Origin of the sequence: Pseudoalteromonas sp. GutCa3, assembly GCF_002836155.1 — a bacterium.
Lineage (GTDB): Bacteria > Pseudomonadota > Gammaproteobacteria > Enterobacterales > Alteromonadaceae > Pseudoalteromonas > Pseudoalteromonas arctica.
In genome coordinates this window covers 1-57,671 of record NZ_PJBK01000101.1, presented here as the reverse complement: position 1 = coordinate 57,671, position 57,671 = coordinate 1, and the positions used below count along the sequence as shown (strand labels likewise).

Here is a 57,671-nt window from a genome sequence, read left to right as displayed (position 1 = left end):
TATTCAGTGGCACATAAAATCGACTACTAAAGCGCAGCAAGGTTTATACGAGTACGACGCGGTTTCGCGCCTGCGCGACAGTCAATTAGGTGACGAGCGTGTACACAATATTGGCAACTACATCGTTAAAGGTAAGCTTTGGCAAGCGTTTACATATGCAGAGCTTAACGGCAAACGCCCAGTGCTTTTAATTGATGAAATAGACAAAGCCGACATAGAGTTCCCAAACGACTTACTACTTGAGCTCGATAAAATGGAGTTTCATGTTTACGAAACTAATGAACGCATTGTCGCAAAAGAGCGCCCTATTGTGATCATCACATCAAATAATGAAAAAGAATTGCCGGACGCCTTTTTACGCCGCTGCTTTTTTCATTATATTGATTTTCCTAGCAGCGACGAAATGCAGCAAATTATTGACGTGCACTACCCTAACGTTAAACAGGATTTAGTACGCCAAGCACTTGAGGTGTTTTTTAACTTGCGCGAAGCCAACGGCCTTAAAAAGAAGCCATCCACGAGCGAATTACTCGACTGGCTAAAGCTTTTAATGGCTGAAGACATAGACGCTAAAACACTGCACGACAAAGCTAAAAAAGGCGGTTTAATGCCAATGTTTGGCGCATTACTTAAAAATGAGCAAGACATAAGCCTAATTGAAAAACTCGCCTTTATGAGCCGCCGTTAAGATGTTGATTGCGTTTTTCTTCAAACTGCGTGAATACCGCTTACCGGTAAGCCTGCGCGAGCTACTCGATTTAATAAACGCCTTAAAAAAAGGCGTTATATTTGCCGACGTAGACGCCTTTTACCATTTAGCACGCACCATAATGGTAAAAGACGAAACGCACTTTGATCGCTTCGACAAAGCCTTTAGCGACTACTTTAGCGGTATTGCCGACCTTGATTTGCTCGAGAGTTTAAAGCAACAGCACAACTTACCTGAAGATTGGCTACGTAAAGAGTTTGAAAAAAACCTAAGCGATGAAGAAAAAGCTCAACTTAAAGCCATGGGCGGGCTCGATGAGCTTATGAAAACCCTAAAAGAGCGTTTAGAAGAGCAACAAAAACGCCACGCTGGCGGCAATAAATGGGTAGGTACTGGCGGCACATCACCTTTTGGTGCATACGGCTATAACCCAGAAGGCGTGCGTATAGGGCAAGACGGCAACCGTAACCGCCAAGCAGTAAAAGTGTGGGATAAACGAGAATACAAAAACCTCGACACCGACAGAGAAATTGGCTCGCGCACAATTAAACTCGCCCTTAAAAAACTACGTAAATTTGCCCGCACTGGCGCAAGCGACACGCTTGATTTAAACGAGACTATTCGCGCTACTGCAAAACAAGGCGGCATGCTGGACGTAAAAATGGCACCCGAGCGCCACAATGCAGTAAAAGTACTCATGCTGTTTGATATTGGCGGCTCAATGGATGACTACATTCATACCTGCGAAGAGCTATTTAGCGCCGCCCACAGCGAATTTAAACATTTAGAGTTTTACTACTTTCATAACTGTTTATACGAGCACGTATGGCAAGACAACGCGCGCCGCCATTCAAACGTGATTGACACCATGACGCTGATTAATAAATTTACCAGCGACTATAAAGTAATATTTGTGGGCGATGCCACTATGGGCCCTTACGAAATAGCTTATGCGGGCGGCTCGGTAGAACACTACAACGAAGAGCCCGGCAGTGCTTGGCTTGCACGCATTACCAATCACTTCGATAAGGTAGCTTGGCTCAACCCACAACCGGTTGAACACTGGCCGTACTATCAATCAATTGGCTTTATAAAAGAGTTAATGAACAACCGCATGTATGCGCTGAGCTTAGATGGAATAAGTAGAGCGATAAAAGAGCTGAGTTAAAGGAATAACATGAAAAAAAGTATTTATTTAAATGAATGGCTTGTTTGTACTCTTCTCATATTAATTGGATTCATCGTAGGTATTTCTACGAATTCAATTATGGATATACTACTAAGTAAATTTAAACAGGACAGCCTTGCTGACTGGATAACTTCCACCAGCACTTTCTTGATCATGATTGGTACAGTTGCTCTAGCTTATTTAGCCTGGAATGCCAGAAATTCTTGGCTTACACAAAAGTCTATTGAAATGAAATTAGAACTTCTAGGTAATATAGTTAATTACTTCGTTAATATAAGTGAGTATGTTAGTCAGAGTAATGAATTTGAAAAGCAGCACAAAAACTTAAAAGAACTAATCTCTAATCTCAAGCTAAATGGTGGGTCAAATAGCGATGCATTAAAGAGAAAAATTGAGGTACAACAAAGCTTTTTAGATAAAATACATAGTGATATGGAGCAAGTAGTAATAAACATTGAAAGCTCTAAAAAAGGAATTTTCGTTAGTTTAGCTAAGCTGCCTTCAGATAAGTACCAATCAAATTTAATTGTCTCAAAGATGATATACCTGAAAGCAAGTCATGCCTACTTAGATTTTTCAAGTTTTTATTATGAAATTAATAATTACTATGAGCAACTACAAGAGTTACTTTTCCCCGATGAAAAAAGGTTAGCTCTTCCTGCATGGGAAGAGGCTCTTTCATCTGAAGAATAGTCTTACGATTCTTCAGATACACACCAGAACAAGTTATTAAGTTGCGTCTCTCTTTTGATTTTAAAACAAATAAGCCAAGATTGTCTAAATGCCTCATTCACTTTGATAAGGTTTATAAAATTCTATAACTCAGCTATATGATTCAATGTTTCAGGATGACGCTGCACAAGCTTTAGCAATGTTATCGCTTGCCCATTCGGTGCACTGCGTCCTTGTTCCCAGTTTTCGAGCGTTCTTGCTGAGGTATGTAGAATGTTTGCAAATACACCGCGCGACATATTAAATGTTTCTCGAATATTTACTATTTCATCAGGTGAGATAGCAAGATCGTTAATATCATTTACCGTATGAGTACGTAACGTAAGCTTTCCTTGTGAATGCGCTTTAGCGTCTACAAGTGCTGTAGTTAATTCTGAAAATAAATCACGTTTGCTCATTGCGCCACACCTCTAAGAATTCTTTTAATTGCTTTTTCTGATCTGCTGTTAAATCGGTTACTTCGTTTTTACTGTAAATAGTGAGTAAATAAAAACGTCTTTTATCGTCCAAGTAATAATATATAACTCTTGAACCTCCACGCTTACCTTTTCCTTTGCTCGCAACTCGTATTTTACGTAAGCCGCCTGTTCCTTGAATAACATCGCCCTGTTTTGGATTAACCATTAGATCTGCTTGAAATAAACGATACTCGTCATCACTCAAGTACAGCTCTCGGTACTTTTCGAATATGTTTGATTCAACAAATAGGCTTTTCATACATTAAAGTATACGCAGATAGCGTATAAATTCAATTGAAGATTTTAAACGAGTAGCGGCAGGTATTTCTTGCTTTAGCTAAAGCCCTTTACCCATAAACAAACTATACGGGTCTAGCTCATAATCACCAAACGGTTCGCATTCTTTAAAACCAAACTGAGTATAAAGCTTTTGTGCGGGCAAAAATGCTTCTGCGGTGCCGGTCTCTAAACTTAGTGTTTTATAACCACGCAGTGTTGCTTGCTCAATAATATGCGTGAGTAACTTAGCGGCTATGCCTTGGCGTAAATAGCTGCTTGATGTGCGCATTGATTTAATTTCGCCTTCGGTCGCATTTAGTGCTTTTAAAGCGCCAACACCCGCTAAATTATTATCAATCCATAAGCTATAAAAAGTTATATCGGGCTGAGTGAGTTTACTCACATCAAGTGCATGTACGCTCTCAACGGGTGAGTGTTTTAACATATCGTTATGATGCGCTTGTAGTAACTTTATAACGTGTGGGTTTGAAAGCTCACCTATTCTAATATCCATTTATACCTCGTTTAATCCTAGAATTTAATGCTTTAGGGCTTTAATTAAAACCCTAAAGTAAGTGGCTGTATTTAGAATGCTAGTTTCCACACTACAAAAGCGACAGCAAACCCAACTAAGTACACCAAACCTAACCACGTTAAACTACGTAGTAAAACGCTATGCTTTATAGCAGGCTCTGAGCGCACAAGGCTAAAGTTAAGCCATGCAAACACTGGCGTTGTGACAAATGAAAGCGTCATCGCAAACGTAAGCATGGGGCCAAGGGCTGATTTAAAAAATAAAATAACGGCCATACCGGCAAGTGCTTGTAGTATTAACCAAACATTTAGACTGTGTTTTGATTGTTTAAAGCCAAGTAGTTTATGAGATTCGTTAAGCGTACGGGCGTAGCCATCAAGCACGGTGAGTGTAGTGCCAAACATACATAAAAAAGCGATTGCTGATACAAGCGGCCTTGCCCACTCGCCTATTGTTAATGCGTACATATCAATAAGCTGCTTGGCAAACGCGACACCGCCGAGTTCTATACTACTGGTTTGCCCGTACTGCACTAATACACCTAAGCTAAAAAATACCAAGGCTAAGCCAGCTGTAAGCCAGTAACCTACGTTAAAATCGAACAAGCCTTGGCTTTTAGAAACTGTTTGTTGTGCTTGTTTTTCTTTTAGCCATAAAGAACTTAATGCAGATATTTCGATAGGGGCTGGCATCCAGCCCATTAAAGCCACCATAAAGCTAAGCATGGCAAGTTCATACGGTGAAGGTCCCACATAATCAGCAGGTGCCATTGGGCCGTTACTAAATGCAATGGCAAGGGCAATCAAAGTAGCGAGCGTAAGCAGCCCCATAATGCCTTTGGCAACGTTATCTAGCGCTTTAAAGTGCCCTAGTAGCAATATAACTAAACATACACCCAGCAGCATCCAACAAAGCAAGGTTACTTCAATAACCATGGGTAAGGCGTAATGCAGTAAGCTTGCGGTAAGCAGTAATACGCCGGCGGTATTAACAACAGCGGCAACAATGTTTAAGCCAATAAAACTGTAAAAGTAAAACGGGCCTTTGCTTTTATAGCCCTCCACTAGGCTATTTTTAGTGGCGAGTGTGTATTCCATACCAAAGCGAAAAAACGGGTACTTTAAAACATTAACAACGAGGATAAGCCAAAATAATTGCCAGCCAAATATTGCCCCAGCTTGCGTAGACGCAACTAAGTGAGAACCGCCAATAGCGGCTGTTGCCATGAGTATTCCAGGTCCAAGCGCACCTAGTCGAGACTTCCATACTGCTTTTGTTGTGTGCATTAATTTCTCAAAATATGTGTGTTGTGTGTTCTTTTTATCAGGGTCTGTTGACCTTTCAGGATTGAAATTTATTCAACCTAGGGGCGATTTAATCGCAGCGCGAGGTTTGTAACCTAGTGGGCTAAGTAAAAATCGAGCAATAAAGAGTTAATCGTCCCTAGGCAGAACCCTTTGGGCAGCGTATGTTGGGCTTTTATGCTGCGTTATCGCCTATTTATGGGGAAGAACCACACTACATAGGCTCTGCCTTGCCTAAAAGCCCAACATACAGCTGTAAATTCAACCTCGAAAGATAAACAGACCCTAACCTTTATAATTAATAAACTGCAAGAACGCATAACTTACCTAAATTACAGGCAATAAAAAAGAGCCATACGGCTCTTTTTTACAATACTTTGTGACTGAGTTTTATTTAAGATCCATCTCTTGGATGATCTCGTGTGCGATTTCAGGTGTAGTGCTAACAGGCTTTTCGTGTAAGTTTGCTTTTATCTGCCCTTTTCGATGTTTTAGTGCTGCATCGAGTTTTTTAGCTGCACTTGCAATGGCGGGGTACATAACTTCGTTTTCCCCTTTTACCGATATACGCGTGCCTTCATAATTAGTGCTAATTTCAGCTTGGATTTTATGATGTTCTTTAGACAAAATAATTTCGAGTGCAATAAGCGATGGGAAATGGCTCTCGATTTTTGAAAATTTTTCGTTGATGTGCTCTCTAATAGAGTCAGTAACTTCAACATGGTGACCAGAAAGATTAATTTTCATAGGGTATCCTTTTATTTGTTACCTCATAAATAGTATTGGGGGCTATTTAGATTAACACAAGGAAAAAAGAGAGATATTTGAGGTTTATTTGCAGTTTTTGGTGATTTAAATCATGCGTTGCGCAAAGTTTATGCAAAGCCCATAGTGCATGGGCTTTCAGACGTCTAGCTGTACTGATTAATCTGTGTACGAACAACAGTAGTCAGCAAAATCAGATACTTTTACTTTAAAGCTTACATTTGCATCAACATTAAACGATTCACCCGCGTTAAATGTTTTCCACTCACTTGCACCTGGTAATAAAATATCCCATTGGCCAGCTAAAAGCTCCATGCACTCTTTTTGGTTTGTATCAAAAACAAACTCACCTGGTTGCATAAAGCCTAACGTTTTCGCTTCGCCATCACCTAAAATAACGGTACGGCTCGACACTTTTCCGTCAAAATATACATTGGCTTTTTTTACTACACTCACGTTATCGAACTTTGGCATTTTTAGCTCCTGCTATTAATTTAAGATTTTTATTTATAAATTTTATCGCACTACCTTGCCTGATAGCTTACTTTCTTGCAAGGAAAGCTGCATTGTTCAAGGTGAAGTTGCTTCATGTAAGGGCATAAAAAAACCCGCAACATGTGCGGGTTTTTCAATTACTTACTTTATTTAATCAAAGCGATTAAAAAAGCTCGTTTGCTTTGCTTACAATGTTTGCCACTGTAAAACCAAAGTGCTCAAACAGCTCGCCTGCAGGTGCTGACTCACCAAAGGTAGTCATACCTACTACTGCGCCGTTTAGGCCTACGTACTTGTACCAGTAGTCAGCAATACCTGCTTCTACTGCTACGCGGCGTGAAACAGATGCCGGTAATACGCTTTCTTTGTATGCTGCGCTTTGATCTTCAAAGGCATCAGTACATGGCATAGATACAACACGTACCTTTTTACCTTGGCTGCGTAGCTCAGTTGCTGAATCTTGTGCTAGTTGCACTTCAGAGCCCGTCGCAATAAAGATAATCTCTGGATTGCCGTCACAGCTAAGGATGTAACCACCCTTTTTAACGTCTGCTAATTGCTGTGCGTCACGTGCTTGTTGCTCAAGACCTTGGCGAGTAAAGATAAGCGATGTAGGGCCGTCTTTACGCTCAATAGCTTGTTGCCATGCAATTGCCGACTCAACTTGGTCACATGGACGCCAGTTGTATAAGTTAGGCGTTAAACGCATGCTTGCAATTTGCTCTACTGGTTGGTGAGTTGGGCCATCTTCACCTAAGCCGATTGAATCGTGCGTGTATACAAAAATGCTTGGTTGCTTCATTAATGCAGCCATACGTACAGCATTTTTTGCATATTCAACAAACATTAAGAACGTAGCACCGTAAGGAATAAAGCCTTTATGAAGGGCAATACCATTCATAATTGCCGACATACCAAACTCACGTACACCGTAGTAAATGTAGTTACCGCTTGCATCATCGCGTGTTAAACCTTTAGAGCCATCCCAAATTGTTAAGTTTGAGCCTGCTAAATCGGCTGAACCACCCATAAATTCTGGTAATAACGGACCAAATGCGTTTAATGCATTTTGCGATGCTTTACGAGACGCTGGGTTTGCAGGGTTTGCTTGTAATTGCTCAATGTACGCTTGTGATTTTGCAGCCCAATCGCCAGGCAGTTCGTTATTAATACGACGTTTGTATTCAGTTGCAAGCTCTGGGTATGCTTTTGCGTATGCTGCAAATTTTTCGTCCCAGCTTGATTCAAGCTGCTTGCCTTTTTCTTTGCCATCCCACTGTGCGTAAATATCATCAGGAATTTCGAACGCATCGCCAGTCCAACCTAGAAATTCGCGAGATGCTTTAATTTCGTCATCACCTAGTGGAGCACCGTGACAATCGTGGCTACCAGATTTATTAGGTGAGCCGTAACCAATAATTGTTTTACAACAAATTAGTGAAGGTTTATCGGTAACGCTTTTTGCCTCTGCAATTGCAGCACTTACAGCATCGCTGTCGTGGCCATCAACACCACTAATTACATGCCAACCGTATGCTTTAAAGCGAGCTGGTGTATCATCTGTAAACCAACCTTCTACTTCGCCATCGATTGAAATGCCGTTGTCATCCCAAAATGCAACAAGTTTACCCAGACCTAATGTGCCTGCAAGTGAACCTGCTTCATGAGAAATACCTTCCATAAGGCAGCCATCGCCCATAAATGCATAGGTAAAGTGATCAACAATATCGTGACCTTCACGGTTAAACTGTGCAGCAAGTGCTTTTTCAGCAATTGCCATACCTACGGCATTTGTGATCCCTTGACCTAATGGACCCGTAGTAGTTTCGATTCCTGGTGCATAGCCATATTCAGGGTGACCTGGTGTTTTAGAATGCATTTGACGGAAGTTTTTAATTTCGTCCAGTGGTAAGTCGTAACCACTTAGGTGCAATAGAGAATAGATAAGCATTGAACCGTGGCCGTTTGAAAGAATAAATCTGTCACGGTCAGCCCACTCTGGATTCGTTGGGTTATGTTTTAGATAATCGCGCCATAATACTTCTGCGATATCAGCCATGCCCATAGGGGCTCCAGGGTGACCAGATTTGGCCTTTTGTACTGCGTCCATTGACAAGACGCGAATAGCATTTGCAAGTTCTTTGCGAGATGGCATGAATTCTCCTACCTTTATGTGTATTTGCGCGGGTATTTATGTGTTTGTTTATGCACCCAAGTAACTTGGGTTCGTTTATACCGACCATTCTTACTTATTGTGGGGGCTGTGTGCAATTAAAAACCCTATAAAAGTGAGGCATTATGAATATTTTTTAAGACCAAAAAGTTATTAGTAATTTTATTTAGACGTCTAGGCGTAAAAACACTATGCAAGGTGTTTTGTTTTCGATAAAATACGCCCCTTAATTTTTTAGCGCTAATACCGACGTTTGTGAAGCGCAATATTTGTGAGCAGAATTACAATGGCAAAACATTTATTTACTTCTGAATCAGTTTCTGAAGGTCATCCGGATAAAATCGCCGATCAAATCTCTGATGCGGTACTTGATGCTATCCTAGAGCAAGACTCTCATGCCCGTGTTGCATGCGAAACTTACGTAAAAACCGGTATGGTTATGGTTGGTGGTGAAATCACTACTAGCGCATGGGTTGATATCGAAGAAATTACACGTAAAACAATTCGTGACATTGGCTACACAAATTCAGACATGGGCTTTGATGCCGATTCATGTGCAATTTTAAACACTATCGGTAAACAGTCTCCAGACATTAACCAAGGTGTTGACCGTACTAGCCCAGAAGAGCAAGGCGCTGGCGACCAAGGCTTAATGTTTGGTTACGCATGTAACGAAACAGAAGTACTAATGCCTGCTCCAATTACTTACTCACACCGTTTAGTACAGCGCCAAGCGCAAGTACGCAAAAGCGGCGAGCTTAACTGGTTACGTCCAGATGCAAAATCTCAAGTTACTTTTGCATACGAAAACGGTAAGCCAGTAGGTATTGATGCTGTTGTACTTTCTACTCAGCACAGCGAAGACATTTCGCAAAAAGATTTAGTAGAAGCTGTGATGGAAACAATCATCACGCCGGTACTTCCTGCAGAACTTATTACAAGTGCAACTAAGTTTTTCATTAACCCAACAGGTCGCTTTGTAATTGGCGGACCAATGGGTGACTGTGGTTTAACTGGTCGTAAAATTATTGTAGATACATACGGTGGTATGGCTCGTCACGGTGGTGGTGCTTTCTCTGGTAAAGATCCATCAAAAGTTGACCGTTCAGCAGCATACGCTGCACGTTACGTTGCTAAAAACATTGTTGCTGCTGGTCTTGCTGACAAGTGTGAGCTACAAGTTTCTTACGCAATTGGTGTTGCAGAGCCTACTTCTATTAGCGTTGAAACGTTTGGTACAAGCAAGCTAGAAGAAAGCCGTTTAATCGAGCTTATTCGTGAACACTTTGACTTACGTCCTTACGGCTTAATTCAAATGCTTGATTTAGAGCGCCCTATCTACCTTCCTACAGCGGCTTACGGCCACTTTGGTCGTGACGAATTCCCTTGGGAACGTACAGATAAAGCAGACGCACTTCGCGCAGCTGCTGGCCTTTAAGCCAAAATTGTTGTAGTAAATTAAAAACGGCCCTTTTAAGGGCCGTTTTTGCATCTAAAACTTATTCGCTATATTGTTTGTAGCGCGTCTACAAAATAACTATTAAATCGACCTCGAATTCTTTTGTACTTTAGGTATATACTCATTTCATTATAAAAGCTTTAGGGACAGTTAAATGGCCGATAACTTTCGCGTTATATTTGCAGGACTTGCCGATAACGTTGACATAAAAACAGCATGTACAAATTTAGCTGCAAAATTAAAAACGTCAGATGAAAAAGTAGCTCTTTTTTTTAAAGGTAAGCCACTGTTTGCACCAAGCGATAAAGACAAAGCGTTAAAACAGGCTAAGTTACTAGCAAGCTTAGGTATTAAAAGTAAGCTGCAAGCTGTTTCAAATGCAATTCAAAATAGCTCCCCCGCAGCTGCAAATAACAACCAACGTGACGAACGTATTTTTGATGCACTCGATTACATCACTAGCAGCTTAATTCGCCTTGAAGAAAAGCTAGACGAGTTAGAGCAACGCCTTCCTGAAGCTCAATTAAAAGCACCAGACGAAAGTATTGACGAATGGCAAGGTGACGATCTAATGCTAGATGATGATTTAGCGCCTCCTAAAAAACGCAGTAACTTACTTTTATATTCATTGATTGCAACTGCCACCATTTTGCTAGTCGTACTGGCTGTTTTTTTAATTTTTCCCGATTTATTCTCTTTTTAAGAATGGTTAATTAATTTAATGAGCAATAAACGCGCAAAAATAAGAGCGAAAATTCGTAACACCCGTAAAAACTTGTCAAATAATCAGCAAATAATTGCTGCGCAATCGCTAAAAATGAATTTTATTCAACATTTAAAAAGCGAAAAAACAACGAATTCAAAGCATATTGCCATTTACTTGAGTAACGATGGGGAACTAGACACTTCATTGTTAATTAAAGAATTATGGAGTTTAAACCATACCGTTTACCTACCTATAATACACCCATTCAATGGCGCTAATTTACTATTTCAGCGCTATGAGAAAAACTCACCCATGAGAGCAAATCGCTATGGTATCTTGGAGCCTAAGCTGAACTGCTCTCAAATATGCCCATTACCAGTGCTTGATTACCTCCTTATGCCATTAGTTGCATTTGATAAACAAGGTAATCGCCTAGGAATGGGAGGTGGGTTTTACGACCGGACATTGGCACGTTTACACGAACAAAATTGGCAAAAACCACAACTAATTGGCCTTGCACATGAATGCCAAAAAGTTGAGGCTCTACCAATCGAGTCGTGGGATGTACCACTTAAAACCATTATCACCCCAGATAAAACATACTGTTGGTAACAATTAAATTTGATTACTAACCGCATATTTCTGACATACATGAGCACAAAGCAATGACACAAGATGAATTAAAAAAAGCAGCTGCTTGGGCAGCACTCGAGTTTGTAAAAGAAAACACTATTGTAGGTGTGGGTACAGGCTCTACTGTTAATCACTTTATTGATGCCCTTGGTTCAGTAAAGGACACTATTGTAGGCGCTGTATCAAGCTCAGAAGCCTCAACCGAGCGCCTACAAGCGTTAGGTATTGAAGTATTTGAGCTTAATAACGTTGCTGCTTTAGATGTATACGTTGACGGCGCTGACGAAATAAACGATCAAAACGAAATGATTAAAGGTGGCGGTGCAGCCCTCACTCGCGAAAAAATAGTAGCCGCTGTAGCTAAACAATTTGTGTGCATTGTAGATGACACCAAATTAGTAAAAACATTAGGCGACTTCCCGCTTCCGGTAGAAGTTATTCCAATGGCTCGCAGCTACGTTGCACGAGAATTATTAAAGCTTGGTGGTGACCCTGTTTATCGCCAAGGCGTAGTTACCGATAACGGTAACGTTATATTAGATGTATTTAACTTAAAAATTACCAATGCTAAACAACTTGAAGCACAAATAAATTCAATTGTTGGCGTAGTTACCAACGGCCTATTTGCAATGCGTGGTGCTGATAAAGTGATTATCGGTACTAAAAATGGGCCACAAATTAAATAGGATGAGGTTATGAGTAAGGTATCGTTAGCAAAAGACAAAATTAAAATTCTCTTGCTTGAAGGTGTTCACCAAAGCGCTGTTGAAACGCTAAAACGTAACGGTTACAGCAATATCGACTACGTTAAAACATCCTTACCTGAGGACGAATTAAAAGAGCGCATTAAAGATGTTCACTTTGTAGGACTTCGTTCTCGTACTCATATTAACCAAGCCGTATTAGACTCAGCTGACAAGCTAGTTGCTGTTGGGTGTTTTTGTATTGGTACAAACCAAGTTGATTTAGATGCAGCACGCGAACGCGGTATTGCTGTATTTAACGCACCATTTTCTAATACTCGTTCAGTTGCTGAACTTGTACTTGGTGAAATCCTACTTTTATTACGCGGTATTCCAGAGCGTAATGCAGCGGCTCATCGTGGTGGCTGGTTAAAAACAGCAAATGGTTCGTTTGAAGCACGTGGTAAAACATTAGGTATTATTGGCTATGGTCACATTGGTACTCAGCTAGGTATTATGGCTGAAAATATCGGTATGAACGTTGAATATTACGATATCGAAGATAAGTTATCACTGGGTAATGCAAAGCAAGTTCACAACCTAACTCAGCTATTACAACGCTCTGATATTATTAGTTTACACGTACCAGAAACACCGCAAACTAAAAATCTTATTGGTAGTGCAGAACTTGCTGTTATGAAGCAGGGATCTATTTTGATCAATGCTTCACGCGGAACTGTTGTTGATATTGATGCACTTGCAGAAGCACTAACAGAGAAAAAACTAAGTGGTGCAGCAATCGATGTGTTCCCTACTGAGCCAAAATCTAACGATGAAGAATTTGTATCGCCACTGCGCCAATTCGACAATGTTATTTTAACGCCGCACATTGGTGGTTCTACACAAGAAGCACAAGAAAACATTGGTATTGAAGTAGCGGGTAAATTGGCTAAATATTCAGATAATGGCTCAACTATTACTGCCGTTAACTTCCCTGAAGTATCGCTGCCTGAGCTTGCTAATCGTAGCCGTTTATTACACGTGCACCACAACCGCCCTGGTGTACTAACGCAAATTAACCAAGCGTTTGCACAGCACGGTATTAACATTGCTGCGCAATACCTACAAACAGACGCATCTATTGGTTATGTAGTTATTGATGTAGATACAGATCAATCTGAAGTAGCACTTAAAGAACTAAGCGCTGTTGAGGGTACAATTAGAGCACGTATTTTGCATTAATAAGTACTTTTGATATTAAGAAGGGTCCTTATGGACCCTTTTTTGTATTTAGATTACATATACTTTCTTAAGTATTTTTTGAATACCGGATCTGTTGCAGCCAACTCTTTTTGCTCAGCCAATATCTCTTTTAAAATAGCGCCTGATGTAAGCGGGTTTGCAAGTACCACTCTAAATACAACTGTAGGTTGATTGTCGTATTTAGAAGGCGTTAAACGAGTACGTGATACAAATGAGCGACCAGACTCTCGCTGACGTTTTTGCATACTGGCAGTAAAACGATTCAGAGAGGCAAAAATATCTAACCGAGTTGCAGCATCTGCATCGGCTATTGCTTGTTTAATTTGCTTAGGTACATAACGATACGTTAATAAGCACAATTCAGGTTCTGAAATAAGCTCAAAGTCTTCATCAGCTTTAATTAAATCAGCAAAGTAATGTGCTTTTTTGATGCTTCGATCAATCAGCATTTCATAACCTTTACGACCAATAACACGTAAGCAAGCATGTACTAACATTGCCATACCAGGTCGGCTGCCTTCAAGCGTGTGGCTACCTAAGTCTTTTGAACCTTTACGTAATATGTACTCAGCGTGATGCTCTATTGCATCAGTTGCAGCGGGATCTTTAAATAAAACTAAGCCCGCTCCCATTGGTACATACATTTGTTTATGTGCATCGATGGTAATTGAATCTGCTCGCTCAATCCCTTTTAGTAAAGGGCGATGCGTGTTCGATAAAAGGGTTGCTCCTCCCCATGCAGCATCTACATGAAAATGGCAGTTAATGTCTTGTGCTAAGTCGGCCATTTCATCAAGTGGATCAATATTACCGGTTTCGGTTGTACCCGCTACCCCAATAATCGCCATTACTTTAATGCCTTGCGATTCAAGCTCACGTGCTTTTTCGCGCATAGCTCCTACATCAACTTTATTATTTTCGCAGGTTTTAATACCAATTAAGTTATCGCGGCCAATACCGAGTAAATCAACCGATTTACCTAACGAGTAATGTCCGCGTTCTGATATTAATACTGCTAAACCTTTATAGCCGTAATGCAGCATACCGGCAATTAGGCCTTGTGCGCCGATACCTCTAAAATCGCCATCGGGTTTTAATAAGCGGTTTCGCGCAATCCAAAGCGCAGTAATATTAGCAACCGTTCCACCAGAGCAAAATGCACCTAATGAGGTTTTAGCACTGTGCATCCATTTAGAATAAAATGAATCTTCTTGCCCATAAGCTAAATGATGCATCATTCCAAGCACTTGACGTTCAAGAGGCGTAAACGCTTTAGACGTTTCTATTTTTACTAGATTTTGATTTAGCCCTACCATCAATTTTGACAGAGGTAATAAAAAATGCGGCAAGGCAGAGGTCATGTGACCAATAAAGCTAGGCGCAGCTGTATGCACAGAATGCGCAACAAGTTGCTCCATTATGTCTTGGGCATAAGCAGATACAAACGTTGGATCCTCTGGGATCACTGCCGACTGAAAATCTTTCTCGATTTCATGTAATGGTTTTTCAATTGCCGCTATATTTTCGTTTAGAAAACCTGCTAAATTACTCGAAATTTCAAGCTCGATTTTGCTTAAAGTTGAGTCTGGCGCTTCAGGTACAGTAAATATACGCTTAAGGCTTTCTTTAGAGGCGACGGCACAACGCTTTTGATCCATCTCAATACCTAGTGTGTGTAGCTAAAACACGCGCTTACCCATCAAAAACGCCTACTTATTAGGACATTTAGAGCAATCGTGTTTCTTTAAAAATTGCGCTAACTTTACTGCAATATAACTAAAATGTCTCGTTTAAACCTATAAAAGCAATCAAAGCGATGACAAAAAAATGATAATTTAATTAAAACTCTACCAAACCTAATTATTTATTGGGCATTTACTTATTTTGGGTATAATAAATTTGATAACAAAAAAGGGACACATATGCCAGAAGGAAGAGTCAAAGTTAGTTGGATAGTGGCAGGCTTTAGCTTATTTTTAATAAGCTTGCTTACCTATGTTTACTACACTTACCAAACCACGCGTGCTGAAATAATGCAGTCGGTTGATAATCGCTTACTTAATGCCGCCACCAGCGTTAAACATATTCTAGGTGAAAATTACTTAAGTGCGGTTAATCAAGGCGACAACATAAGTTTTTCTTACTATCAAAATAAGAGTAAACAGCTCTCTGAGTTTGCTCAAGCACTTGATATTGCTTATGTGTATTCAATGATTTTAAAAGACGGAAAGGTTCTTTTTAGCTCATCAAGCTACACGCAAGACGATCAGAATAATGGCAAAGTAACTCAATTTTTAGATCTCTACCCTGAAGCTACCGATGCAAATATAAGTGCTTTTTACTCAACCGAGCCTGTATTTGAAATATCGAGCGATCAGTGGGGCCACTTTAAAACTATTTTTATTCCTTACGTTGACCCTATTAACGGCAATACCTATTTAACGGGTGCCGATATAACTATTTACAATTTAAACGAGAAACTTAAAGAAAGCGTATCAAAAGCAGCTGCCATGGCGAGCTTCTTCTTTTTTATCGCGATACTAGTTGCCGCCATATATATTTATTTACTAAAGCGCTCTTTAGCAACTGACTCAAGTACTGGTTTTTCAAATCATATTGCTCTTGAGTACTTTATTAAAAAAAGTAATGCTCATCACATGCAGTTAGCCGTTATTTGGGTTAATGAAATAGAAGATATAAACAGTTTCTACGGCACTGAAGTGGGTGACAAAGTAATGAAAAACTTACTTATTCACTTTAAACTCAGAAGCTCTGCGCATTGCCATATATACAGACTAGCAACCAACAAAATAGTATTACTCGCGCCTAAAGAAATGAGCAATGACGAATTTACCGATCTCGTAAAAACGTATAACTTTAATACCCCAGTGTTAACTGACCCTTTTATTTACATAACCCTATGTGCAGGTATTGCCAGTGGCAATAAATCGCTACTACTTGAAAACGCTCATATAGCGGCGCTGCAAGCCAAACAAGGCAGGCATAGCGTAGTTAACTACTCAAAAGCGCTACACGATGTAAAAACGCAATATCAATACAATGTTGAAATGGCTAAAGAAGTGCGTGAAGCGTTTGATAACAACCGTATAGTGCCTTACTTTCAACCCATTATTGATACAAATATCAACAAGGTCGTTCAATACGAATGTTTAGCTCGAATGGTAACGGCGCAAGGGGAAGTGTTGAAACCTGATGCATTTTTAAATGTTGTTACTCGCTCAAGAATGGACGGAATACTTACCCGTACTATATTTTCACAATGTGTTAGTCGCTTTAGAAAAACCGATATTTGCTGGAGTTTAAATATAACAGCACAAGATATGCTCGACCCTAATTTAAGTGAGTTTATTGCGGACGAACTTAAGCGCTACCCGCATCCTGGTAATATCACACTAGAGCTTTTAGAAACCCAAGCTATTGCCAACTTTTCTGAGGTGAAAGCATTTATTGGAATGGTTAAAACGAAAGGCGTTAAGGTTATTATTGATGACTTTGGTAGTGGTTATTCAAATATATCAAACGTACTTAAGCTGGAAGTAGATGGTATTAAGCTAGATGGCGCACTAATAAAGCAAATAGTGAATGACAAAGATATCTATTTATTTATTGAACATATAGCCAGTTTTGCTAATCAACTTGGTTTGCAATTAATGGCAGAGTCGGTAGAAAATGCAACCATAGTAACCGCACTTAAAAAGGCGAATGTGACACTAATGCAAGGCAACTACTTTGCCCACCCAGTGTCACATGTTAGTACGGTTATAGAAGAAGAATTAGCACTTTAACTTACTTTAGCGAGGTAAGTTAATAACGAGTCGGTGGCTTTGCTGGCCACTGGCCCAGTATTTACGCTCAAAAGGCGTAATTGCATCGTCTGACTCATAAAGCGTTACATCGCAAGGGTTGCCTGTTAATTCGAGCGCCCGAGCAAACTCCTTAACGTAAATATCCCAATTGCTGCGCACTTCTAATTTTCCACCTAACTTAACGATAAATGGAAAAATAGCCGCGCCATGCCAGCGTCTACGAATATGCTTAGATTTAGGCCACGGGTTTGGATACAACAAATAATGGTGCGTAGGTTGCCAATTAGCAGCAACCGCTAAACGCCAAAAGTCATTTAAGTCTGCTTGCACTAAGATGTACTGACCACTGTCGGTTTGCTTATATTCAACATCGTGCTTATCTAATCGGTGCGACGATTTATCAATACCAATTATAAGTGCATCTGGGTGGCGCTTAGCTAAGTTAGCTGAGCTTTCACCTACGCCACAACACGAGTCTAAAATAAGCGGGCCACTAAAGGCTTGTACTTTAGCATTAACCTCCTCAAATGCGGCTTGGGTATGCGCTGCAATTGGCTTTTTAAATTCAGCATCTAAGTGCTTATTTACTATTTCATCAAGCTTTTCGTGAATACCCGCTTGATTAGATACAATACTACGTGAATTTGCATCACTCATTAGTGTCTTAGCCCCACACCTTTTTTGATCAATGTAAGCGCTAATGTAAATAACGCTGTTATAAATACTAAAATAACCCCAAGAGCCACGCTCAAATCAACATCCGACACACCTAAAAAGCCATAACGAAATGCGTTAACCATATAAATTATAGGGTTGATTTGTGATACATTCTGCCAAAATTCAGGCAGCAACGTAATTGAATAAAATACACCGCCTAAGTAAGTTAATGGCGTTAGTATGAAGGTGGGGATAATGCTTATATCGTCAAAGCTGTTTGCGTAAATCGCATTAATTAAGCCACCTAAAGCAAACACAGCTGAGGTTAAAATAACCGTCGCCATAATTACAAAAATATTATGAATTTGAATATCAACAAATAATAACGATACACAGGTAACTATAAAGCCCACCATAATACCGCGCGTCATACCGCCCCCCATATAACCTAGAACAATGATGTAGTTAGGTACAGGTGCAACTAAAAGCTCTTCAATGCTTTTTTGAAACTTTGTTGAGTAAAAACTAGAGGCTACGTTGGAATAGGAATTAGTAATGACCGACATCATTATAAGGCCAGGTACAATAAACTCCATATAACTAAAGCCGCCCATGTCGCCAATGCGTGAACCAATTAAGTTACCAAAAATAACAAAATATAAGCTCATCGTAATTGCTGGCGGTACTAAAGTTTGCACCCAAATACGTAAAAAACGAATGCACTCTTTGATCCACAAACTCTTTAAGGCTACGCCATATTTAAACATTTATTCGCCCCGCCCTTGCTCTAGTAATCCAACAAATAACTCTTCTAATCTGTTTGCTTTATTTCGCATACTCAATACAGTATTACCTTGAGTTGTTAATGCACTAAAAACCGCATTTAATCCTTGAGATTTAGCGACTTCTACTTCAACAGTGTGATCGTCCGTCATGGTAAATTTATAACCTTCAAGCGTTACAGGGTTTGCTGGCATTTTTAAATCTAAAATAAAGGTTTCTTTATCAAGCTTTGCAAGCAGTGCTTTAATGGTCGTGTTTTCAACAATTCGGCCATTATCGATTATGGCGATGTTTTTACACAGTAACTCTGCTTCTTCAAGGTAATGGGTAGTTAAAATAATAGTAACGCCTTGCTCATTTATTTGGCGTAAAAAATCCCACATTGAACGACGAAGTTCTATATCTACCCCCGCTGTTGGCTCATCAAGTATAAGCAACTTAGGTTCGTGCATAAGGGCACGCGCAATCATTAATCGGCGTTTCATACCGCCTGAAAGCGTACGTGCTTGTTTGTCTTTTTTCTCAAGTAAGCCAAGCTGCGCTAAGTACTTATCAGCACGTTTATGGGCTTCGCCACGTGGCACACCATAATAACCGGCTTGGTTAACAAGTATTTGGCTAAGTGTTTCAAACTGACTAAAGTTAAACTCTTGCGGCACTAAGCCTAAATGCGCTTTTGCAGCTTCTAAATCAGTATCAATATTACAACCGAATACTTCTACCTTGCCTTTTGTTTTATTAACAAGTGACGAAATAACACCAATAGTGGTTGATTTTCCTGCTCCGTTTGGACCAAGTAAAGCGAAAAAGTCGCCCTCTTTAACTTGTAAATCAACGCCTTTAATAGCCTCAACACCATTTTTATAAACCTTGGTAAGGCCTTCTATATTTAAAGCAATATTTTGCTTATTCATTACTTACCCTCACCATAACCCCAACGTTTTGTTAGGTTATGTTCAATATTTAAATGATCTAAAATTCTCGCCACCATAAAATCAACTAAGTCTTCAATACTTTGTGGCTTATGATAAAAGCCAGGCGCTGCTGGCATTATGGTCACACCTAAACGAGATAACTTAAGCATGTTTTCTAAATGAATTTCGTTAAACGGTGTTTCGCGCGGCACTAAAATTAACTGTCCGCGTTCTTTAATTACCACATCAGCGGCGCGCTCTAATAAGTTATCTGACGCCCCTACTGCAATTGCAGAAACCGACCCAGCACTACACGGGCATACCACCATTTTTTTAGGCGCCGCAGAGCCCGAAGCCACAGGGCTAAACCAGTTATCTTTACCGTATACTTTTAACTGCCCAGATTTAGCATTAAACAGCGTACTTAACTGCTCAGTGGCTTTGTCTTCATTACCAGAGAGCTTAATATTTGATTCTGTATCAAGCACCACTCGCGCTGCACTTGAGATAAGTACGTAAACTTGAAATTGCTGCTCAAGCAATACTTCAAGTAACCTTAAACCATAAGGCGCACCTGATGCACCGCTAAAAGCGAGCGTAATTCTATCTTTAAATTGCACACTATTCTCCGCTGTATTTATCAGCTAAACCATCAACAAGGTGTTGATGAAGGCCATTAAAACCGCCATTGCTCATAATTAAAATATGCTGATTAGGCTCAATATTTTCAAGCACCGTATCAATAATTGTTTGCGTGCTGCTAAAGCACTGCATGCCTGCTTTATCTGCTTGCTCTTTTAGCGACCAATTTAGATTCTCTGGTTCAAAAAGTAGTACGTCGTCAGCATCACGCAGTGAATCTAATAATGTATATTGGTGCACGCCCATTTTCATAGTGTTTGAGCGCGGCTCTAAAATAGCGATAATTTTTTCATCGCCTACTTTTGCGCGCAGTCCTGCAAGCGTAGTTTTAATTGCTGTTGGGTGATGCGCAAAATCGTCATACACCTTAATATTATTTATATCAGCCTTTAGCTCCATACGCCTTTTAGGGCTAATAAATTCTCCTAAGGCATCAATACTATGATCAACAGCTATACCCACATGGCGCGCTGCTGCGATAGTCATAATTGCATTTTTAACGTTATGCTCGCCTATTGCTTGCCAGCAAACAGTGCCCTGCTTTTCGTTATTTAAAAGTACATTAAACTCACTACCATCGGCTTTTATTAATTCATAGCCCCAGTCATCACCGAGTGTTTCGCTTTCGCTCCAAAGCCCTTGTGCTATTACGTCATTAAGCGCTACGTCTTGCTTAGGCCAAATTACCTTGCCGCTTTGAGGTAATGTACGCATTAAGTGATGAAATTGTTTTTTTATTGCGTTTAAATCTTCGAAAATATCAGCGTGATCGAATTCAAGATTATTTAATATAAGTGTACGCGGAAGGTAATGGACAAACTTACTGCGCTTATCAAAAAAAGCTGTGTCGTATTCATCGGCTTCAATAACAAAAAATGGCGTTTCACCTAATTTGGCCGATACACCAAAATTTTGGACTATGCCGCCAATTAAAAACCCTGGTTTTAAACCTGCGTACTCTAATACCCACGCAAGCATACTTGCTGTGGTTGTTTTACCATGCGTACCGGCTACAGCAAGTACCCACGAGTTTTGTAATAGGTTATGTTTAAGCCATTCAGGGCCAGATGTATAAGGCAGGCCTTTATCAAGCACATATTCAACACACGGGTTACCACGGCTCATTGCATTACCGATAACTACCATATCTGGTTTTGGCTCTAATTGAGATACGTCGTAGCCTTGAGTCAGTTCAATGCCAAGCTCTTCAAGTTGCGTACTCATTGGTGGGTAAACGTTTTGATCGGAACCCGTTACTTTATGACCTAATGATTTAGCAATGGCTGCAATGCCACCCATAAACGTGCCACAAATGCCCAAAATATGTATATGCATATACTTTCCTTAAATCGTATGCTCACTTTACAGCTATGCAAAGTTTAATGGCGCTATAATGCCAAAATTCGTGCTTAGTTACCATTGCGAGTAAGCATTTCACTCGTGCCAAAATGTCCACTTGATAACAAAAAAGCCTTCTTAGTCAGAAGGCTTTTTTGTTAGGCGATTATTTTCTACATCATTAAAAATACAATCAAACCGACACCGAGTAATAAACGATATATTACAAATGGCAACATACCCATTCGCTCTATTACTTTTAAAAACATAAATATACATGCATAAGCCGATAAGAACGATAGCATCACACCAAGCAATAATGTATTCCAATCAACTACATGGTCACCCAGTGCAAGCTCTGCAATATAATAAAGCCCCATCATAGAAATAATCGGAATCGCTAGTAAAAACGAAAAACGCGCTGCGCTTTGCTTATTCATACCCAACATTAAACCAGCGGTCATCGTGATACCTGATCGAGAAGTACCCGGGATCATTGCAACAGCTTGTGCGAAACCAATGATAAGTGCCGTTTTCCAATTGAGCTGATAAATAGTTTTAATTTGTTTCCCTTTTGCATCCGCGTACCAAAGCAATAAACCAAATACAATCGTGGTAGTAGCAATTACCCAAGCGCTTCGCAAATATAACTCAATAAAGTCTTTTAAAAGTAAACCTAAAATAGCGGCAGGCACTGTACCTAGTATAATCCACCAGCCTAATTTACTGTCATCGGTAGTGCCTTGCTTACCAAAAGATTTAAACCATGCGCTTAGTATATCTACTACTTCTTTACGAAAATAAATAACAACGGCTATTAAAGTACCAACATGTACTGCTACGTCAAACGCAAGCCCTTGATCTTCCCAGCCTAAAATTTGCGATGGGAGAATTAAATGCGCAGAACTCGATATTGGTAAAAACTCAGTAAATCCCTGTATGAGGGCTAAAATAATTATTTCGATAATACTCATAGGTTAGAAAACTCCACCTTCCATAGCTTTTGTTGAGGGTTATTATATTCATTCCATAACTGCGCAATCGTTTGCTTAGCTACAGGATGATAAAAATCTGGGGCAACCTCACTCAGAGGTTGTAATACAAATGCATTTTTAGTTATTTCATCACGTGGTAATTGCGCTGGGGAATCGCAAGTTACATCATCATAAAACAGTAAATCTAAATCGAGCGTTCGTGGACTAAATTTTTTATCGTTCGCTGTACGCCCATTATCACGCTCTATTTTTTTTAATAAAGCGCATACATCAGCAAGCGACATATCAGTTGTAGCGCCAACTACTGAATTATAAAAATTATTGCCAGCAAACCCAACTGCTTCACTTTCAAAAACAGACGAGTGCACAATGTGCTCAAAGTGCTGCTTAAGTGCAATTAATGCACATTGTATATAATGCGCTTTATTTATATTTGACCCTAGGCTGATATAAATTTGAGCCATTTAGTCAGTTGCCTTAACACGTGTAATTTCAACACCCACAGTTTGTGCTTGTGCTACTGCTGCAGGTTTACTTACTCTTATAGTAACTTGTGGCGTATTAAACTCGCTTAAAATAATCTCAGCCAACTGCTCAACCAAAGTCTCTAGCAACTCAACAGGTTTTGCAGTGCAGTGCTTAATAACGCGTTCGCTTACTTTTGAATAATCCAGTGCTAAATTAATATCGTCATTTTCGGCTGCAGGCTTAATATCACTAAGCATTTCAATATCAAAATAAAGGCTCTGTTTACTTTCTTTTTCAAAGTCGTACACTCCAATAATAGTGTCGACGTGCAATTGAGATATAAAAACCTTATCCATTGATACTCCAAATAACAACAAACGACTAAGCAACTATACAAAGCATCAATAAAATTAATACTGTATATGGTTTAGCCAGTGTTTAAATATGTGAAAATAACTTCTACAATAGCAAAATAACCAAACTAGCTATTAAATAGCCTGTTAATAATTTTCACGATAAATTTTGCTGCCAATAATAGCTTAAAAGTACTATCAATTGGTATAGCAATTAAAAAATAAGGAAGCGTGTGTTAGCCACTTTAATGTTTGTTTTAGCTTATTTACTTGGGTCGATTTCGTCGGCTATTTTAGTGTCGCGGTTGTTCAAACTCCCTGACCCTCGTAATAGCGGTTCTAACAACCCAGGGGCTACAAATGTTTATAGATTAGGCGGAGCATTTCCGGCTTGCTTGGTTTTAGTGTTTGATATTTTAAAAGGCACTATTCCAGTATGGGGAGCTTATTTTTTAGAAGTTGAACCTTTAGAGCTTGGTTTAGTCGCTGTAGCAGCTTGCTTAGGCCATATGTACCCACTATTTTTTAGCTTCAAAGGCGGTAAAGCCGTAGCAACGGCATTTGGCTCATTATTACCTATTGGCTTATCATTGGCGGGTTTACTTGTTTGTACATGGCTGGTTATAGTGGCAATAACACGCTATTCATCACTTGCGGCGCTTGTAGCTGTATCTTTAGCGCCCTTATATACATGGCTAATAAAACCACTTTATACTCTTCCAGTTACTTTTATCACGCTGTTAATTATATTTCGTCACCGTACTAATATTATTCGATTATTTAGTGGGGAAGAACCAAAAGTAGGCGCTAAAAAAGCACCCACTGATGAAAACAAAAATATCTAAAATATGAGTCATTAAATCGGCTCAAGGCTATCTATAGGCCAACGAGGTTTTGTTTTCATATCAAGCGTGGCAAATTGCCCTGCTTTTAAACGTTGCATTCCTGCATAAGCAATCATTGCACCGTTGTCGGTACAAAATTCAGTACGCGGATAAAAAACTTCGCCTTTCATACCTTTCATTACGCGTTCAAGCTGCAGTCGAAGCTGTGTATTTGCACTTACGCCACCGGCGATTACTAAACGCTTAATACCTGTTTGTTTAAGCGCTCGCTTGCACTTAATAACCAGCGTATCAATAACCGCTGTTTGAAATGCATGCGCTATATCAGCTTTAGTTTGATCGTCGTCGTCATTTTCACGAATAGTGATTGATGCTGCAGTTTTTAAACCACTAAAACTAAAATCAAGACCTGGTTTGTCGGTCATCGGGCGAGGAAAAATAAAGCGCTTCGCAACGCCTTGTTCGGCCATTTTAGCTAAGCGCGGACCTCCAGGGTAGTCAAGACCAAGTAACTTAGCCGTTTTATCAAAGGCTTCGCCTGCGGCATCATCAACTGACTCACCTAGTACTTCGTATTGTCCAATACCCGCTACTTTAACCATCATGGTATGACCGCCCGATACAAGCAATGCAATAAACGGAAACTCAGGAATATTTTCTTCAAGCATCGGAGCAAGTAAATGCCCTTCCATATGATGAACAGCAACAGCTGGAATGTCCCAACCGTATGCTAATGAACGACCAATAGAAGTACCTACCAATAATGCTCCAACTAAACCTGGGCCTGCAGTATAAGCAATGCCATCTAAGTCTTCTGGGCCGCAACCCGCTTGTGCAAAAGCTGCGTCTATAAGTGGTAGCGTTTTACGAACATGATCGCGCGATGCAAGTTCCGGTACTACACCGCCATAATCAGCGTGTACTTTTACCTGGCTGTATAATTGATGAGCTAACAAGCCTTTTTCGTCATCGTATATTGCAATACCTGTTTCATCACATGACGATTCAATGCCTAAAATTCGCACTGTACTTCTCCTGCCTTTAAAATTTCACTTCGCTGTTTTTATAACGTAAGGCCAATATTTGTTTGGCCATCTTCTAGGGCAAACTTTTTAAGTGCCTTCACGCTATCAGAGGTAATACGCCCCATATTTTCTACAAAATCAATTAGCTCACCTAATACTTCAATTTCGTATTGCATTAATGGATGCTCTCTAACGGCCGTGTTATCTGCAACCTCACCTTCAACCGTCATTTGATATTCAATAAAGCGGGCCACTGTTGCTTGAGATATTTTACTGACACTAATGAACTCTTGCTCATCTTGCGCCATTAAACCATGCATTAAGCTAAGTAAAGACGTTGCAGCATCAATAGCAGGGTAAGTACCAAACATATCAAAATCAGCAAGTTCAGGAACATTCGGTTCTATTTTTTCAACTTGTTTTTCGAGATCTATTTTACTTTTAGGCAGTAATATTTTTTCCCAACAAACATTAAGCGAATTACGAAGTAAGGTTTCATCACCAAACCCCGTTGCTTCGCTAAATAAACCGTAATTTGGCAGCATTCGCTCTATTAAAGCACTTGCTAAAACAGCTTTTTGTAAATAGTTAAGCTCTCTAATACGCTGAAAATTATTTGCTTTAGTCATTCTTTAACGTCTCACACGACCAACAAAAATCAAATGTTGATCCATTATGCTCATTACAGTTAGGGCATACCCAATCTGGAGCGGATTGTTTTACTTGTTGATAGTTTACCAATATTTGGCGCGCATGGCGCTCTTTTATCGCATAAACCTGCACACTAACTTGTGCTTGATCAAATGGAATTTCTCCCAATGCGCCTTGGAGCATCTCACCTTTTATTTTGCATTCAATGCCACTGGTTTGTATTAAACCTTTAATAATATTAGCTTCAAGGGTATTTTCGGCTTTATAAATTGTAACCCATTGAAAAGAGCTATCAGTTGAATTTTTATTATTAATATTTTGCAATATTCACCTCATTTATTTTGTGTTAACAATATCCTACGCTAAATTATTAGCATGCTGCACTTTTAAGGAATAAACATGACACTTACAACCCCGGGCTTACTTTTTCCGGCCATATCGCTGCTATTATTAGCCTATACAAACCGATTTTTAGTTTTAGCGCAATTAATTAGGGAGTTAAATGCGCGCGAAGGTGAATCTATCCGACCTGTTGTAGTCGCTCAAATCACTAACTTACGTAAACGAATAAACTTAATCAGAACAATGCAGGTATACGGCGTAGCCTCTTTTTTACTGTGTACATTTTCGATGTTTGCTTTATTTATTGAATTTAATACCACAGGGATTATTTTATTTGGCATTAGCTTAGCTTGCTTAAGTTTATCGTTATTAACGTCTTTATTCGAAATACATATTTCCTGTGATGCGATTGAAATAGAACTGCAAAGCATTGAAAATAAACCATTAAGCAGCCGAATAAATAGAAATTTTGTAAAATAAACTCTTATAGATAAAACACCCTATTATTTGTCACAATCATGTTATATGTACGCCCTATTTTGGGGCGTACTTTTTTATTAATTAGAACAATTAAATTCCAACCTCCTAACTAACCCACTGAGTTAAAATAACTTTGCCTAGATAGTTAATTGCAAAAATATAGACAAAACACAATAAACAACTAGTTATCAATTAAAAAAGTAATACTATTTGGTCGCTTTCCTCTTTAATTAATACTAAAAGGGGGGTATCCTGCTGGAAACACGTATGAACTTGCAACCGTATTTCAATATAGAATTTTACTAAACTTTAGAATAAAAATTAATATATTTGATATCCGTGGTATCTGCGACTTACTTATAAAAAGGGACTATAAAGTGAGATTTGAACAATTAGAGCAATTTGTAGCACTTGGTGTATTACGTCACTTTAGACAAGCAGCTGAACAAACCCAAATTAGTACTTCAGCGCTAACGCGCAGCATTCAAACACTTGAAAATGAAATGGGATATGAGTTAGTAAAACGCTCAACTCGTTCGGTTAAATTAACGCCTGAAGGCGAACTTTTCCTTGAATATGCTAAAACGACTCTATCGGAACTTGAGCTAACGAAAAAACGGATTTTTCAATCAGTAAACGGTAATGCTAATGAAAAACTTGTTATTGGCTATACCAATAAGGCAAGCAGCATAGTACCTATTTCTTGTGGACAGTTTTTAGCCCAATATCCTCATATAAAAATTGAAATGCAGTTACAAGATCAACAAGAGCTAACACGCAGACTCCAACAAGGTGAAATAGACATAAGTGTATACTCTCAAGCTATTAATAGTATTGGCAGTGACATTCACTTACCTGATCAGCTTGTATTATTTGTTTCAAAAAATCACCCTCTTGCACATAAAAACGATATAAGTAAGCAAAATCTTGATAGCTACCCTATGTTTGGCTGCTTCTCTCAATCTAAACAAGTGCAAACTATGCTTAATGAAGCAATTGATTCTTTAAATAAATCATCAAGTATTAAAGTGGGCAGCATTGAGCAAGTAATGGCCGGTGTAGTTAAATCAGATCACTTTGCTATTGCAAGCATTGAGCATGCAAACACAATCGCAGAGAACTCTGAACTCGTGCAACTAAAAACAAATAAAGATTTAAATCACGAACAACTCATTGTACAGACAAGCCAACAAACGTCTATTACCGAACATGTAGAGCACTTGTTGTCGCTTATAAAAAAAGCGGGAGCTGCATTTAACTAACTCTTCTTTTTGAAAAAGTGCGGCACAATAAACAGTAGCTTTAAATCGCTTTTCGGCTACACTGTCGCACCTTTTTTAAACAGCTGATGTGAATGAACACACTTTTTGGTCCTGATGTCTATTTAGATGATATAGAACGCCAAGGATACACCGTAATTCATAACGCGCTTATTGCCGATTTAGTTAACGATTTAGTTGCAGATTGTCACCGTATAAACCCCCACTTTAGCCTTGCCGGTATTGGTCGATTAAATAACTTACAAATAGATAAAACTATTCGTACTGACAAAACCTATTGGTTTGACGGCAGCTCTCAAGCACAGCTTACTTACCAAGCAATAATGCAAAGTATAAAAACCACGTTAAATCGTAGCTTTTTTATGGGGCTATTTGATTACGAATGCCATTATGCAAAATATACACAGGGTGATTTTTACAAAAAACATTTAGATGCATTTAAAGGTCGATCTAATCGTGTATTTACAACGGTGCTTTATTTAAATACGCCAGAGCAAGGTGGCGAACTTGTTATATATAAACCTAAAAGTAAAGAAGTAGAAATAACCATTAAACCAACTGCTGGCACATTGGTTATGTTTGAAAGCGAACGTTTTGCCCATGAAGTGCTTCCCGCAGTTGACGAACGCTATTCTATTGCTGGATGGTTTAGAAAAAATGCCTCTATTAGCGGCATTATTGATCCGCCCCGATAGATCTAAATAGAGAATTTTAACGGCTTTTATTAAGGCTTTAAAATGCTATTGGGTATGAAAGTAATAACCCTATAAAGATAGCCAAGCCCACATAATGATTATTTAAAAACGCTTTAAAGCAGGCATCTCTTTCACGTTTATGAATAAGCGTTTGTTGATATGCCAATAAACCAGCTGCTACACTCAAACCAATGCCAAACGCGACACTTAAATGATTACTTATACCAATAAACGCAACCAGCGCTATAAATACAGCATTAAGTAAAAAGATTATGTGGCGGTCGTATTTACCAAATAAAATAGCGGTTGATTTTACCCCTATTTTTAAATCGTCATCTCTATCAACCATCGCATACATAGTGTCATAAGCGACTGTCCAGCAGATGTTGGCTATAAATAATAACCATGCCTGCTGCGGTAATGCATTTATTGAAGCCATATAGGCCATTGGAATAGCCCAACCAAATGCAGATCCTAAAACAACTTGTGGTAATTGTGTATAGCGTTTCATAAAAGGGTAGCAAAAGGCTAAAGCCAAAGCCCCAAAAGAAAGCAAAATAGTATTAACGCTAAGCATTAATACTAAAATAAACGCAATAACTATGAGCAGTAAAAATAGGCTAAGTGCTTCACCACTACTAACCCGCCCTGAAGCTAGCGGCCGCTGAGCTGTGCGTTTTACAGAGCCGTCTATTTTCCTATCTGCAAAATCATTAATTACACACCCTGCACTTCGCATAACAACAACGCCCAGCGTAAATATAATAAAGTTGAGTAAGCTCGGCATCCCACTATTAGCAAGCCATAAAGCCCAGTATGTTGGCCAAAGTAATAACAAGGTACCAATGGGCTTATCTATACGCATTAGCTGTATATAGTAAGAAATATGTTTTGGCTTTAAAACGGCTAATTTCATGAGTATAAATATGCTCCTGGTAAAAACACTTCACACACTAAAAATTTATATTCTTTGAGTGAAAATACACTTCGACGCCCTAGTAAGTTTTTTCCGGGTAGGTCTAATTTTGCAACTAATTGCTGAACGGGGTGCTTGGCATCAAAATAAGCAATTTCTATATCCGTTCGTTTTAGTGCTGGGTCTTGAAAAATCACATCACCAAGAGGTCGTTCACCCATATTGTGCAAAGGATTGCTCGAATCATTTTTAGGAAGCCAGCTCTGTGCGTATACCACAGGTTTGTTATCGCACAATAAGAGTACTTCTCTATTAATAGCTGTTTTAGCGCTACAGTTTAGTAATAACTTTTGCTCTAGACTTAAAGTAAATAACTGTTCGCTTAATACTCTTACACTAAAAATTTGTGATTTACTTTTTAATTTAGCAGTTAAAGAATTAGGTTCAAAAAGCCATTCTTGCTCTAGAGGAGATAGGTCACTTACATATGAAGTGGACTGCCAATTAGCAGATATAGACAGAGGATAAGTAATCACAATAGCTCAACAAAATAAAAACAACGAGATGATACCATTGCCAAAGCTTTTGAAAAAGTGATGTTTTATAACCATAAATAATTGCTTGGCGCTGTTTATTACCCACTATTAAGTATAAACTATTTGTAACAAGTTTTAAGAAACGCTTTAAATATGAAAAAAATAGTATACGCAGGTCTTTTTACGTTCTTTGTAAGCGTCATAAGCTTTACAGCTCGTGCTGAATCTACAGTTGGTTATTTTGGTTTTGAGCCCGATATAATCACCAACTACATTGGCGCATCAAGTAAAAAAATGGGCTATGTGCGTGTAACTATTGATTTAATGCTTAATGACACTTCAGATATTGCAGTAGTAGAGCACCACACGCCATTACTACGTGATGCCCTAGTAGAGATTTTATCTAAAGAGCCTGAAGAAAAAATAAAATCCCTTACTGGCCGTGAAGAAATACGCGCAAAGTGCGCCGAAAAACTAAAAAGCCTTTTAAAAGAAGAAACAGGACAAGAGATCATCCGTGAAGTCTTGTTCACTAAGTATTTATATCATTAGTATTTAACGTTTTGCGTTAAATACTTTGGCGGTGTAGGCAAAAGCCATACCGCTAACTAATCCACCTAAGTGCGCCCAATTAGCCATACCTACAAACAATACATCTGCAAAACCAAGCACTAACCAAATCAACATAAAACCAACAATAGCCGTACTAACCAGCGCAGGTTTGTTCGGATTTAAAAAGCTATAAATCCAACAAAAACCAAGTAACCCATATACTACGCCACTCAAACCGCCAAAGTTGGGACCAACCATTAGGTATTGCGCCCAATTACTAATAAGCGCAGTCACTAAAAACAAACCTATTAAGCTGAGTTTTCCGCATTGCTTTTCGATATTGTCGCCAAGCGACATCCACCAAATTAAATTAAACACAATATGCATCGCGCTAAAATGCACAAGCGCGGGAGTTAGCCAGCTTAGTGGTTGTGATGGATTAAATTGCAGAACTGTATAAATTTCATCAAATCCACCCAATAAAAAAGCGACATAAATAACAATACTCAATATGCTAACAGTTTGGTTAAGCCAGCTAAGCGCTTTAAACCGCGCCATAAGATTAAGTGATTGCCCTTGATATTTAAGCGGCGATTGTGTGCTGCCTACATCCCAAGATGCTTGCTGGTATTTTTCATGATTAGGGTTTTGTGTAAACTCAACCCATAAAGGCTGAACTTGATGAAAGTCCTCCTCAGTCACGCTAATAATGACATTACTGCCATCTGCTGAGTGTATCTTTGCATCTAGGCCTTGGCTTTTTAAATAATCTATAAAGCCTTGTGCGGCGCGTGGGTTATTTAAACTGCCAAGCTCTATCATCGTTCTACTTTCTCGCTATAAGACGCTTCCCAAGCAGTAAAACCGCCATCCATGCTGTATACGTCTTCAAAACCTTGCTCAACTAAATAACTAGCTGCGCCCTGAGAGCTCATACCGTGGTAACACACAATAATAATTGGCTGATCGAATTCTTTTTCCATCATAAATTGTGCAATATTACCGTTAGAAAGTGCTTCTGAGCCTGGAATACGACCAGCTTGATACGAATTTGGATCGCGAATATCTGCAATTACAACGTCTTCTTTATCTAGAAGTTCTAACGTTTGCGCTATAGAAATGTGTTTAAATGCCATTGAAGTCTCTTTAATTAATAGTATAAAAAAGGCGGCTAAAGCCGCCCTTCTTGTAATTTAGTTAGGAACTAATCCCAGTTTAAAATTACTTTACCTGACTGACCTGAAATCATCATATCAAAGCCAGCTTGGAAGTCATCCACAGAATACTGATGTGTAATGATTGGGTTCAAATCTAGACCAGATTGAATCAAGCTTGCCATTTTGTACCACGTTTCGAACATTTCGCGACCGTAAATACCTTTAATCACTAAACCTTTAAAAATAACTTGGTTCCAATCAACTGCCATATCTGATGGTGGAATACCTAGCATGGCAATTTTACCGCCGTGGTTCATGTTATTAAGCATTGAATTAAAAGCGCTTGGCACACCTGACATCTCAAGACCAATATCAAAGCCCTCTGTCATACCTAAGTCTTTTATTACATCTTCAAGCTTTTCGCTTGCCACGTTTACAGCACGTGATGCACCCATTTTGCGGGCTAAGTCTAGGCGGTATTCATTTACGTCGGTAATAACGACGTGGCGAGCACCAACGTGTTTTGCAACCGCTGCTGCCATAATACCAATTGGGCCGGCACCAGTAATAAGTACATCTTCGCCAACTAAGTCGAACGATAATGCGGTATGAACTGCATTGCCAAACGGGTCAAAAATTGAAGCCAGTTCGTCAGAAATATTATCTGGAATTTTAAATGCATTAAATGCAGGAATAACTAAATACTCTGCAAATGCACCTTCACGGTTTACGCCAACACCCGTTGTATTACGGCATAAATGTACACGCCCAGCACGACAGTTACGACAATGCCCACATGTAATATGACCTTCACCCGATACGCGATCGCCTACTTTAAAGCCACGAACTTCCTGGCCCATATCAACGACTTCACCAACATATTCGTGACCAACAACCATAGGAGTAGGAATCGTTTTACTTGCCCATTCATCCCATTTGTAAATATGTACGTCGGTACCACAAATAGCTGTTTTACGAATTTTAATTAGTAAGTCGTTATGACCCACTTCTGGCTTTGGTGCATCTGTCATCCAAATGCCCGGTTCTGCTTTTAATTTAGATAATGCTTTCATAATTCACACTCAACTAAAAAACCGAAGCAAGGCTTCGGTTTAAAATAAAATTAAATAACGCCCATTTCTTTACCAATACGGGTAAATGCATCAATAGCAATATCGAGTTGCTCAATGCTATGCGCCGCTGAAATTTGTGTACGAATGCGGGCTTGCCCTTTTGGTACTACTGGGAATGAAAAACCGGTTACGTAAATACCTTCAACAAGTAACTTATCAGCCATTAACGAGGCTACTTTTGCATCTCCCAGCATTACTGGAATAATTGCATGATCTTTACCTGCACACGTAAAACCAGCAGCTTCCATTTGCTCACGGAAATATTTAGCATTTGACCAAAGTTTAGCGCGAAGCTCACCGCCATTTTCTAGCATTTCAAGTACTTTAATTGATGCAGTAACAATTGAAGGCGCTAATGAGTTTGAGAACAAGTATGGGCGCGAACGTTGGCGTAACCACTCAACAATTTCTTTTTTACCTGAAGTATAACCACCTGAAGCGCCGCCTAGCGCTTTGCCTAATGTGCCGGTAATAATATCTACACGGTCTAATACATTACAGTACTCAGGTGTACCTTTACCGTTTTCGCCAACAAAGCCAACAGCATGAGAGTCATCAACCATTACAAGTGCATCGTATTTATCAGCTAGGTCGCACACAGCTTCTAAATTACAAATAACGCCGTCCATAGAAAACACGCCATCAGTAGCTATTAGTTTCGTTTTAACGCCGGCTTCATCTGCTGCAATAAGTTGCTTTTCAAGATCAGCCATATCGTTATTTGCATAACGAAAACGCTTGGCTTTACACAAACGTACACCATCAATAATTGATGCATGGTTTAATGAATCAGAAATAATAGCGTCTTCTGCGCCTAAAATAGTTTCAAACAAACCGGTGTTTGCATCAAAACACGAAGAATATAGAATGGTGTCTTCAGTTTCCAAAAACTCACTGATTTTTTTCTCTAGTGTTTTATGAATATCTTGCGTACCACAAATAAAACGAACAGACGCAACACCAAAACCATGATTATTTAAACCGTTTTGCGCAGCTTCAATTAGCTCTGGGCTATTAGCTAAACCTAAGTAGTTATTAGCACAAAAGTTGATTACTTTACCTGACGCAACTTCGATTTGAGCTTGCTGCTGAGATTTAATAATACGTTCGCTTTTATACAAACCTTCGGTTTTTACGTCTTCAATTTGCTGTTGTAGCTGGCTAAAAAAAGCAGATGCTCTCATCTGTGTTCTCCATTTATTTGAACGGGTAAACAACCACATTTAAGCGACTGTTTATTATGGGGGGTATTGTAAAAGTTTAATGGGGAAAATGCACGGTTTGCAGTTCGTCGCAAACGCCCTAAACTGGAAGGAATTCCTGCCAGTTTACAGGCTAATCTGTTTAGTTTATTTATGTCTTTAAAAGTGCAGGTAAACTGTTTATAGAATCGATAATTAAATCAGCCTCTTGCTTGGCACTTTCATCAAAGCTTTGACCTGAACGCACTAAAACGCGGGTAGTGATCCCTGCTTTTTTCGCAGCCTGCATATCACTGAGTTTATCGCCCACCATAATACTGCAAGCCGGGTCGATGTTATGCTCTTGTATGCCTTGCAATAACATACCTGGCGCAGGCTTTCTGCAACTGCACTCTTTCAAATATTCAAGGTGCGCTTTTTTAGGGTGATGAGGGCAAAAGTACACATCGGTAACTTCAATACTGTGATCGCTAAACTGGGCTTTCATCCATTGCGTTAGTGCTAAAAAATCAGCTTCGGTGTAATAACCTCGACCAATTCCAGATTGATTAGTGACGATTATGATTTTATAGCCCGTATCATAAAATGCTTTACAAGTGCTAAAAACACCTTCAATAAATTCAAATTTATCGCTTTGATACACATAACCATGATCAACGTTTACCACGCCATCTCGATCTAAAAAAAGCGCTTTATTTTTTTGTTGTACATTCATTACAAAGACTCTTTTTGTACAACATGATCAAACATCGCTTTTACGTCATCAACTGTAATTTGGCTCATTAAATCATCGCCTTTTACGCGCGTACCCCACGGCACTTGCTCAGCTGTTTTACCAGTTTGCTTAAGCAAATTTTGATGATAAACCTCTACCACGTAATCTTGATATAAGTAAGGGCCTGTTCGTGCTGGGTTTGAATGTGCGTATAAACCAATAACCGGCGTACCAACTGTTACTGCCATATGCGCAGGACCCGTATCGGGTGCAAGCACTAAGCTGCCACGCTTTAACACACACAACAATTCTTTGAGTTTCGTTTTACCCACCAAGTTTAAAGTAGGCGTGTTGCTATGCTCAATAATGCTATTTGCTAGGTTAATTTCAAGCTCTGTTGGACCACCCGTCAATACCACCTTAAAGCCTTGCTCGCTTGCATAATCAGCTAATGTGGCATAACGATCAGCGAGCCAATTGCGCTGTGCTTTACTTGCTGCTGGCGATATTACTAATAGTTTATTAGTTAGGTATTCTGGTGTTAGTAACTCATCGGCAACCGCTTGGTCTTGCTCGGTATATGGCATGTTCCAACTCGGTTTATAATCAGCTACACCAATGGCTTTTGCAAAACCTTTAAAGCCTTCAAGCACATGCGCCTGAGCTTCTGGGGCTATTCGTTTATTAATAAACAAGCTGTGCAATTCTTTTGAACGCGCCCAATCAAACCCTATTTTTACTTTTGCAGGAATACAACGCGCTACAAACCCAGCCCTTAATGCAACTTGCATATTAAGTAGTACATCAAACTGTTGATCTTTAAAGCGTTGCTTTAAGCTTTTAAGTGCTGCTTTACCTTGTTTTTTATCAAATACCACCAGCTCAACACCCGGTAAGTCGGCAAGTAACATCGCTTCTATTTTACCAATAACCCACGTGATTTTTGCATTTGGGTGTGCTTTTTGAATGGCTTGTACAGCACTCACACCATGACATACGTCACCAATGGCTGAGAGTCTTAATATACAAATAGATGAATAGTTAGGAGCTTGAGTCACACATTCCCTTAGGTATTAAATACAAAAGCCGATCTTAAATTATAATCACGCTATTGCAAGCACTTATCCTCAGCTTTAAAACGCGCTAATATAGGCACATTATTTAGCAATTACGCAGAGCTATGTTTAAACAACACGTGCAAGGCAATCACACTGTATTAAGCCACCCTAAATACACGAGCCAAATTACCCTCGATTGGTTTGATGCAAATTATTGGCAACAACAAAATAAAATTGTGGGCGCTAAAAAAGGTCGAGCAACTGCGTGGTTTTTTAAGCAAGACGAATTAACAGCCGTACTTAGGCATTATTGGCGCGGTGGCTTAGTAGGTAAATTGCTAAGCGATCAATATTTATACCCAGGACTTGAACAAACCCGTGTGTATAAAGAGTTTAGCTTAATGAGTAAACTTATAGAGCTTGGTTTAAACGTACCAACCCCTATTGCAGCTAAAGTAACCCGCAGCGGATTAATTTATCGTGGTGATATTATTACCGAGGCTGTTAAAGGCGCTAAAAGTGTACTCGATGTATTAATTGAACGCCCATTGACCGAAGATGAGTTGGAGCGCATAGCTAAAACAATCGCGCTATTTCATTCAAAAGGTGTGTATCACGCCGATTTAAACATTAATAACATTTTGTTTGATGATACTGGTGATGTGTACATTATCGACTTTGATAGAGGTGAAATAAAAATGCCTAATGTGCAGTGGCAACAAAGTAATATGGAACGACTTGAGCGCTCATTTTTAAAAGAACAAGGTCGAAACGAGTCATTTAATTGGCAAGCGACTGACTGGCAAACTCTGCATAGCAACTACCTCAAAGCACTCGCTAACTAAGTTAACCTAATATAAGTTAACTTAGTTAGCCAATGCTAAATACTGCAGAGCAACCTGCTCTGCCTGTACTTGTTTTAGAATATCTGCGTTTTCTACATTTGGCTTATCTGCTAGCACCTGCTTAACGGCATTGGCTAATGCCTCACTTTGCTGAACGGGTACTAAATATTTACTTAGCTCGCCTGTTAATATCTCGCTTGGTCCAAATGTACAATTAGTACTAACTACCGGAGTACCCACCGCTAAAGCCTCAATTAATACCGTTGGAAGTCCTTCAAAATCAGAACTCAACACTAAAGCTTTGGCATGCTTAATCCAGTTGTACGGGTTTTGTTGAAATCCTGGCACTACTAACTGTTTTTCTATGCCGTATTCCTGTGCAAGCTTTAGCGCTTTAGCCGGTTTATTACATAAAAGTACTAACTTGTATTTTTTATCAAGCTTTGCAAATGCTGCAAATAATATATCGTGGCGTTTTTGTTTGGCGAGTCTTCCTACATGAATTAAGTAGGGCTCATTTGGGATATTGTTATTTTGCTCATTTGCTTGCTGTCTTATTTTTTCAAAATCGAACGGGTTGTAAATAGTCGCAATTGCACTTGGGTTAATTAAATCCCCTTGTATTATTTCTTTTTCAACACCCTTTGATACGCAAATAAGTGATTTACCATTTAAATTTTGCTTACTTTTTTTAAGATATAAGTATGAAAATGGACCTAACTTTTTTTGACGTGCAAGTTCTGCATTAACTGAGTTGTGAATAACAAAATGAACATTTTTGATATTACTACGCGCGAGCAAGTTATTACTTCTATCAAGATTAGAAAGCACTAAATCAATATTGCCCAGCTCGCTTTGTTTTTTTTCAAACCAAGTTTGTAGTGTTAAAATGCTATTTTTACGCTGCCAAAATCGATCTACTTTTGATGCCCTATGTGCGAATAAACTCTCCACGTTAAGTACTTCAGGGATATTATATTCAATGGAGTTAGCAAGAGACAAAATAGTGATTCTGTGCTGTAACTTGGCCATTTCCTCAGCAAGGGTAAGCATTACTTTTTCAGCACCACCACCCACTAGGGAATCAATTACAATCACTATATTCATTAGCGATCCCCTATAAGCATATTTTTTATGCCATTAGTGATCACATCGAAGCTATGTGTATTATCAAGTTGACTATATTTAGCAACGAATTCATTATAGAAAGGCTCGCTAATAACCTGAGCTATTTTCGTAGTGATTTCATCAATATCAAGATTTGCTTTTATGACAACACCTGCATTAACACAATGATCCAAACGTGTATTTTGATCTTTTGAGATAGCACATGCCACAACGGGGGTTTGAACTGCAATTGCTTGCAGTAAAGTATCTCCACCGCTAAGTAATGCGATTTTAGCTTGGCTCATTAATGCCAAAAAATCAGTACTTTGCAGACTTGCTAAACAAGTAACCTCATCACTCTCAGGAATGGCTTTCTTATAATTGGGACCAAACACAACAACTGCTTTTAAACCAGTGTGCTTAGTAATTTTAAGCGCGGCTTTAAAGTAAACATCAGCGCAATTAAGGTTATTTAATACATGTCCGCCTGAGCCAGCATTTACAATAAAATAGCCTTCCGATACTAAGTTATAGCGATTTAAAACATCACGTTTTTGCGCGCAAGAGGCAAATGTAACAAAAGGACCTACATTTCGAGGATGTGCCAAGGGAAACATGTCTAACTTCGTACTTTCAGCCCATGTAAGTGGCTCAATACAATAATCAGGCTGTACAACCCAATGTGTATCAATTAAATTAATTCTGTTAAGTTTTAAGCCTTTAGCACGTTTTTTTGCATGCTGAGAAATGAATATAACTTTAGCGCCTACCTTTTTAGCCGCCTTCATATGCCCTGCACGTCCTGCACAATCAAAAACAACGACATCAGGTTTAAATTGCTCTATAAAGTCGCAAACAAAATCAAGCTCTTTAGTCGCTGAGTGTTCGAGTAGTGTGGCTTCAAAAGGACAATCTCTTGCGTAGCTTGTATGCTTATTTAATATAAAGTGAATATCGAGAGAATCTGCAAGTTCTGCCTTTAAACTTTGAGCCAACAACAACGAGCGCATATATTCACCAATGCCTTCTGGTGATGATACTGGAATAAATAAAAGTCGTTTGTTGCTCATTGCATTCTCAATGTCCTATTTGAGCTCCAGTATATCAATCAGATACTTATTACGATAGACAGGTTGCATTTTAATATATTAAATTAACTCTATAAATTTGATTATTTACTGCAATAGCAGACTTAGATTGATAAACTTAGCCGCAATCTTAATCACAAGGATCTGAACTTTGCGAAACAGAATTTTTCTACTTTCTACTCTTTTTTGCGCTATGAGCGCATCAGTTAATGCTGAGCCATGGGTAAAACCCGATGATTATGGTCTAAGAGCTGATATTCAACAATTAGCTGATGCCGGTGTTATTTTAGCTCCTGTAACTACCTATCCGCTTATGTGGAAAAGTTTTATAAGCGATGTGGAAAGCATGCCGCTGGAGCAATTATCTCCAAGCTTACAAGATGCTTTACTTCGCGTTAAACATCGATATAAATCGGAAAATAGTAGCTCACATAGTCTTCAATTATCAGCTTTTGCAGCCACAGATCCAATCATAGCAACAAGCTTTGGTGCAACAAATACTCAAGAAACAGAGCTTTCAGCAGCTTACGCTTATTTAGGCGATAACTTTGCAGCTAAAGTAGCTATAAACTATAGAAAAGACGGTAAAAAATGTTTAGTTGATGGAAAAACGACTGACGATATAGTTACCGATGAGCAAGCTTTAACCGATTGTAACGATACCTCACTTGATAATAGTTACTTAGCTTACCGTTTAGGTAACTGGATTTTTAGAGCCGGTGCTGTTGAACAATTTTGGGGACCTGGTGTTGATAACAGCTTAATTATGTCAGGTAATGCGAAACCTTTACCTGCACTAAGTGTTACTCGAGAAAAAAGTACTGCTTTTGAGACGCCATGGCTGAGCTGGATTGGTCAATGGAGCTTTACAGCACAAATGGCAAAGCTTGAGTCTACGCGTGTTATACCTGATGCTTTACTGTGGAGTACTCGTGTTAATTTTCGCCCTATTCAACAGTTAGAAATTGCACTTAGCTGGTCTGCACAATGGGCAGGTGACGGACAACCGGGCTCTGCGGGTGATTTTATTGATGTCATAACAGGGCAAACTGCATGTATCGATGGCAATGAGAGTTGTGATAGCCAGTTAGAGTCGAAAATAGGTAATCAATTGGCTGGTATTGATATTCGTTGGTCAGATACCTTATTTGATCAACCATATGCGGTTTATGCCAGTACTATAGGTGAAGATGCTAGCTCTCAATTTAAGCCTTCCGACAGAGCATATCTTTTTGGTATTCAAACAACACAGCGCATTTATGCTCAAAACATATTAGTAAATGTTGAATATATAGATACTGGTGTTTCATGCCAAGCTGAATCAATAGTTGAAAATTGTTACTATGAGCATGATACTTATAAGTCTGGCTATCGCTACCATGGACGCACTATTGGTTCGACGTATGATAATGATGCGCAATCAGTTGTCCTAACACTACTTGGTCAGCTTTCTAATGGTGATGATTGGCAGTTGAAATTACGCAGTGTTGATTACAATAGTGACAATAGCGATTGGTACCCTAGCAATCCAGATTTAGGTAACAGCATAACTAAAACAGCCTACAACAGTAAGCAATTAGAACTTCGTTACAGAATGCTTTCTATGGGAGGACGCGTCACTTTAGGTGCTTTTGCGTCTAACAACGACGGTGCTGAAAACGATACTTCTGCGTTTGCTAAGTACGAATATAACTTTTAATACGTTACTTTTAATAAAGTAACGTATTAAAAGTAAGAAAGGGATGAAAACAGTGTTTTCATCCCTTTTTTGTATTTTTTAGCAAACTAAATCAGTAATTACTGTTTAATTTTACTAATTACTTTTGATGTTGAGCATCCATCTAAAAATTCAAGCACTTCAACTTTTCCGCCATGGCGAAGTACATGCTCAGCACCCGCTATTTGCTCTACGGTGTAGTCGCCACCCTTAACTAAAATATCAGGGCTTATCTGCTCGATTAATTTAGCGGGAGTATCGTTTTCATCTAGACTACCAAACGGAATAACCCAATCAACTGATGAAAGTGCGCTAAGTACCATTGCACGCTCATCTAGCGGGTTAATAGGACGATCTGCCCCCTTTAAGCGCGTAATAGATTCATCATTATTTAATCCAACAACGAGTCTATCGCCTCGGGCTTTAGCTTGTGCTAAATAACGCACATGCCCAGCATGTAAAATATCAAAGCAGCCATTAGTAAATACAATGGTTTCGCCATTTTGTCTTGCAAACTCAATATGTTGAAGGACATCATCAAATGGTGTTTGGTAATGCTCACCAGTAGTATGTAAATACTGACCAAGCTTACGACTTAACTCTTCTGGCGAAACTGTAGCTGCACCAAATTTACTAACCGCTATACCTGCCGCTAAGTTAGCAATTTCGACAGCATCTTTAGGTTCCATGCCCGCACCAAGCATAACGGCTAATGTAGCTATAACCGTATCACCAGCCCCAGTCACATCACTTACTTCAAGTTCTTGTGCTGCAAAATCAAATTTTTCATCTGCATTAATTAACGACATACCTTGCTCAGAACGCGTAAGCAACATGGCTTTAATGCCATTTTTGCTAATTAAATCACGTGCACTTGCAGCTAAAGCTTCTTCTGAATCGGTTTGACCACCCGCTAACTTAAACTCATGTAAATTAGGCGTAATGTAATCAGCACCTTCATATAAATGTAAATCTGGCGATTTAGGGTCGATTAAAACCGTTTTTCCGGCGCCCTTAGCAAGGCTTACCATCTCTTTAATTAAGCTTAAAGATCCTTTGCTGTAATCAGAGAACACTATAAAATCGTATTCATCAAGTACAAGCTCTAAACGGTTTAATAAAAGTTGGCTGTGTTGCTCGGTAAATGTTTCTTCTAAATCAAGACGAACGAGTTGTTGGTGGCGGCTAATAACACGCATTTTTGAAATAGTCGGTAAATCACATACACTGACTAATTGTGAACTTATTTTTTCACCTTTTAGAATAGTCTCTAAAATCTGCCCGCTTTCATCTTCACCAATTAAGCCCAGTAAGCCAACTTTTGCATCTAACCGCGCTATATTTTTTGCAACGTTAGCTGCGCCGCCCGCTTTGTCTTCAAATTTACTTACTTTAACAACAGGTACTGGCGCTTCAGGCGAAATTCGACCTGTATCACCATACCAATAACGGTCTAGCATTACGTCGCCAACAACTAATATTCGTGCCGCTGATAAGTTTTTTAATAACGATAAATCCATTACTGCTGCTCCGCAACAACCATATCCATGGCTTCACATAACCAGTGACCTATAAACATGTGAGCTTCTTGAATACGTGCTGTTTCGTCATTTTTTATAATGATAGGTAACTTAGCAATATCTTTTACTTTACCGCCATCACGTCCAGTTAATGCCACTGTAAAAGCGCCTAGTTTATTTGCAGCTTCTAATGCTAAATTAATATTATTACTAGTACCTGATGTGGTTAAACCAATAACTAAATCTTCTGGCTTACATAGCGCTTGAACTTGGCGTTCAAACACCGTATCAAAGTGATAATCGTTGCTGTGTGCTGTTAAAATTGATGTATCGGTAGTCAATGCCATTGAGGCAAGCGGACCACGTTCTAATTTGTAACGCACTACAAATTCTGCTGCTAAATGCTGCGCATCGGCTGCACTACCGCCGTTACCAAACCAAACAATCTTGCCACCAGCTTGTAATGCACTGTGGCATGCTTCTAACAGTTGCATAGATTCTTGATGATAAGCTTCCATCGTTTCAAATAATGCTTGATGACGGTTTAATGTTTCAACGTAGCTAGTTGCCACTGAATCGATAATTGACATGAAAAATTCCTCTAGGAACTGAAATAGCAGGGAAAAATTAAATCCATTATTCCATAATTTTATTTAATTGTGTGCATTTTATCGGGTTATAACTGAACCCAGACCATATTTTATTGCGAGTATGTTTAGAAAACGGTTATTTCACGGTAAACTAACGCCACTTCCCTTTAAGAAAGATCAGTATGGCACGCATTTTTTACTCTCTAGCATTAATTTTTATTAGCCCACTGATTGTATTTTATCTCTATATTTTACGAGGTAAAAAAAACCAAGGCTATCGTGCACACTTTAAAGAGCGCTTTGGGTTTGTCAGTAAGTCTTTATTTACGGTTAAAACCAAACCTTTAGTTTTTCATTGTGCTTCTGTTGGTGAGGTACTTGCCGCAACGCCGCTTATTAAAGCTCTTCAAAAAGCGCATCCAAATTTAAATATACTTATAACCTGTAATACTCCAACAGGCAGAGAGCAAATACTTAACCAGTTTAAAAATACTGTGGCGTGTAGCTACTTACCAATCGATTTTCCGTTTGCGACAGCCCGATTTTTAAAGCGTATAAAGCCACAAGCATTATGTATTTTAGAAACAGAGCTATGGCCAAATTTAATGGCGATAAGTCACAAAAAAAATATACCGGTACTTGTTATCAATGCAAGACTCTCTGAAAAGTCGCAGCAAGGCTATCAAAAGGTCGCTAAATTAACCCATATTATTATGCGCTCTATTACAGTACTTGCGAGTCATAACAAGGCAGATGCGGAGCGTTTTATAGAGCTTGGTCTCGAAACTTCAAAAAGCCATGTAACAGGCTCTATAAAATTTGATATAACACCAAGTGACGAGCAATTAGCCAAAGTACTCAACCTTAAACAGCTTTATAACAGTAATGAAGACAATAACGATGAACGCTTTGTATGGGTAGCAGGTTCAACACATCCTATTGAGCATGAGTTGGTACTTTCAGCCCACCAACAGTTACTAAAAAAGCAACCTAATGCATTACTTATAATTGCCCCGCGCCATCCAGAGCAATTTGATAAAGTAGCTGAGCTTTTAACACAAAGCCCACTTAGTTTTAGCCGTCGTAGCCAAAATAACTACAACAATGAACAAGTACTCCTTGCTGATACGCTTGGTGAATTACAGTGTTTATATGGCTCTGCAAATGTGAGCTTTATTGGTGGCAGCTTAATACGCAGAGGTGGGCATAACCCATTAGAATCAGCTGCGTTTTCGGTAGGTTTAATAACAGGTCCACACACATACAATTTTGATCATGTTTATCCCGAGCTAATAAAACTTAAAGGCACTGTAGTGGTTGATAGCAACGACGAACTAGCAAAGCAGCTCATAACGTTTAGCCAAAACACAAAAGCGTGCCAAACCTTAGGTATTAAAGCTGCGCAATGCGTAGCTAGAAACCAAGGTGCAATACAAAAAACACTTACCATTATTAACCAATATTTAGAGCCAAAACCGTGACCAACATAGCTATAAGCCAAACCCGCGAATGGGTGTCATCTGTTATCGTTAAATATAACTTTTGCCCGTTTGCTCGCAAAGAAGTAGAAAATAACTGTATTCATTACATCGTAAGTCCAGCAGCTAGTATGGATGATGCCGTGATGGATATGCTTGAGCAATGTGTTGAGCTTGACCGCGAACCAGAGCGTGAAACAACCCTTATCATGTTTGAGAACGGCTTTAGTGATTTTGAAAACTTTTTAGACTTGGTCGATTTAGCTAATGCACTTTTAGTCGCGCAGGGGTTTGAGGGAAAGTATCAAATTGCTAACTTTCATCCTGATTACGTATTTGCCGACAGCGATGAAACTGATGCCGCAAACTACACAAATAGAGCACCCTTTCCTACTCTGCATTTAATTCGCGAAGCAAGCATGAGCGAAGCACTTGATAGTTATAACGAGCCTGAATCTATTCCTGAGCATAATATAAACCTAGCAAGACGTAAGGGTATTGATTTTTGGCAGCAGTTACTTGAAGGCTGTAAAAAACCGAGCGCTTAAACGCTCGGTTTTATTTTGGTTCGTGCAAAACGTTGTGCAAAACTTTTTACAAAACAAGGCAATAACTAGCGCTTATTTTTTAACCCAGTTACCATTTACTTCAACGTAATGACCACTTTGGGTTTTTTCAATTGTTTTAGCGGCAGCAAGTGCTTCTACTTGCGAAAGTGACAAGTTATTCTTTTTAGCCAGCTTTAAGTACTGCGCTTTACGCTTTGCATTTATGTCATCAACAATTGCTTTTGCTTCTGCGTTTTGTACAACAAGCCCTAAATAACCAGAGCTATCTTCACCTACAAAACCTTGGTTTTTAGCATCATCAAGGCTAATAGCCCACGCAGAGAACGACATACATACTGCACTAACTAACGTAATAATATTTAATTTTTTCATACTATTCATCTCCTAACTCCTTAAAATAACTCACTGTCGTCACTAAACAAACTGTCGAGTTCTTTATCTACTTTTACGCGAATTTCGTGATCAACCTTCACATTTAAATTAATAGTAATGGGCTCTTTAGCAGACACCTCAACACGGTGCGTACAGGCACTTAATGCACTAATAGCACCCAGCGCGAGCAGTACTTTTATCAATAACGACTGTCTCATTATTAGTTTCCTTTTTGTGAGTATTGTTGCTCAACTTTTTGTGTAATTTCGTCACTCAAACGCAGTGCACGCAAAAGTGTAAATACGTTTTCTTCGTGGTTATAATTAAAGTTAACCTGCTGCTGCTCTGCTTTATTATAGCCTTGCAAATTAACCCCTAGTTTTAACCAACCATCATTTTTTAGTGCCACACTGCTATTAAGTTTTTGAATATCTAAATTAGTTAATAGCCCTAACACAGGTTGTAACTCTTGCTGTTGCTGCATTACTGAATCAAAAGCGGCATTATTGGTAATTTTTAAATTACCTGTTCCTTGGCTAAATAAGCTACCGTCAATTATTTCAATTTTTCCACTATCAAAGTGAACCGGTAAAGACCCCGCCAAGCGTCCCGTTAATACAATGCCCGACTTATCGTCGAGTGTAACGAGTTTACTTGCATCAATGTTTTCAAACTTAACATTGGCAACTTGGTTTGGCTTCCCTATTGTGTAGGTATCTAACGAAAACTCACCACCAAACACACTTCCTTTTACATCATTTATAAGCGCGGTATTGTTATTAACTTGCCACTGCCCTTCAATCGCTTTAACTACGGCACCCGCCCTAAACTCATTTAAATTAAAGGTAGTTGGTTTTACATTAAGCTTACCTGAATTATATTCCCCGCTAAATGTACTGCTTAAATCACTCGCAAGGTAATCGTTATACAGTGCACTTGCATGACTAATCCCTATATTGAACAGTGCATTTTGTAAGTTTATATCGCCACTAATATAGCCATTAAATTCACCCTCTGTTAGTTGTGCAAGTGGCTCAAATTGACTAATAAACGCATTTAACGGCAGCGCACTTTGTTCAGGAATAATGACTTCAAACGGATGAGCTTGCGACGACATATGATGATTTACAACTAACTCAACATCGTTTATAAATGCGTGATGCGTGGCTTTTAGTGCACGGCTTTGTAGCCCCGTAGACTCTACTTTTATATTATTAAGTTTTATGTCGGGGCTATTAACAGCCTTTATATTCGTTTTTGCTGTTAGATCAGCAAATAACTCACCTACGCCTAAATTAGCATTTGCTGTTAATGTGTTACTTATATCTGTGACTTTAAATTCTTTATATTCTGCGCTTTTTAATTGCTGAGTTAACGCTACCTCTGCGTTTAACTGTTTATCCATTTTTGCTGTTAAACCACCTTGGTATTGCACTGCACTTATATCAAACGCATCTACACTATTAAGCGTTAATTTAGCATTTATAAGCCCAATTGGTTTTGAGTCTATAAACTCACTTATATTAAAGTGACCACTAAGGCTAAGCCCATTCGCTGTTGCAGGTGCAAACTCAGGCAAGCCATCAAGCATAACGACGTAATCGCCTTTAATCACAGTGCCAGCCAACTGAGCATTAACGCTAATATTATTTATATCAGGTGTATTTATTTGAGCTGACAAAGTTGTCTGTAAGTCTTCAAGTGGAGATTTAATATTTAGTGTTGTATCTGTTATTAAAATATCAAATTGCTTATCGCCCACGCTTACCAAATTAATTACAGGTACCCTCAACTCACTACTCTCTAAGCGAATTGATTGAGGGAGTTTAAGTTGCCAATTTAAAGGAACTTGTTTGCTAATAAAGCCTGCATATTCACTCGGTGGTATTAACTCAGTACAGCTTGGTGTTAAATTAATTTTGTTATTAAGCAAATCGGTATTAAACATTAACGCTTGGCTATTTAAATTAAAACGCGTCGCCAATTTACCAGTGGTTAATACGTTAACTTTGCACTGCTCATACGTGTGAGCAAACTGGGAGCTAATATCGCCATTTAACTCAAGTTCTAGACCATCAAAGCTAAATGCTTGCTGAGTATTAAAGTTAAAATCTGCTATTAATGTATTTTTAGTGTTTATAACGTGCTTTAAAAAAGTGTCATTAATTTCAAACTGACCTCTTACTTTATTAGCAGTCAAAATTGCACTTGCGTTTATATCACCTGAGACATTAAATTTATTTAGTTCGGGTTCTAATATGCTTATTTTAAGTGGCTTATTGAGCTCATTACTTTTTACTACAAGCTGTTTAATATTGATTAATGGGCGATTTAAGGGAAGTGCTAAATTGAGATTTTTAGCACCTTGATTAGCATTATCACTTTTAGGGAGTGAATTAACCGTTAGCACTGCATTTTTAATATCTACACGCTTTGTATTTGCAGTAATACCAGTGAGTTGTAATTGTTGATTTTGATAATTTAAACACACTCTATCAGCATGAATATTTAAGCTAGACGTGATTGAAAAATCAAGGCAACTTAACGTAATGCCTGCTTTTTTAAGCTCAGGCGCTATAACCCACTGTAATAAAGGTAAACGAAATACATAACCAAGCAGCAAGGTACTTAGTAATACAGCTCCAACAATTAAACCAATTCGCTTAAACATACTATCCTTAAATGCTTTGTGCTTTTAGCTAAAACTATACTAATCAAAAAAGGCTGCACAATGCAGCCTTTTTTATTTTACAGTAAGATTATGAATCTAACTTGTATAAACGCAAATGTAATTAACCTACGTTTTTACGTGCGTTACGGAACATACGCATCCACGGGCTATCCTCGACCCACTCATCAGGATGCCAAGAGTTGGCAACGCTTCTGAATACACGTTCTGGATGCGGCATCATTACAGTGGCGCGACCATCAGTTGACGTAATACCTGTAATACCTTCTGGAGATCCATTAGGGTTAGCTGGGTACTGCGTTGTAGGGTTACCGTAGTTATCTACAAACTTAACCGCTACAGTGCCGCTATTAAGCGCCGCTTTAGTGGCTGCATCGTTTGCAAACTCAGCATGACCTTCACCATGAGAAACCGCTATAGGCATACGCGAGCCAGCCATTCCGTTAAAGAACACTGATGGATTTTCTTGTATTTCTACTAAACTAAAGCGTGCTTCAAAACGCTCTGATTTATTAGTTACAAAGCGCGGCCAATGTTCTGTGCCAGGGATCAACTCTTTTAACGTTGATAACATTTGGCAACCGTTACATACACCTAAACTAAAGGTATCTTCACGGTGGAAGAAGTTCTGGAACTGATCGCGTGCCATGTCGTTAAACAAAATAGACTTAGCCCAACCTTCACCCGCACCAAGTACGTCACCGTATGAGAAACCACCACAGGCCACTAAACCTTTAAATTGTTCTAGTGTTAAACGACCTTCTAAAATGTCGCTCATGTGTACATCAACGGCTGCAAAACCTGCGCGATTAAACGCTGCCGCCATTTCTAAATGAGAGTTAACACCCTGCTCACGTAAAATAGCCATTTGCGGTTTAGCACCGGTTGCAATGTATGGTGCAGCTATATCTTCGTTTAAATCAAAGTTAAGTTTTACGTTTAAGCCTGGATCTTTTGCATCAAATTTTGCATCAAACTCTTGCTTAGCACATTCAGGGTTATCACGGCGTGCTTGCATTTGATACGTTGTTTCAGCCCAAATAGTACGAAGATCAGTACGCGTATGATTAAGTACCGTATTTTCGCCACGGTTAAATATAATCGTATCATCACTGTTAAGCGTGCCAATGTTGTGGCTAATTGCTGCTATACCATGTTGTTCAAACACCGCATTTACTGCATCTAAATCAGCATTTGCTACTTGGATTACGGCACCTAGCTCTTCGTTATAAAGCGCTTCAATGTCAGAGCCTGTTAAACCAGCTAAATCAATCGTTACACCGGTATGACCCGTAAACGCCATTTCAGCAACTGTGGTAAATAAACCACCGTCTGAGCGGTCATGATAAGCAAGTAACTTACTATCAGCCACAAGCGCTTGCATTGCGTTATAAAAGCCTTTTAATAACTCTGGGCTATCAACATCAGGTGTTACATCACCCAATTGCTTATAAACTTGCGCAAGGCTTGATGCGCCCATGCGGTTTTTACCCGCACCTAAATCAACTAATATAAGCGATGTGTCGCCTTTATCTGTGCGCAGTTGTGGCGTTACTGTTTTACGTACGTCGTCAACACGACCAAACGCAGTTATAACCAGTGAAAGCGGCGATGTTACTGACTTCTCTTGTGAGTCACCTTCATCTTTCCATGTCGTTTTCATTGACATAGAATCTTTCCCCACTGGAATCGTTAAACCAAGCGCAGGACAAAGCTCTTCCCCTACAGCTTTAACCGCTTCGTATAAACCAGCATCTTCACCTGGGTGACCCGCTGCTGCCATCCAGTTTGCCGATAACTTAATGTTTTCAAGGCTACCGATGTTTGCACAGGCAATATTAGTTAACGACTCAGCTACCGCTAAACGAGCAGATGCACCGTAATTAAGTAATGCTGCAGGAGTACGCTCACCAAGTGACATAGCTTCACCGTGGTAAGTATCATACGTTGCCGCAGTTACTGCACAGTTAGCAACAGGTACTTGCCAAGGACCGACCATTTGATCGCGCGCTACTAAACCCGTAACTGAGCGATCGCCGATTGTTATTAGGAATGTTTTTTCTGCAATGGCTGGTAAACGCATTAAGCGCTGCGCTGCATCTGCTGCATTTATTAATGTAGTATCAAGCGCTTTACCAACAACTTGCTTTGACGTTACATCGCGGTGCATTTTAGGTGCTTTACCTAATAATACGTCCAGCGGTAAATCAACAGGGTTATTTTCAAAATGGCTGTCTGACACTGTTAAGTGAGGTTCAGCTGTTGCTTCACCAATAACAGCGTACTGGGCACGTTCACGCTTACAAATTGCTTCAAAGCGATCAAAGTCCTCTACGCCAACAGCGAGTACATAACGTTCTTGTGATTCATTACACCAAATTTCGTGTGGTGCCATGCCTGGCTCATCGTTAGGAATGCTACGTAATTGGAACTTACCACCACGTCCGCCATCATTAACAAGCTCAGGAAACGCATTTGATAAACCGCCAGCACCTACATCGTGGATGAATGCAATTGGGTTTTCATCACCTAGCTGCCAACATTTATCGATAACTTCTTGGCAACGACGTTCCATTTCTGGGTTTTCGCGTTGTACTGAAGCAAAATCTAAATCTTCGTTTGATTGACCTGAAGCCATGCTTGATGCAGCACCACCGCCTAAACCAATGTTCATTGCAGGTCCACCTAACGCAATTAATTTAGCGCCAACAGGAATATCGCCCTTTTGAACATGATCAGAGCGAATATTACCTAAACCACCGGCAAGCATAATTGGTTTATGGTAACCACGTACTTCTTCGCCATTATGGCTTGTTACTTTTTCTTCGTAAGTACGGAAGTAGCCTAATAAGTTAGGACGACCAAACTCATTATTAAATGCAGCGCCACCTAGTGGACCCTCTGTCATTATATCAAGCGCGTTAACAATACGACTCGGCTTACCAAAATCGCTTTCCCATGGTTGCTCGTAACCTGGAATACGTAAGTTTGATACAGTAAAGCCAACTAAACCTGCTTTTGGCTTAGAGCCACGACCAGTTGCGCCTTCATCGCGAATCTCACCACCAGAACCTGTAGCCGCACCAGAGAATGGCGCAATAGCTGTTGGGTGGTTATGAGTTTCAACTTTCATTAGTATTTCAATGTCTTCTTGATGATACGCATATTCACCTTGCGCATTTGGGAAGAAGCGACCCGCTTTTGAGCCTTTCATTACTGCCGCGTTATCTTTATACGCCGACAATACATTTTCAGGATTTAACTCAAACGTATTTTTAATCATTTTAAACAGCGATTTTGGCTGCTCTTTTCCATCAATTGTCCAGTCAGCATTAAATATTTTATGGCGACAATGCTCTGAGTTTGCTTGTGCAAACATAAACAATTCGATGTCGTTAGGGTTACGTCCTAACTTTATAAAGTTTTCTACCAAGTAATCTATTTCGTCATCAGCAAGGGCAAAACCTTGCTCAACATTAGCTATTGCTAATGCTTCGCGTCCGCCGCCTAAAATATCAACAGACGACATTTGGCGCGGTGCATCACTGCGAAACAGTTGTGCAGCATCTTCAAGCTCACTATGCGTGGCTTCGGTCATACGGTCGTGCAATAACGCAATTACTTGTGCAAGTTGTTCTGCGTTTAAGTCACCTTCAACATAATAAGCAATACCGCGTTCAACACGGTGAACCTGTTTTAAACCACAGTTATGGGCAATATCGGTTGCTTTAGATGCCCAAGGTGAAATGGTACCTGGGCGAGGTGTAACAAGTACAAGTTTGCCAGCTGGGGTATGCTCAGCAATAGTTGGACCGTAAGTTAATAGTTTTTCAAGCTTGGTTTGCTCGGAGCTACTCAACGGCGATGTTAAATCGGCAAAGTGAGCATACTCGGCGTATACGTTAGTGACTGGAAGTTGCGATTGTTGGCAACGCGCTAAAATTTTATTAACTCTGAACTCTGACAGTGCTGGTGCACCACGTAGGATCAACATAGGTAATTTCATCCGGGGTTAGGGATTGAACGATATTTTAGGCACGCATTATAGTCCAATTAGCATTCAGATTTAACTCAAAATTACGCTTTTCATAAAATTAACTTTTTAGCTTTATTTATAGCCTCTTTTGGTTAATAAAATAAAACGTAAAGTGACGCGATAGCTTAGTTTTGCTATAACAGTGGCTGGCGAGCTTAAGGGGCACTCAATGTTGAAAGAAAAACTAATAATAATCATTACTTTAGTTATGCTGTTATGTGCATGCGATATGCAAGAGCAGCCAACTCAACTCGCCCAAATAAAAGAACACAATAAAATACGTGTGGGTACCCTTGCCAGTGCTAGTAATTATTATCAAGCCGTTCAAGGTGAGCAAGGCTTTGAATATGAGTTATCTCAAGCCTTCGCTGAATATTTAGGTGTAGAGCTTGAAATAGTCCCTTTCTTTAACTTATCTGACATGTTTGAACGCCTTGAAAGCGGTGATTTAGACTTAATAGCGTCAGGACTTACCTATAATAAAACCCGTGCAGAGCAATACCGTTACGGACCAACTTACAGAACAATCAGCCAAAAGTTAGTTTATAAACAAGGGCGCGTTCGTCCTCGAGAGTTTGACGATTTAGATGGCAACTTTACGGTTATAGCTAAAAGTAGCCACTCGCTTACTCTACAAAAAATGAAGAAGAACAATCCAGATCTCACTTGGATAGAAAGCGAAGAGTTTGATGAAGAAGAACTACTTCAAGCAGTTATTGATGGCGAGATAGATTACACACTCGCTGATACGCATACGCTATCGCTGTTTCGCCGTTATCACCCAAATTTAAGCATTGGTTTTTCAGTTAGCCATAACGACCCGATTGCATGGATACTTAATAAATCTAAAGACGACTCTTTATATGCGTTGTTGGTGCCATTTTTTGGTGACGTTAAGCAAAGTAACCAGCTCTATGTACTTGAAGAAAAATACTTTGGTCACGTACGCCAATTTAACTATGTAAATACCCTTGCTTATATCGAAGCAATTAAAGAAACCTTACCAACATACCAGCCATGGTTTGAACAATATGCAGGTAGCCTTGACTGGCGGTTATTAGCGGCACTAAGCTATCAAGAATCTATGTGGAATCCTCGCGCTAAATCACCAACAGGTGTGCGCGGCATCATGATGCTAACTCGCAGTACAGCCAAACAAGTAGGTGTTACTAACCGGTTAGAACCAGAGCAAAACATTCGTGGTGGCGCTAAATACTTAAGCAAGCTTATTAAACGTATTCCTGACCGTATCCCGCAACCCGACCGCACATGGCTTGCTTTGGCCGGATACAATGTAGGTTGGGGGCACGTTAACGACGCACGTATAATTACCGAACAGCAAGGCGCAAGTCCTGACAAATGGGCTGATGTAAAAAAACGCCTACCGCTATTAATTAAAAAGCGCTATTACCGTAAAACTCGCTACGGTTATGCCCGAGGCGATGTAGCTGTTAAATATGTCGATAATATTCGTCGCTATTACGATGCACTTGTTTGGCTAGATGAAAATGATGCTATTGCTGCAGAGCCTGAGCCAGAACCAATTACAGAGTTGAGCACTGATACTGAGCTAAAACTAAACGAAAAAAGTGAAGTAAAAAGTAAGGCAGATGAAGCTCAAACAGAAAAACAACAACCTATAATCGAACCCGAACAGTCGAGTGAAAACAATGGCTAAGATTAATATAAGTACCCGTTTATTGAGTATGTCAGTAAGCAAAATTTAAGTAAATTAAATATCTGTTTACTTGTCACCAAATGATCACTAATGTGTGTTAATTGTATATCATTATTTTATAAGATATACCCGTGCCTTTCTCACTCTTGCATTAGGAGAAAACATGCTAAAACGTAGACGCACACAAAGATTAAAACGCAATGTCATTTATTCAACGGCCACACGTCGTCGTGTTATGTTGCGAAAACTACACAAAAAAATCATCTGGCGTCGCCGAATGTTTGCTATGCAGCAAATGGCTGAATCAGAAATAGAGCCAATCGCTAGTTAGCTTTAGTTAGGCTTATTTATTTGTTCATCACGAGCAGCTTTCTTAGCTGCTTTAATTTGCGCTCTTCTACGTTTAAAAAAATTCGAAATAGTATCACCGCACTGCTGTGCCAAAACACCACCACACACCTCAACTTGATGATTTAACTTAGGCTCTTGTAATAAATTCATAATTGAACCCGCAGACCCTGTTTTAGCATCGACTGCTCCAAATACTAAACGCTTTATTCTGCTATGCACTAACAATCCCGCACACATAGAACAAGGCTCTAACGTTACGTATAGGGTGCAATCAATTAAGCGGTAATTGTTAAGGACTTTTCCAGCTTCTCGCACTGCAATCATTTCGGCATGGGCAGATGGGTCATTATCCGTTATTGAGCGGTTATACCCGACTGAAACTAGCTGGTTATCTTTGACTACAATTGCTCCAACCGGAATTTCATCAAGCAGCTCTGCTTGCTTTGCATACAAAAGCGCTTGTTCCATCCAGTAGGAATCATCAAATGGTTCGTTCATTATTTCTACTTAAATAGCCTTTTATGCTGTAATTATACCTAGTTAGCACTCTAAAGTGCGCCATTCATTACTTTATTCCAAAAATAAAACAATATTTACCCGTTTGTAATGGCTCACTCGTGCTGATTTACGCTATAATCTCACGCTTTTTTTATTTAGCTCACAACACGGGTAGCAAATGAAATTTCCTGGACGCCGCAGGCATAAACATTATTTTCCAGTGGAAGCCAAAGATCCACTTACCAATCAACTTAACGCAACAGAGCGATTACAACGTAGTTATATTACGGGTATCGATCAGATCGTTGTTGATATAGAGGCAAAAGTTGATCAAGCTTTCCTTGACGAATTTCAACTACGTAGGGGGATGTCGCAAGTTATTGATAGCGATACAACAAACGCCTTATACGATCGTTTAAAATTAAACAATATGGTTGATTTTGAGTTTGCCGGTGGAACCATTGGTAACACTATGCACAACTACTCTGTACTTGCAGATGATCGCTCAGTTTTATTAGGCGTAATGAGCGAAAATATAAAAATAGGTAGCTACGCTTACCGTTTTTTATGTAATACCTCAAGCCGTGTAGACTTAAACTACCTTCAACCAGTTGATGGGCCTGTAGGCCGTTGTTTTACATTAATTGATGAAACCGGTGAGCGTACTTTTGCAATAAGTGCAGGCCTAATGAATCACTTACGTCCTGAATCTATCGATAAAGACCTTATTGAGAATTCATCAGCGTTAGTGATTAGTGCCTATCTTATGCGTACTCAAGGTAGCGAAACAATGACTGAAGCCACTATGCAAGCGGTAAAATACGCTAATGACGCAGGTGTGCCAGTTGTGCTTACACTCGGTACTAAGTTCTTAATTGAACAAGACCCTACTTGGTGGGCAAACTTTGTTGAAAAGCATGTTGATATTCTTGCTATGAACGAAGAAGAAGGTTTAGCTATTACAGGTTTTGAAGATCCTCTTCTAGCTGCTGATAAAGCACTTGATTGGGTAGACTTAGTTATTTGTACCGCTGGCGAAAAAGGCTTATTTATGGCCGGCTACGTAGACGAAAGCTTAAAGCGTGAAACCGAATACCCGTTACTACCAGGCGCCATACCTGATTTTAACCGTTACGAATTCTCACGAGCTATGCGTAAAGATGAGTGTGATGAACCTATCAGAGCATATAGTCATACGGCCCCATTTATGGGTGGACCTGATTCAATCAAAAACACCAATGGTGCAGGTGATTGCGCACTTGCGGCTGTGCTTCATGATTTGTCAGCGAATGTTTACCATAAGCTTAATGTGGCAAACTCAGCTAAACATCAGCAACAAGCTATTACTTACTCGTCACTATCGCAAATTAGTAAATATGCTAACCGAGCGAGCTATGAAGTATTAGTTCAGCACTCTCCGCGTTTATCTCGTGGTTTACCTGAACGTGAAGATTGTTTAGAACAAGTTTATTGGGAACAATAAATAACGGTGGGAGCAATTATTGCTCCCTATCGATTTCCTAAAAAATAGAAATATCGAGCTTTTTAGATAGCAGTTCCAGCGCTGCAATTCCTGCAACCGAATTACCAAACGAATTAAGCCCCGGAGAATAAACAGCTACAGTAAACTTATTTGGTAACACAGCTAAAATAGTTCCTGACACTCCCGACTTACCTGGCATGCCCACTCTGTAACCAAAATCACCCGCAGCATCATATAAACCACTCGTGAATAAAAGCGAATTAAGCTGTTTATTCTGACGACTACTTAAAACACGATTGCCCGATCGATTATCAACACCTTTATTAGCTAAAAAATTATAAGCTTTTGCTAATTCAATACAGTTGAGCTCAATAGAACAAAAGTTAAAGTAAGCCCACAAAACATCATCAACTTCGTTTTCAAAATTACCAAACGACTTCATTAAATGTGCCATAGCAGCATTTCGGTGCCTGAACTCATACTCTGAATTAGCGACTTTTTTATCAATTACTATGCCTCTATTACCAGCTAATAACCTGAAAGTTTCGAGCATAGAATGCATTGGCGCAGATAAGCGGCTATATAACGCATCACACGTTACAATTGCGCCTGCATTGATGAATGGGTTACGAGGAATCCCCTTTTCAAACTCAAGCTGTGTAAGCGAGTTAAAGGCTGTACCTGAGGGTTCCTTTCCGACTCTGTGCCAAAGTTCATCACCATAACGCTGTAGTGCCATAGTAAGTGTCATAACTTTAGAAACTGATTGAATAGTGAAGCGTTGAGAACAATCCCCCGCACATACAGTTTCACCATCAGTTGTATAAATAGCGATAGAAAATTGTTCCGGATCAACCTCGGCAAGCGCCGGTATATAATCAGCTACTTTCCCTTGTGATAATAAAGGACGTACTTCATGTGCTATTTCATCAAGCACCTTTTGGTAATCAGCTGTAGGCAATCTAGACCTCTATATCGTCATTCATAAAAATTGGATTTTAACACGCGCGATTAAGTGCACCTAGTTTTGTTGTCGAATTTAACGGTGAGATTTTACTAAATTTAAATAGAAAAAACGTCACATTACTGTATTTGGTTTCTCTTAATTAAATCCTGGTAATGTCATGATGCCCACTGCGGTGGAGAGTCACAGTGCAAATGCTACGAACTCATTGTCGAGCGGAGATTTTTATGATTTTAGCGTCGGGAGTCGCTACGCTCGCCCGACCTACGTGATAGGTGTTGATGTGAGTGTGTGTTAATTGCGCGTACTTCACTTTTCTGCAGACATAAAGAAGCCCGAATCTTAAATTCGAGCGCTCTACAATGTGAAGTCGGTGCGCTACGCAGTAGGATGTCGTAGTGCCCACAGCGGTAGAGAGTCACAGTGAAATACTACACTATTATTAATCGTATCATCTCTTAGTATGCTGAGTTTTACTAATTTCAAAAAGCAAAAAACCCGTTACATTGCTGTAACGGGTTTCTCTTAATTAAATCCTGGTAATGTCCTACTTTCACATAGCAAATGCTACACTATCATCGGCGCTGTTTCGTTTCACTACTGAGTTCGGCATGGATTCAGGTGGGTCCAAAACGCTATTGTCACCAAGAAAATTCTTTTCAATTTTCTTATTTTTAATTATTAAGATTAAAGTCCTTCGACTGAATTTGAAGCCTGGTAATGTCCTACTTTCACATAG

General features: G+C 39.4%; 58 protein-coding genes and 1 rRNA gene (1 of these 59 running past the window's edge). 21 read left to right on the top strand and 38 right to left on the bottom strand.

Annotated elements, in window-relative coordinates; translation table 11 throughout:
• The 3 genes in view from CXF64_RS18290 to CXF64_RS18280 are tightly spaced (at most 9 nt apart) and all read left to right on the top strand, a layout consistent with a single transcriptional unit that may run on beyond the window.
• Positions 1 to 688: the 3' portion of an AAA family ATPase gene (locus tag CXF64_RS18290; protein ID WP_010554437.1), read on the top strand. It extends 161 nt beyond the left edge of the window; 688 of the gene's 849 nt are visible here — the last part of the coding sequence; its start codon lies beyond the left edge, outside the window; the stop codon is at positions 686 to 688.
• A 1-nt stretch (position 689) separates the two neighbouring features.
• Positions 690 to 1,877 carry a vWA domain-containing protein gene (locus tag CXF64_RS18285; RefSeq protein ID WP_101217718.1) on the top strand — a complete coding sequence of 396 codons (1,188 nt, stop codon included), beginning with the start codon at positions 690 to 692 and terminating at the stop codon, positions 1,875 to 1,877.
• Between the two features lie 9 nt (positions 1,878 to 1,886).
• A complete protein-coding gene (locus CXF64_RS18280) occupies positions 1,887 to 2,591 on the top strand; it encodes a hypothetical protein (protein ID WP_101217717.1) in 705 nt (234 codons plus the stop codon).
• A gap of 122 nt (positions 2,592 to 2,713) precedes the next feature.
• On the opposite strand, the gene CXF64_RS18275 is transcribed toward CXF64_RS18280, so the two are convergent.
• The 7 genes from CXF64_RS18275 to tkt form a co-directional block, all read right to left on the bottom strand.
• Complete coding sequence (locus CXF64_RS18275) at positions 2,714 to 3,028, bottom strand: helix-turn-helix domain-containing protein (protein ID WP_101217716.1); 315 nt, start codon at positions 3,026 to 3,028, stop codon at positions 2,714 to 2,716.
• On the bottom strand, positions 3,015 to 3,347 hold the full coding sequence (locus tag CXF64_RS18270; RefSeq protein WP_039486712.1) for a type II toxin-antitoxin system RelE/ParE family toxin: 333 nt from the start codon (positions 3,345 to 3,347) through the stop codon (positions 3,015 to 3,017). Before CXF64_RS18270 ends, CXF64_RS18275 begins: the two co-directional genes overlap by 14 nt.
• A gap of 78 nt (positions 3,348 to 3,425) precedes the next feature.
• Positions 3,426 to 3,881, bottom strand: a complete 456-nt coding sequence (locus CXF64_RS18265) for a GNAT family N-acetyltransferase (protein WP_101217715.1) — start codon at positions 3,879 to 3,881, stop codon at positions 3,426 to 3,428.
• A 71-nt stretch (positions 3,882 to 3,952) separates the two neighbouring features.
• Positions 3,953 to 5,128: an NRAMP family divalent metal transporter gene (locus tag CXF64_RS18260; protein WP_101217714.1), complete on the bottom strand. Its 1,176-nt coding sequence runs from the start codon at positions 5,126 to 5,128 to the stop codon at positions 3,953 to 3,955.
• Positions 5,129 to 5,596: 468 nt separating this feature from the next.
• Entirely contained in the window at positions 5,597 to 5,953 is a 357-nt protein-coding gene (gene hpf / locus CXF64_RS18255; RefSeq protein ID WP_007584763.1) for a ribosome hibernation-promoting factor, HPF/YfiA family, read from the bottom strand.
• 177 nt (positions 5,954 to 6,130) lie between these two features.
• The gene (ppnP, locus tag CXF64_RS18250) at positions 6,131 to 6,445 is read right to left on the bottom strand and encodes a pyrimidine/purine nucleoside phosphorylase (protein WP_002958974.1); all 315 of its coding nucleotides are present in this window, start codon (positions 6,443 to 6,445) and stop codon (positions 6,131 to 6,133) included.
• Between the two features lie 184 nt (positions 6,446 to 6,629).
• Complete coding sequence (gene tkt, locus CXF64_RS18245) at positions 6,630 to 8,621, bottom strand: transketolase (RefSeq protein ID WP_101217713.1); 1,992 nt, start codon at positions 8,619 to 8,621, stop codon at positions 6,630 to 6,632.
• Between the two features lie 304 nt (positions 8,622 to 8,925).
• Here tkt and metK point away from each other — a divergent pair, with 304 nt between their 5' ends.
• The 5 genes from metK (at position 8,926) to serA (ending at position 13,362) form a co-directional block, all read left to right on the top strand.
• Complete coding sequence (gene metK, locus CXF64_RS18240) at positions 8,926 to 10,077, top strand: methionine adenosyltransferase (protein ID WP_101217712.1); 1,152 nt, start codon at positions 8,926 to 8,928, stop codon at positions 10,075 to 10,077.
• Between the two features lie 175 nt (positions 10,078 to 10,252).
• Positions 10,253 to 10,801 (top strand): hypothetical protein, encoded by a 549-nt coding sequence (locus CXF64_RS18235; protein WP_101217711.1) that lies wholly within the window; start codon positions 10,253 to 10,255, stop codon positions 10,799 to 10,801.
• Positions 10,802 to 10,819: 18 nt separating this feature from the next.
• The gene (locus tag CXF64_RS18230) at positions 10,820 to 11,416 is read left to right on the top strand and encodes a 5-formyltetrahydrofolate cyclo-ligase (RefSeq protein WP_010554418.1); all 597 of its coding nucleotides are present in this window, start codon (positions 10,820 to 10,822) and stop codon (positions 11,414 to 11,416) included.
• A gap of 53 nt (positions 11,417 to 11,469) precedes the next feature.
• Complete coding sequence (gene rpiA / locus CXF64_RS18225) at positions 11,470 to 12,123, top strand: ribose-5-phosphate isomerase RpiA (RefSeq protein ID WP_101217710.1); 654 nt, start codon at positions 11,470 to 11,472, stop codon at positions 12,121 to 12,123.
• Positions 12,124 to 12,132: 9 nt separating this feature from the next.
• Positions 12,133 to 13,362 carry a phosphoglycerate dehydrogenase gene (serA, locus tag CXF64_RS18220; RefSeq protein ID WP_024594074.1) on the top strand — a complete coding sequence of 410 codons (1,230 nt, stop codon included), beginning with the start codon at positions 12,133 to 12,135 and terminating at the stop codon, positions 13,360 to 13,362.
• Between the two features lie 53 nt (positions 13,363 to 13,415).
• Here serA and panP read toward each other — a convergent pair whose 3' ends face one another.
• Positions 13,416 to 15,041 (bottom strand): pyridoxal-dependent aspartate 1-decarboxylase PanP, encoded by a 1,626-nt coding sequence (gene panP, locus CXF64_RS18215; RefSeq protein WP_024594075.1) that lies wholly within the window; start codon positions 15,039 to 15,041, stop codon positions 13,416 to 13,418.
• A gap of 264 nt (positions 15,042 to 15,305) precedes the next feature.
• On the opposite strand from panP, the gene CXF64_RS18210 reads away from it, so the two are divergent.
• Entirely contained in the window at positions 15,306 to 17,189 is a 1,884-nt protein-coding gene (locus CXF64_RS18210; protein ID WP_101217709.1) for a bifunctional diguanylate cyclase/phosphodiesterase, read from the top strand.
• Between the two features lie 6 nt (positions 17,190 to 17,195).
• Here CXF64_RS18210 and trmB read toward each other — a convergent pair whose 3' ends face one another.
• The 8 genes from trmB to folB all read right to left on the bottom strand — a co-directional run bounded on the left by trmB (position 17,196) and on the right by folB (position 23,363).
• Positions 17,196 to 17,867 carry a tRNA (guanine(46)-N(7))-methyltransferase TrmB gene (trmB, locus tag CXF64_RS18205; protein ID WP_101217708.1) on the bottom strand — a complete coding sequence of 224 codons (672 nt, stop codon included), beginning with the start codon at positions 17,865 to 17,867 and terminating at the stop codon, positions 17,196 to 17,198.
• Entirely contained in the window at positions 17,867 to 18,634 is a 768-nt protein-coding gene (locus CXF64_RS18200) for an ABC transporter permease (protein WP_007584748.1), read from the bottom strand. The genes trmB and CXF64_RS18200 overlap by 1 nt, the downstream gene beginning before the upstream one ends.
• The gene (locus tag CXF64_RS18195; protein ID WP_007584747.1) at positions 18,635 to 19,564 is read right to left on the bottom strand and encodes an ABC transporter ATP-binding protein; all 930 of its coding nucleotides are present in this window, start codon (positions 19,562 to 19,564) and stop codon (positions 18,635 to 18,637) included.
• Positions 19,564 to 20,184 (bottom strand): flavin prenyltransferase UbiX, encoded by a 621-nt coding sequence (locus tag CXF64_RS18190; RefSeq protein ID WP_007584746.1) that lies wholly within the window; start codon positions 20,182 to 20,184, stop codon positions 19,564 to 19,566. Before CXF64_RS18190 ends, CXF64_RS18195 begins: the two co-directional genes overlap by 1 nt.
• Before the next feature lies 1 nt (position 20,185).
• Entirely contained in the window at positions 20,186 to 21,541 is a 1,356-nt protein-coding gene (gene mpl / locus CXF64_RS18185; RefSeq protein ID WP_101217707.1) for a UDP-N-acetylmuramate:L-alanyl-gamma-D-glutamyl-meso-diaminopimelate ligase, read from the bottom strand.
• Positions 21,542 to 21,717: 176 nt separating this feature from the next.
• Entirely contained in the window at positions 21,718 to 22,518 is an 801-nt protein-coding gene (locus tag CXF64_RS18180; RefSeq protein ID WP_101217706.1) for an undecaprenyl-diphosphate phosphatase, read from the bottom strand.
• On the bottom strand, positions 22,515 to 23,003 hold the full coding sequence (folK, locus tag CXF64_RS18175) for a 2-amino-4-hydroxy-6-hydroxymethyldihydropteridine diphosphokinase (RefSeq protein WP_101217705.1): 489 nt from the start codon (positions 23,001 to 23,003) through the stop codon (positions 22,515 to 22,517). The genes CXF64_RS18180 and folK overlap by 4 nt, the downstream gene beginning before the upstream one ends.
• Positions 23,004 to 23,363, bottom strand: a complete 360-nt coding sequence (folB, locus tag CXF64_RS18170) for a dihydroneopterin aldolase (RefSeq protein ID WP_007584738.1) — start codon at positions 23,361 to 23,363, stop codon at positions 23,004 to 23,006.
• A 230-nt stretch (positions 23,364 to 23,593) separates the two neighbouring features.
• Between folB and plsY the strand changes: the two genes are divergently transcribed.
• Entirely contained in the window at positions 23,594 to 24,205 is a 612-nt protein-coding gene (gene plsY, locus CXF64_RS18165) for a glycerol-3-phosphate 1-O-acyltransferase PlsY (protein WP_007584736.1), read from the top strand.
• A gap of 11 nt (positions 24,206 to 24,216) precedes the next feature.
• Here plsY and tsaD read toward each other — a convergent pair whose 3' ends face one another.
• The 3 genes from tsaD to CXF64_RS18150 are packed head-to-tail and all read right to left on the bottom strand — an operon-like array spanning position 24,217 to position 26,205.
• Positions 24,217 to 25,230 carry a tRNA (adenosine(37)-N6)-threonylcarbamoyltransferase complex transferase subunit TsaD gene (gene tsaD / locus CXF64_RS18160; protein ID WP_007584734.1) on the bottom strand — a complete coding sequence of 338 codons (1,014 nt, stop codon included), beginning with the start codon at positions 25,228 to 25,230 and terminating at the stop codon, positions 24,217 to 24,219.
• Positions 25,231 to 25,268: 38 nt separating this feature from the next.
• Positions 25,269 to 25,859 (bottom strand): YjaG family protein, encoded by a 591-nt coding sequence (locus tag CXF64_RS18155; protein ID WP_007584732.1) that lies wholly within the window; start codon positions 25,857 to 25,859, stop codon positions 25,269 to 25,271.
• Positions 25,852 to 26,205 carry a putative signal transducing protein gene (locus tag CXF64_RS18150; protein ID WP_010554404.1) on the bottom strand — a complete coding sequence of 118 codons (354 nt, stop codon included), beginning with the start codon at positions 26,203 to 26,205 and terminating at the stop codon, positions 25,852 to 25,854. The genes CXF64_RS18155 and CXF64_RS18150 overlap by 8 nt, the downstream gene beginning before the upstream one ends.
• Positions 26,206 to 26,280: 75 nt before the next feature.
• Between CXF64_RS18150 and CXF64_RS18145 the strand changes: the two genes are divergently transcribed.
• From CXF64_RS18145 to CXF64_RS18135, 3 genes are all read left to right on the top strand, one after another.
• Entirely contained in the window at positions 26,281 to 26,703 is a 423-nt protein-coding gene (locus CXF64_RS18145; RefSeq protein ID WP_007584730.1) for a DUF2721 domain-containing protein, read from the top strand.
• Between the two features lie 377 nt (positions 26,704 to 27,080).
• Complete coding sequence (locus CXF64_RS18140; RefSeq protein ID WP_024591464.1) at positions 27,081 to 27,965, top strand: LysR family transcriptional regulator; 885 nt, start codon at positions 27,081 to 27,083, stop codon at positions 27,963 to 27,965.
• A gap of 92 nt (positions 27,966 to 28,057) precedes the next feature.
• Positions 28,058 to 28,678, top strand: a complete 621-nt coding sequence (locus CXF64_RS18135; RefSeq protein WP_007584723.1) for a 2OG-Fe(II) oxygenase — start codon at positions 28,058 to 28,060, stop codon at positions 28,676 to 28,678.
• Positions 28,679 to 28,715: 37 nt separating this feature from the next.
• On the opposite strand, the gene ubiA is transcribed toward CXF64_RS18135, so the two are convergent.
• Together ubiA and CXF64_RS18125 are read right to left on the bottom strand one after the other, a co-directional pair.
• Positions 28,716 to 29,594 (bottom strand): 4-hydroxybenzoate octaprenyltransferase, encoded by an 879-nt coding sequence (gene ubiA, locus CXF64_RS18130; RefSeq protein WP_101217704.1) that lies wholly within the window; start codon positions 29,592 to 29,594, stop codon positions 28,716 to 28,718.
• Positions 29,591 to 30,130 (bottom strand): chorismate--pyruvate lyase family protein, encoded by a 540-nt coding sequence (locus CXF64_RS18125; RefSeq protein WP_101217703.1) that lies wholly within the window; start codon positions 30,128 to 30,130, stop codon positions 29,591 to 29,593. Before CXF64_RS18125 ends, ubiA begins: the two co-directional genes overlap by 4 nt.
• 153 nt (positions 30,131 to 30,283) lie before the next feature.
• Here CXF64_RS18125 and CXF64_RS18120 point away from each other — a divergent pair, with 153 nt between their 5' ends.
• Complete coding sequence (locus tag CXF64_RS18120; protein WP_007584719.1) at positions 30,284 to 30,682, top strand: flagellar basal body-associated protein FliL; 399 nt, start codon at positions 30,284 to 30,286, stop codon at positions 30,680 to 30,682.
• 3 nt (positions 30,683 to 30,685) lie between these two features.
• On the opposite strand, the gene glpG is transcribed toward CXF64_RS18120, so the two are convergent.
• The 6 genes from glpG to CXF64_RS18090 form a co-directional block, all read right to left on the bottom strand.
• Entirely contained in the window at positions 30,686 to 31,504 is an 819-nt protein-coding gene (gene glpG / locus CXF64_RS18115; RefSeq protein ID WP_101217702.1) for a rhomboid family intramembrane serine protease GlpG, read from the bottom strand.
• Positions 31,501 to 31,818 (bottom strand): thiosulfate sulfurtransferase GlpE, encoded by a 318-nt coding sequence (gene glpE / locus CXF64_RS18110; protein WP_007584717.1) that lies wholly within the window; start codon positions 31,816 to 31,818, stop codon positions 31,501 to 31,503. The genes glpG and glpE overlap by 4 nt, the downstream gene beginning before the upstream one ends.
• Before the next feature lie 68 nt (positions 31,819 to 31,886).
• Entirely contained in the window at positions 31,887 to 32,912 is a 1,026-nt protein-coding gene (gene tdh, locus CXF64_RS18105) for an L-threonine 3-dehydrogenase (RefSeq protein WP_007584716.1), read from the bottom strand.
• A gap of 50 nt (positions 32,913 to 32,962) precedes the next feature.
• A complete protein-coding gene (locus tag CXF64_RS18100; protein ID WP_007584715.1) occupies positions 32,963 to 34,156 on the bottom strand; it encodes a glycine C-acetyltransferase in 1,194 nt (397 codons plus the stop codon).
• A gap of 169 nt (positions 34,157 to 34,325) precedes the next feature.
• Positions 34,326 to 34,889, bottom strand: a complete 564-nt coding sequence (gene gmhB / locus CXF64_RS18095; RefSeq protein WP_101217701.1) for a D-glycero-beta-D-manno-heptose 1,7-bisphosphate 7-phosphatase — start codon at positions 34,887 to 34,889, stop codon at positions 34,326 to 34,328.
• On the bottom strand, positions 34,889 to 35,947 hold the full coding sequence (locus CXF64_RS18090; RefSeq protein WP_101217700.1) for a glycosyltransferase family 9 protein: 1,059 nt from the start codon (positions 35,945 to 35,947) through the stop codon (positions 34,889 to 34,891). Before CXF64_RS18090 ends, gmhB begins: the two co-directional genes overlap by 1 nt.
• Positions 35,948 to 36,069: 122 nt before the next feature.
• Between CXF64_RS18090 and CXF64_RS18085 the strand changes: the two genes are divergently transcribed.
• On the top strand, positions 36,070 to 36,792 hold the full coding sequence (locus CXF64_RS18085; RefSeq protein ID WP_101217699.1) for a 3-deoxy-D-manno-octulosonic acid kinase: 723 nt from the start codon (positions 36,070 to 36,072) through the stop codon (positions 36,790 to 36,792).
• 21 nt (positions 36,793 to 36,813) lie between these two features.
• Here the strand turns inward: CXF64_RS18085 and CXF64_RS18080 are convergent, their stop codons facing one another.
• Both CXF64_RS18080 and CXF64_RS18075 read right to left on the bottom strand, forming a co-directional pair.
• Complete coding sequence (locus tag CXF64_RS18080) at positions 36,814 to 37,899, bottom strand: glycosyltransferase (RefSeq protein ID WP_101164176.1); 1,086 nt, start codon at positions 37,897 to 37,899, stop codon at positions 36,814 to 36,816.
• Positions 37,899 to 38,969 carry a hypothetical protein gene (locus tag CXF64_RS18075; RefSeq protein WP_101217698.1) on the bottom strand — a complete coding sequence of 357 codons (1,071 nt, stop codon included), beginning with the start codon at positions 38,967 to 38,969 and terminating at the stop codon, positions 37,899 to 37,901. The genes CXF64_RS18080 and CXF64_RS18075 overlap by 1 nt, the downstream gene beginning before the upstream one ends.
• A gap of 211 nt (positions 38,970 to 39,180) precedes the next feature.
• On the opposite strand from CXF64_RS18075, the gene CXF64_RS18070 reads away from it, so the two are divergent.
• Entirely contained in the window at positions 39,181 to 40,686 is a 1,506-nt protein-coding gene (locus CXF64_RS18070) for a capsule assembly Wzi family protein (protein WP_101217697.1), read from the top strand.
• A 98-nt stretch (positions 40,687 to 40,784) separates the two neighbouring features.
• Here the strand turns inward: CXF64_RS18070 and hldE are convergent, their stop codons facing one another.
• Together hldE and CXF64_RS18060 are read right to left on the bottom strand one after the other, a co-directional pair.
• Positions 40,785 to 42,224, bottom strand: coding sequence for a bifunctional D-glycero-beta-D-manno-heptose-7-phosphate kinase/D-glycero-beta-D-manno-heptose 1-phosphate adenylyltransferase HldE (gene hldE / locus CXF64_RS18065; protein WP_101217696.1), 1,440 nt, complete (start codon positions 42,222 to 42,224; stop codon positions 40,785 to 40,787).
• Positions 42,224 to 42,814 (bottom strand): SIS domain-containing protein, encoded by a 591-nt coding sequence (locus tag CXF64_RS18060; RefSeq protein WP_002961065.1) that lies wholly within the window; start codon positions 42,812 to 42,814, stop codon positions 42,224 to 42,226. The genes hldE and CXF64_RS18060 overlap by 1 nt, the downstream gene beginning before the upstream one ends.
• 182 nt (positions 42,815 to 42,996) lie before the next feature.
• Here CXF64_RS18060 and waaA point away from each other — a divergent pair, with 182 nt between their 5' ends.
• Both waaA and CXF64_RS18050 read left to right on the top strand, forming a co-directional pair.
• Complete coding sequence (gene waaA / locus CXF64_RS18055) at positions 42,997 to 44,295, top strand: lipid IV(A) 3-deoxy-D-manno-octulosonic acid transferase (RefSeq protein ID WP_101217695.1); 1,299 nt, start codon at positions 42,997 to 42,999, stop codon at positions 44,293 to 44,295.
• The gene (locus CXF64_RS18050) at positions 44,292 to 44,840 is read left to right on the top strand and encodes a DUF1415 domain-containing protein (protein WP_101217694.1); all 549 of its coding nucleotides are present in this window, start codon (positions 44,292 to 44,294) and stop codon (positions 44,838 to 44,840) included. Before waaA ends, CXF64_RS18050 begins: the two co-directional genes overlap by 4 nt.
• A gap of 72 nt (positions 44,841 to 44,912) precedes the next feature.
• Here CXF64_RS18050 and CXF64_RS18045 read toward each other — a convergent pair whose 3' ends face one another.
• The 4 genes from CXF64_RS18045 to purL form a co-directional block, all read right to left on the bottom strand.
• Positions 44,913 to 45,242, bottom strand: coding sequence for a YdbL family protein (locus tag CXF64_RS18045; protein WP_101217693.1), 330 nt, complete (start codon positions 45,240 to 45,242; stop codon positions 44,913 to 44,915).
• 11 nt (positions 45,243 to 45,253) lie between these two features.
• The gene (locus CXF64_RS18040; protein ID WP_007584699.1) at positions 45,254 to 45,451 is read right to left on the bottom strand and encodes a YnbE family lipoprotein; all 198 of its coding nucleotides are present in this window, start codon (positions 45,449 to 45,451) and stop codon (positions 45,254 to 45,256) included.
• Positions 45,452 to 45,453: 2 nt separating this feature from the next.
• Positions 45,454 to 47,904 carry a YdbH domain-containing protein gene (locus tag CXF64_RS18035; RefSeq protein ID WP_101217692.1) on the bottom strand — a complete coding sequence of 817 codons (2,451 nt, stop codon included), beginning with the start codon at positions 47,902 to 47,904 and terminating at the stop codon, positions 45,454 to 45,456.
• Positions 47,905 to 48,025: 121 nt separating this feature from the next.
• Complete coding sequence (gene purL, locus CXF64_RS18030; RefSeq protein ID WP_101217806.1) at positions 48,026 to 51,916, bottom strand: phosphoribosylformylglycinamidine synthase; 3,891 nt, start codon at positions 51,914 to 51,916, stop codon at positions 48,026 to 48,028.
• A gap of 211 nt (positions 51,917 to 52,127) precedes the next feature.
• Between purL and mltF the strand changes: the two genes are divergently transcribed.
• Positions 52,128 to 53,636, top strand: a complete 1,509-nt coding sequence (gene mltF, locus CXF64_RS18025) for a membrane-bound lytic murein transglycosylase MltF (protein ID WP_101217691.1) — start codon at positions 52,128 to 52,130, stop codon at positions 53,634 to 53,636.
• A 163-nt stretch (positions 53,637 to 53,799) separates the two neighbouring features.
• Positions 53,800 to 53,967 carry a hypothetical protein gene (locus CXF64_RS20865; RefSeq protein WP_007584688.1) on the top strand — a complete coding sequence of 56 codons (168 nt, stop codon included), beginning with the start codon at positions 53,800 to 53,802 and terminating at the stop codon, positions 53,965 to 53,967.
• Positions 53,968 to 53,969: 2 nt separating this feature from the next.
• Here the strand turns inward: CXF64_RS20865 and tadA are convergent, their stop codons facing one another.
• Positions 53,970 to 54,485 carry a tRNA adenosine(34) deaminase TadA gene (gene tadA / locus CXF64_RS18020; RefSeq protein WP_033026952.1) on the bottom strand — a complete coding sequence of 172 codons (516 nt, stop codon included), beginning with the start codon at positions 54,483 to 54,485 and terminating at the stop codon, positions 53,970 to 53,972.
• 178 nt (positions 54,486 to 54,663) lie between these two features.
• On the opposite strand from tadA, the gene CXF64_RS18015 reads away from it, so the two are divergent.
• Positions 54,664 to 55,968 carry an inosine/guanosine kinase gene (locus CXF64_RS18015; protein WP_010554383.1) on the top strand — a complete coding sequence of 435 codons (1,305 nt, stop codon included), beginning with the start codon at positions 54,664 to 54,666 and terminating at the stop codon, positions 55,966 to 55,968.
• Positions 55,969 to 56,005: 37 nt separating this feature from the next.
• Here CXF64_RS18015 and glsB read toward each other — a convergent pair whose 3' ends face one another.
• Complete coding sequence (gene glsB / locus CXF64_RS18010) at positions 56,006 to 56,929, bottom strand: glutaminase B (RefSeq protein WP_007584683.1); 924 nt, start codon at positions 56,927 to 56,929, stop codon at positions 56,006 to 56,008.
• Positions 56,930 to 57,466: 537 nt separating this feature from the next.
• A 5S ribosomal RNA gene (gene rrf, locus CXF64_RS18005) occupies positions 57,467 to 57,581 on the bottom strand.
• Between the last annotated feature and the right edge of the window lie 90 nt (positions 57,582 to 57,671).

Coding starts and splice junctions, on each gene's coding strand:
- CXF64_RS18155 (WP_007584732.1), bottom strand. CDS start 25,859: ATGACTAAAGCAAATAATTTTCAGCGTATTAGAGAGCTTAACTATTTA.
- CXF64_RS20865 (WP_007584688.1), top strand. CDS start 53,800: ATGCTAAAACGTAGACGCACACAAAGATTAAAACGCAATGTCATTTAT.
- CXF64_RS18080 (WP_101164176.1), bottom strand. CDS start 37,899: ATGAATATAGTGATTGTAATTGATTCCCTAGTGGGTGGTGGTGCTGAA.
- CXF64_RS18135 (WP_007584723.1), top strand. CDS start 28,058: ATGAACACACTTTTTGGTCCTGATGTCTATTTAGATGATATAGAACGC.
- CXF64_RS18195 (WP_007584747.1), bottom strand. CDS start 19,564: ATGAATAAGCAAAATATTGCTTTAAATATAGAAGGCCTTACCAAGGTT.
- panP (WP_024594075.1), bottom strand. CDS start 15,041: ATGGATCAAAAGCGTTGTGCCGTCGCCTCTAAAGAAAGCCTTAAGCGT.
- CXF64_RS18120 (WP_007584719.1), top strand. CDS start 30,284: ATGAAAAAAATAGTATACGCAGGTCTTTTTACGTTCTTTGTAAGCGTC.
- CXF64_RS18060 (WP_002961065.1), bottom strand. CDS start 42,814: ATGTCAATTATCGATTCAGTGGCAACTAGCTACGTTGAAACATTAAAC.
- serA (WP_024594074.1), top strand. CDS start 12,133: ATGAGTAAGGTATCGTTAGCAAAAGACAAAATTAAAATTCTCTTGCTT.
- glpG (WP_101217702.1), bottom strand. CDS start 31,504: ATGATAGAGCTTGGCAGTTTAAATAACCCACGCGCCGCACAAGGCTTT.
- CXF64_RS18085 (WP_101217699.1), top strand. CDS start 36,070: ATGTTTAAACAACACGTGCAAGGCAATCACACTGTATTAAGCCACCCT.
- CXF64_RS18285 (WP_101217718.1), top strand. CDS start 690: ATGTTGATTGCGTTTTTCTTCAAACTGCGTGAATACCGCTTACCGGTA.
- trmB (WP_101217708.1), bottom strand. CDS start 17,867: ATGAGTGATGCAAATTCACGTAGTATTGTATCTAATCAAGCGGGTATT.
- ppnP (WP_002958974.1), bottom strand. CDS start 6,445: ATGCCAAAGTTCGATAACGTGAGTGTAGTAAAAAAAGCCAATGTATAT.
- CXF64_RS18035 (WP_101217692.1), bottom strand. CDS start 47,904: ATGTTTAAGCGAATTGGTTTAATTGTTGGAGCTGTATTACTAAGTACC.
- glpE (WP_007584717.1), bottom strand. CDS start 31,818: ATGGCATTTAAACACATTTCTATAGCGCAAACGTTAGAACTTCTAGAT.
- folK (WP_101217705.1), bottom strand. CDS start 23,003: ATGGCTCAAATTTATATCAGCCTAGGGTCAAATATAAATAAAGCGCAT.
- mltF (WP_101217691.1), top strand. CDS start 52,128: ATGTTGAAAGAAAAACTAATAATAATCATTACTTTAGTTATGCTGTTA.
- CXF64_RS18210 (WP_101217709.1), top strand. CDS start 15,306: ATGCCAGAAGGAAGAGTCAAAGTTAGTTGGATAGTGGCAGGCTTTAGC.
- CXF64_RS18230 (WP_010554418.1), top strand. CDS start 10,820: ATGAGCAATAAACGCGCAAAAATAAGAGCGAAAATTCGTAACACCCGT.
- CXF64_RS18260 (WP_101217714.1), bottom strand. CDS start 5,128: ATGGCAACAGCCGCTATTGGCGGTTCTCACTTAGTTGCGTCTACGCAA.
- tdh (WP_007584716.1), bottom strand. CDS start 32,912: ATGAAAGCATTATCTAAATTAAAAGCAGAACCGGGCATTTGGATGACA.
- purL (WP_101217806.1), bottom strand. CDS start 51,916: ATGTTGATCCTACGTGGTGCACCAGCACTGTCAGAGTTCAGAGTTAAT.
- CXF64_RS18275 (WP_101217716.1), bottom strand. CDS start 3,028: ATGAGCAAACGTGATTTATTTTCAGAATTAACTACAGCACTTGTAGAC.
- CXF64_RS18145 (WP_007584730.1), top strand. CDS start 26,281: ATGACACTTACAACCCCGGGCTTACTTTTTCCGGCCATATCGCTGCTA.
- waaA (WP_101217695.1), top strand. CDS start 42,997: ATGGCACGCATTTTTTACTCTCTAGCATTAATTTTTATTAGCCCACTG.
- folB (WP_007584738.1), bottom strand. CDS start 23,363: ATGGATAAGGTTTTTATATCTCAATTGCACGTCGACACTATTATTGGA.
- gmhB (WP_101217701.1), bottom strand. CDS start 34,889: ATGAATGTACAACAAAAAAATAAAGCGCTTTTTTTAGATCGAGATGGC.
- hpf (WP_007584763.1), bottom strand. CDS start 5,953: ATGAAAATTAATCTTTCTGGTCACCATGTTGAAGTTACTGACTCTATT.
- rpiA (WP_101217710.1), top strand. CDS start 11,470: ATGACACAAGATGAATTAAAAAAAGCAGCTGCTTGGGCAGCACTCGAG.
- metK (WP_101217712.1), top strand. CDS start 8,926: ATGGCAAAACATTTATTTACTTCTGAATCAGTTTCTGAAGGTCATCCG.
- mpl (WP_101217707.1), bottom strand. CDS start 21,541: ATGCATATACATATTTTGGGCATTTGTGGCACGTTTATGGGTGGCATT.
- tkt (WP_101217713.1), bottom strand. CDS start 8,621: ATGCCATCTCGCAAAGAACTTGCAAATGCTATTCGCGTCTTGTCAATG.
- ubiA (WP_101217704.1), bottom strand. CDS start 29,594: ATGAAATTAGCCGTTTTAAAGCCAAAACATATTTCTTACTATATACAG.
- CXF64_RS18015 (WP_010554383.1), top strand. CDS start 54,664: ATGAAATTTCCTGGACGCCGCAGGCATAAACATTATTTTCCAGTGGAA.
- CXF64_RS18200 (WP_007584748.1), bottom strand. CDS start 18,634: ATGTTTAAATATGGCGTAGCCTTAAAGAGTTTGTGGATCAAAGAGTGC.
- tadA (WP_033026952.1), bottom strand. CDS start 54,485: ATGAACGAACCATTTGATGATTCCTACTGGATGGAACAAGCGCTTTTG.
- CXF64_RS18235 (WP_101217711.1), top strand. CDS start 10,253: ATGGCCGATAACTTTCGCGTTATATTTGCAGGACTTGCCGATAACGTT.
- CXF64_RS18280 (WP_101217717.1), top strand. CDS start 1,887: ATGAAAAAAAGTATTTATTTAAATGAATGGCTTGTTTGTACTCTTCTC.
- CXF64_RS18100 (WP_007584715.1), bottom strand. CDS start 34,156: ATGAGAGCATCTGCTTTTTTTAGCCAGCTACAACAGCAAATTGAAGAC.
- CXF64_RS18040 (WP_007584699.1), bottom strand. CDS start 45,451: ATGAGACAGTCGTTATTGATAAAAGTACTGCTCGCGCTGGGTGCTATT.
- CXF64_RS18270 (WP_039486712.1), bottom strand. CDS start 3,347: ATGAAAAGCCTATTTGTTGAATCAAACATATTCGAAAAGTACCGAGAG.
- hldE (WP_101217696.1), bottom strand. CDS start 42,224: ATGGATTTATCGTTATTAAAAAACTTATCAGCGGCACGAATATTAGTT.
- CXF64_RS18265 (WP_101217715.1), bottom strand. CDS start 3,881: ATGGATATTAGAATAGGTGAGCTTTCAAACCCACACGTTATAAAGTTA.
- CXF64_RS18045 (WP_101217693.1), bottom strand. CDS start 45,242: ATGAATAGTATGAAAAAATTAAATATTATTACGTTAGTTAGTGCAGTA.
- CXF64_RS18180 (WP_101217706.1), bottom strand. CDS start 22,518: ATGAGTATTATCGAAATAATTATTTTAGCCCTCATACAGGGATTTACT.
- CXF64_RS18070 (WP_101217697.1), top strand. CDS start 39,181: ATGAGCGCATCAGTTAATGCTGAGCCATGGGTAAAACCCGATGATTAT.
- CXF64_RS18075 (WP_101217698.1), bottom strand. CDS start 38,969: ATGAGCAACAAACGACTTTTATTTATTCCAGTATCATCACCAGAAGGC.